Origin of the sequence: Janthinobacterium sp. TND4EL3, assembly GCF_900156175.1 — a bacterium.
In the GTDB taxonomy this organism is placed as follows: domain Bacteria; phylum Pseudomonadota; class Gammaproteobacteria; order Burkholderiales; family Burkholderiaceae_D; genus Janthinobacterium.
The window spans coordinates 1-56341 of the sequence record NZ_FTMV01000012.1 but is presented as its reverse complement, the minus strand read 5'-3'; the positions used below and the strand labels follow the sequence as shown (position 1 = coordinate 56341).

Here is a 56341-nt window from a genome sequence, read left to right as displayed (position 1 = left end):
CCTGTACGACTACTGCGTGGCGCGCCTGTACACGGCTGGCATCAAGCTCGACCCGACTCTGATTGATGAAGTGACTACCTTGATGACCACCATCAAGCGCGGCTGGGTGGGTGTCCAGGCCAACCATGGCTAGGCGCGCTGCGCTGCAGCAGCTGAGCCGGCAATTGAGCGCGGCGGTTGCCGAGTCGGACTGGGATGCGATGGAAAAACTCTCGGCCAGCCTGGCGAAAAATATCCCGCTGCTGGCCGAACGGGGCGCATGGACTGCGCTGGAACAAACAGAATTGTTGCAATTGCGCAAAATTCACGCGCAAGCGGTTAAAATTTGCTCTGAGGAAAAAGAACGCCTGGGCTTGCACCTGGGTGCATTACAGGCAAATAAGGAAGGTTGGGTCGCCTACGCTGCGCTCGGCGAATACGACTCTGAAGGGTATCAAGCATGATCATGAACTTCAACACGGCGAATGCGGCGCCAGCGGCGGCACAGACGGCCACCCTGCCCGGTACGCCAGGCTATGGCAGCAATGGCGCCACGCCCTCGGCCCTGCCCCTGTTTGCGCAGGTGTTCGATGTGACAGGCGCGCAGACGGCCGATAGCGATACGCCCGCGCCAGCCAGGGACAGCGACAGCCAGGCCGACAGTGGCCTGCCAGCCATGGCCGCCCCGCTCATCGGCTTGCCGGTGACCATGCTGCCGCCAACGGACGCGGCCGCAGCCGAGACGCGCGCCGCCGCGCAGGCACAGGCTCAGACACCAGTGCAGGCGCATGTGGCGCAAGCCAATCCGGCACTCAACATCAGCCTGCATCCGGCGGCCGTCACCCTTACCGCGCAGGCAATGGCGCAACCGGCAGGACGCGACACGCGCGAACCGCTGGCTGCGGCCAATCCGGCGACAGCCGCCAAAGGGGGCGTGTCGGCCCAGCCTTTCGAGTCGCTGCTGCAGCAAGGCACGCCGGTAACGGCCGCCGCCCCCGCGGCTGCGGCGCGCGAAGGCGAACGCGGCGCTGCGACGCCGGCGCCACCCAATCTGGGCCTGGCGGGCGCGGTCGGCAATGCCGCCCCGGCAGCCCCTGGCGCCGACACCATCAAGCTCAACGGCCCAGCACAGCAATGGCAGGAACCGCTGCGCGAGGCGCTGGGCGAACGTCTGCAGACGCAAATCGGGCGCAACAGCGAACACGCGACGATCCGTCTCGAGCCGCCCATGCTGGGCCGCATCGACATCTCCATCCGCCACACGGCCGGCACACTGCAGGTGAACGTGACGGCGTCGAACTCCGAAGTGTTGCGCCAATTGCAAGGCATCGGCGAAAACATGCGCAGCGACCTGGCGCAGCGCCAGTACACCGACGTGGCCGTCAATATCAGCGCCACCCCGCGCAGCCCCGCCGCCCAGGCCTTTGCCGACGGTGACGCGCGCGGCCAGCGGCAGTCCGGCCGCCAGAACGACGATGCGGAGCCGGGACGCGCCCTGTCCGACGGCAGCACTGCCGCTACCACGTACGCCATGCCTGAGCGAGAAACCACCTGATGAATATGAAAATGAAACTGATAGGCGGCTTTATCGCCGTGGCCGTGCTGGCCGCCGGCGCGGCCGGCGGCGCCATGTGGTACCTGGCCAAACCGGTCGCCGGCCATGCCGATGTTGCCGAAGCGAAAGCCCCGCCACCGCCCGCCACGGGCAAGAAGGCGCGCAAGTTCATCACGCTCGACAAGGTCATCGTGATGCTGCGCCGTGGTCCCGGCGAAGGCGACACGCATTACCTGTCGGCCGACCTGGTGATCGCCACCACGGAAGAAAAGGAAAAGCTGACCAAGGACCACTTGCCGCTGATGCGCTCGATCGCCGTCAGCACGCTGTCGAGCTTTCCACTGGACAAGGCGCAAACCATGACCGTGGAAGAATATGCCGAGCAGATCAACAAGGCCTTCAATGTCAGCTATGAACGCGAGCAGATGGAAAAGCCGTTCACCGAAGTCATGGTCGGCAAGCTGATCATTGAGTAAGCCAACACGCCAGCCGACCTAGTGGGAGATCCCTTGGCCTATGCAGAGCAATACCAGGAAGCGTATGGCGCCGGCGAATATGCCGCCGCCAGCGCTTGCGCGGCCGTGCTCAGCGTTACTGAAGAGCAACAACATCTGGTGGCGTACGCCCCTTTGGTGAAGCGCATCGTGCGCCAGCTCAATTCGCAGGTGTCGGGCGCCATCGACCGCGACGACATGGAACAGATAGGCCTGATGGGCCTGCTCGAAGCCTTGCGCCGCTACGGCGTGCCCGACCAGTCGTTCGGCAGCTATGCCAGCCTGCGCATACGCGGCGCCATCCTCGACGAACTGCGGCGCCAGGACTGGCGCCCGCGCGCCGTGCGCCAGGAAAGCCATCGCCTGCGCGACAGCGTGCGCGCCCTGACCCGGCGCCTGGGGCGCGAGCCGCAGGAAGCGGAAATCATGGCGGCCCTGAAGCTGACGCCGGAAGCGTACCAGGAGTACCAGTTGGCGGAAAACGCCGAGCTGATCGCCAGTTTCGACGAGGTGCTGCAGGAAAGCCTGGGGCAAGCGGACAGCGCACCAAGCCCGGAAGAGCAATTGATGGTGCGGCGCAGCCTGGAACAGGCCCTGCGCGCGCTCGACGAACGCGAGCAGCGCGTGATCCAGATGTATTACGAATTCGAACTGAGCTACAAGGAAATTGCTGCCGTGCTGGACCTGAGCGACGCCCGCGTCTGCCAGCTCAACAAGACGGCACTGGGCAAGATGAAAGCCATGCTGCAGGACGCATAAAGTTAAGCAACATCCATCAAATTGACGCAGCACAATGACGCAGAAAGGCAGTTGACATGGTAATTATCGGTATCTTAATCGTGATGGGGTGTGTATTCGGAGGCTTCGCCCTGATGGGCGGTACCGTCCACGCGATCTGGCAACCGGTCGAGTTGATCATCATCATCGGCGCCGCCGTGGGCGCGCTGGTGCTGGGCAACCCCAAGCATGTACTCGGTGAAATGCTGCACCAGATGCGCAAGATCGTCACGCACAAGAAGCAAGGTTCGGAATTCCAGCGCCAGTTGCTGCTGCTAATGTATGAACTGCTGCAAACGGCCGCCGGCGGCCTGAAGGCGCTCGACGCCCACGTCGAGGCCCCGCGCGAAAGCGCCCTGTTCCAGCGCTATCCGCTGGTGCTGGAAGAGCCGAAGCTGCTCGCTTTCATTGTCGACAACTTCCGCCTGATGGCGATGGGCAAGATCAACGCGCACGAGCTCGAAGGCGTGCTGGAGCAGGAACTGGAAGCCATCCACGACGAATTGCTGCAACCGTCGAAGTCGCTGCACAAGATCGCCGAAGCCATGCCCGGCTTCGGCATCCTGGCCGCCGTGCTCGGCATCGTGATGGCCATGAATTCCGTGGCCGACGGCGCCGATGCGGCGGAAATCTCGGAAAAAGTGGGCGCCGCCATGGTCGGTACCTTCATCGGCATCTTCTTTTGCTACGGCGTGCTCGATCCGATGTGCAATATGATGAAACAGCTGGTGGGCGAGGAAGGCTCGACCATGGAATGCGTGAAAGTCGTGCTGGTCACGCACGTGGCGGGCAAGCCGCCCCTGCTGGCCATCGATGCGGGCCGCCGCCTGGTGCAGCTGAACATCAAGCCGAGCTTCGCCCAGCTGGAAAGCTGGATCAACGCGCTGGAAGATGGCGGCGCCGAACAAGAGCAAGGCCAAGGCCGGGGAGGCCGCCGTGCTAAAGCCGCATGAGAAACATGAACAGGCCATCATCAAGCGTGCCGGACGCAAGCACGATGACGATGCCCACGGCGGCGCCTGGAAGGTAGCGTTCGCCGACTTTTGCCTGGCCCTGCTGTCGCTCTTCCTCGTGCTGTGGCTGATGGCCGCGCGCGAGCAGCAGGCGATGAAGGAAATCATGATGGACGCGACGGCGGGCAGCCGCCAGGGCGAAGGCCAGGGCGTCATGCCGGAGCAAAAAGGCGGCCCGCGCGGCAGCCTGATCGAGCGCTTCCCCATGCCCCGCAAGGGCACGGGCGACACGCGCACGGAAGGCAAGCAGACGCAGGACGGCAAGGCCGGTGCGGCACCGCAAAACCAGACCAAGGTCAGCTACCAGTCTCCGGAAGACTTGCTGGCCCTGTCGCGCGCGCTCGACAAGCTCAGCGATGAAGCGGGCTTGAAGAGCAACCTGCAATCGGTGATCACGCCGTACGGCCTGCGCGTCATGCTGCACGATACGGACAAGCAAGGCATGTTCGTGCGCGGCAGCGCCGTGCCGACGGACCGCTTCCGCAAGCTGCTGCGCCAGATGGGTCCCGTGTTTGCGCAAATGGAGAACCAGATGCTGATCGTCGGCCATACCGACTCGATCCAATACGCCAATACCGGCTATGAAGGCTTTTCCAACTGGACCCTGTCAGCCAACCGCGCCATGTCGGCGCGCGCGCAATTGTTGATCGGCAGCATGAGTCCGGATAGCGTGCTGCAAGTGGTGGGCATGGCCGACCGCGCGCCGCTGGACGTGAAAAACGCCAGCGCCGGCATCAACCGCCGCATCGAACTGTTAATATTGACGCGTGGCCAGGCGGACAGCATCGCCGCCATGTTCGGCATGGCCGGGCAAAAGCCGCAAGGCGACGAGTTGCAAGTGGGTGAACCGGACTCGGGCACCTTGCAGCGCCTGCGCGACAAGCTGGGCCTGCCCGCAAAGAAGGAACGGGACGAGCATGCAAATTAAAGGCAAGGGACAACGTATGAAAATCTCCTCCGGCAATACCGGCGCCACCGTGCGCAGCAGCGCCGTGGCGCCGGCCGAGGCGATCGCCGAGAACGCGGGCGCCGCGGGCGCCATGGGCGGCTCGTCGGCCGGGGCGGAACTGCAATCGGCCGTTCTGCAACCGGCCATGGCCGCCCTGCGCGCCATGCCCGAGATCGACCATGAACGCGTGGCCATGCTGCGCGACGCGCTGGCCAAGGGCGAACTGCCGTTCGACCCGTCGAAACTGGCGGGCCTGATCCAGCGCTTTCACGGCGGTGAATCGTGACGGCACCGCGCAAGGGCATCACGCGCCAGGAAGCCGTGCGCCGTGTCCTGCTGGGCATTGCCGATGATCAAGAAGGCTATACTGCCCTGCTGGCCTTGCTGGAGGAGCAGTTCCACGCCTCCTTGCACCACCAGAGCGCCCGGCTGACGGCGCTTGCCGACCAGGTCGTCGCCGCCGTCGAACAGCTCGATGCGCGCCGGCGCCAGCGCGTCAGCCTCGTCACGGCCCTGCTGGGTCCAAAGGCGGAGATGGCACAATTGTTTGCGTTATTGCAAGAAGATGCGCGCAGCAAGGCCCAGGCCGACTGGAGCGCACTGGAACAAATGGTGCTCGAATGCAAGCGCCTGAATAGCCGCAACAGCGAATTATTAACAGAGCAGTACAGCATCATGCAGCGCGTGCTGCATGGCGAGGAAGATACGTATGCGCCAGGCTGATTTCCTGACCACCCGCGCCACGGCGGCCACCCCGTCGACGGCGGCCACGTCCGCTGTGCAGAGCAATATGCGCGCCACCGATGCCACCGCTTCCGGCGGCAACTTTGGCAGCGTGTTCCGGCAAGTGCAGGGCGAAGTGGCCCGCTTCATCGAACACGGTGGCGGCAGCGCCACGGCGCTCAGCCCGCAAGGCCGCGCCTACCTGGAGCAGAGCCAGCCCGTCAATGTCCTGGGCAGCATCAGCCAGGGTGGCGAGATCGGCGAAGTGCAGCAGCAGTTCCTCGCCTCGATCAAGCCCTGGACGCAAGAAGCCGGTGCGCGCCTGGGCGTGGCGCCCGAGATCGTCGCCGCCCACGCGGCGCTGGAATCGGGCTGGGGCCAGCATCCGCTGCGCCAGGGCACGGGCGCGGACACGCATAATTTGTTCGGCATCAAGGCCGGCGGCAAATGGCAGGGCGACGTGGCCAGCAATGTCACCACCGAATACGAGGGCGGCAGCGGCGCGGCCCTGAAGAAAACGGAACGCTTCCGCAGTTATCCGGACCAGGCCAGCGCCTTCCGCGACTATGCGCAAGTGCTGCTCGACAATCCGCGCTACCGCGCCGCCCTGAACACGGGCGCCGACGCGGGTGCGTTCGCGCAAGGGCTGGCGCGCGGCGGCTATGCCACCGACCCGAATTACGCGGCCAAGCTCACGCAACTGGCCACGCGCCTGCAGCGCACGGCCGGCGCCGACTAAGCCTGCTTCAACGGCCGGGAATCTCGGCCGGTTCCACCACGCCCGCATCGACCACCCTGGCACGTATCACCGTGCCGCTGGCGGCGTTGCGCACGCGTATCACCTCCCCTTGCGCGCCCGGGTCCATCGCTTCGCCGGCCATGCTCACTTCCACCTGCTCCTTGCGCGCCACGATGTTGACCGCACTGCCCCGCTTGATCAGCACGGGCGAGGCCAGCTGGCCTTGCCGCAGCACTTCGCCGGCGCGCAGGCTGCGTCGGCTTGACAGGCCGACAACGCCAGGCAGCGACGACATACTGTCCGGCACCATCGTCACGTCGCGCCGCGCCAGCGCCACGTCGACCGCCTGCAAGGGCGTGTTCGCCGTGACGGGTGCGGTGGTGACCGCCACCTGGGCCGTGATGCTGCCGCGCGCCAGCAGTTCATAGCGCCAACCGTTGCTCCCAGGACACACTGCAACAAAGCGCATGCGCTGCGCCGAACGGCTGTCGGCCGCTTCCAGCGCAACGGGCGCCGCGCACGCGGGAATGGGGCGCGTGCTTTTCACGACGGCCACCTGAAACTGCGGTTCCAGCAGTCCCGCCGCCGCGGCCTGCTGCGCCAATTGCTCGCGCGCCACTTGTTCCACACGCGAAAATATATTGTCGGCTGGCAATTCTGCGCGTCCTGCACTACTATATAGGCTGGTCAGTAAAAACAGGCTTGGCAGCAGTAAGTGACGACCTTGCGCCTTGTTCCACATCACGGAATAGTTCTCAAAATGAATCATTGCTAACCTTAATCAAAGATACTGAAGCGGCATGACCTTACCATGTGTCAACATGACCAGGCTGGGATTTTACCTCTGCACTAACTATTTTCTGGCCCGAACCGCAACAAGCACGATCGAATTCAATACAAAGGATGACCATGGGGATTAATTTCAAGGACGCGTTGGGCGTGCATGCCGATGCACTTGCGCTGCGTGCCGACCGTACACGCGTACTGGCGGCCAATATCGCCAATGAAAACACGCCCGGCTTCCAGGCCATGGACATGGATTTCGGCAGCGCCCTGCAGCAATTGCAGGACAACGAAGCCGGCCTGCTGTCGACCGATGACGATGCCAGCGCCCTGTACCGCGTCCCCTACCACCCCAGCCGGGACGGCAATACCGTCGAAATCGGCGTCGAGCAGGCTGCCTTCTCGCAAAATGCCACCGACTTCCAGACCAGCCTCACTTTCGTCAACATGAAACTGAAAGGTCTGTCCAAGGCCATTTCCGGACAATAAGGACCAGCATGAGCTTCCAGGATATTTCCAAAATCGCCGGATCGGCGATGGCGGCGCAAACCGTGCGCCTCAATACCATCGCCAGCAACCTGGCCAATGCCGATTCCGTCGCCGGTTCCGAAGGCGAGACCTACCGCGCGCGCAAGCCCGTGTTCTCGGCCGTGATGGATGGCTCCGGCGCCAGCGGCGCTGGCGGACGCGTACAGGTGCTCGACGTGGTGCAAAGCGACGAGCCCTTGCGCAAGGTGTACGAACCGGGCCACCCGATGGCCAACGCCGACGGCATGGTGTACTACCCCAACGTCAATCAGGTGGCCGAGATGACCGACATGATGTCGGCCTCGCGCGCGTTTGAAACGAATGTCGAAGTGCTGGGTCGCATCAAGTCGATGCAGCAGTCGCTCCTCAAATTAGGTGAAGCATAATCCATGGAAACGAGTCTCTTTACAAATAACGCCAGCGGCAGCAACAGCGGCAGCAATGCCGTCAAGTCGCAAGCCAATGCCACCCAGGACATGTTCACCAAGCTGCTGGTGGCCCAGATCAAGAACCAGGACCCGCTGGCGCCGACCGATCCGAGCCAGTTCGTCAATCAGCTGACACAGCAGGCACAGACGGAGGCGATGCAGAACCTGTCGAACCTGACGAGCGCCAATGCCAGCGTGCTGCAAACCATGCAAGTGCTGGCACTGGGCGCCCAGGTGGGTTCCGAAGTGATGGTCAACAGCGAAACGGTGCAACTCGACAAGAGCAAGGTCAACGGCAGCATCGCGCTGGCGGCAGGCACCACCAAGACCACCGTGACCCTGAAAGGGTTGGACGACAAGGAGTACAAGATCGAACTGGGTGCCAAGGCGGCCGGTACGGTGCCGTTCACCATCGATCCCATCGCCCTGGGCTTGCCAGCTGGCACCTATACCATGGCGGTCACTACCAGTGGCGCCGAAAAGCCGACGGTCGACATCGCAGGCAAGCTCAACAGTGTCCGCCTGTCATCCGGCGGTAGCATGATACTAAGCGTGTCGAACCTGGGCGAAGTCAACCCTGGGGCGATCACCGGCTTTAATGGTAAGACGGCCTGATCCGCTCTCCCCTTCGTTCCTGAACACTAATCTCGTCCTTCACTAAAAGGAAGTCAACATGAGTTTCGACATTGCCCTGTCCGGTATCCAGTCCATCAACCAACAGTTGAACAGCAGCAGTAACAATATCGCCAATGCCGGCACCTACGGTTTCAAGAGCAGCCGCGCCAACTTCTCGGCCATGTACGCCGGTTCGCGCGCCACGGGCACGGAAATTGGTTCGCTCACGCAAAGCATGTCACTCAATGGCGGCGTGCTCAACACGGGCCGCGCGCTTGACGCCGCAATCGAAGGCCGTGGCTATTTCGTCTCGCGCGATGCGCAAAACACCATGACGTACAGCCGCGTCGGTATCTTTTCGGCCAGCAATGATGGCAAGCTGGTCGACTCGAACGGCCGCCTGGTGCAAGGCTACGCCGCAGTCAAGGGAACAACCACCCTGGGCACCATGGGCGACATGCTCATTCCAACGGGCCAGATTCCCGCCGTGGCGACGACCAAGCTGGCATATGCCGCCAACCTGTCGTCCGAGTGGACCATCAAGACCCCGGCCTTCGACAAGACCAATGAACTGAGCTACAACAGCGGCAAATCTTCCATCGTCTACGATTCGCTCGGCGCCAAGCACTCGCTGGGCCAGTATTTCGTCAAGACGGCGACGGGCGTGGACGTGCATTACACCTTCGACAACGCCGATGTGACGCCGGTGACGAGCATGACCTTCGACACGGCCGGCAAACTGATAACGGGAACGTCCGCCTCGCCAGTACTGCCGACGCCGCCCGGCGCGGCGCCGATGACGGTTGCCATCGATTACACCGGCACCACCCAGTTCGCTGGCGAAGCAACGACCTCGACCGACCGCGCCGATGGCTATGCCTCGGGCACCTATACGGGCGTGGAACTGGCCGACGACGGTTCGGTCGTAGCGAAGTACACGAACGGCCAAAAACAGAGCATCGGCGTGATCGCCCTGGCGACCTTCCCTGACGAAGGCGCGCTGACTGCAGTCAACGACACAAGCTGGGTCGCCTCGACCACTTCCGGTACCGCCATGTACGAGCGTCCAGGCGTGGGCATGGCCGGCAAGCTGGCAACGAGCTCGCTGGAACAGTCGAACGTCGATATCACTTCCGAGCTGGTCGGCCTGATGACGTCGCAGCGCAACTACCAGGCCAACTCGAAGGTCATCTCGACCGAGAACGCCATGCTGCAATCGCTGATGCAAGCGCTGTAATCGACGATACGCAAAGGTAAAGAGCAATGGATGCGCTGATTTATACCGCCATGAGCGGGGCCGACCGTGCCCTGCGGGCACAGCAGGTACACGCCAACAACCTGGCCAATATCGAGACGGGCGGCTTTCGCGCCAACATGGAAGTGTCGACGGCCCAGCCGCTGCAAAACGGCTATGGCTACGACGACCGCCACATGACGCAGACGCAGTCGAGCGCCGTCGGCACGCGCACGGGCGCCATCAAGGAAACCGGACGCGAGCTCGACGTGGCCATCACGGGCAACGGCTTTCTCGCGGTGCAATGGCAAAACGGCGAAGCCTACACGCGCGCCGGCGCCATGGATCTCGATGAAACGGGCGCGCTGACCATCAACGGCCGGCCCGTGCTGGGCGAAGGTGGCCCCATCACGATTCCCGAGCACACCAGCCTGGCTATCGGCGCCGACGGCACGATCTCCATCCAGGTGCCCGGTACGGCACAGATGCAGACGGTCGACAAGCTCAAGCTGGTGAATGCGGAAGCGGGCGAGCTGACGAAGAACGAGGCGGGCCTGATCGTGGCGCGCAGCGGCGAAGACTTGCAGGCCGACCCCACGGTGCGCCTGCGCGACCGCCACCTGGAAGGCAGCAACGTCTCTGCCGTCGAGGAAATGGTCGCCACCATGAGCCTGAACCGCAGTTTCGAGATGCAGATGAAAGTATTCAAGGCCAGCGATTCCATGACGGAATCGGGCAACCGCCTGCTGGGCGCTTAAGCCCAACGCCAATCAATTACCAGGAGTAAATCATGAATCCAGCAATGTGGATCAGCAAGACCGGCGTGCAGGCGCAAGACGCCAAGCTGCAAGCCATCGCGAACAACCTGGCCAACGTCAACACGGTCGGTTTCAAACGCGACCGCGTCGTCTTCGAAGACCTGTTCTACCAGGTCGAGCAGCAGCCGGGCACGCAGCGCGCCGACAATACCCTGTCGCCATCGGGCGTGCAGCTGGGTAACGGTACCCACATGGTCGGCACGCAAAAGGTGTTTACCACCGGCAGCCTGCAAACGACGAGCCGCGAATTCGACGTCGCCATCACCGGCAACGGCTTTTTGCAGGTGCTGCGCCCGAACGGCGAGGCAGCCTACACGCGCGCCGGCCAGCTGGGCATCAATGAAAATGGCGTGATGGTCAACGCCCAGGGCCTGCCCCTGGTGCCGCAGATCACCGTGCCGAACAACGCCACCGCGATCACCATCGGCGAAAACGGCATGGTCACGGCCACCGTGCCGGGCAATGTGAATGGCACCCAGCTGGGCCAGCTGAACCTGACCAGCTTCGTCAACCCGACGGGCCTGCTGGCACTCGGTGAAAACCTGTTCCAGGAAACGGCATCGAGCGGCACGCCGACGGAAGGCCGTCCCGGCGAAGGCGCCCTGGGCAAGCTGAAGCAGTTCGCGCTGGAAGGCTCGAACGTGCAGGTGGTGGAAGAAATGGTCGACATGATCGCAGCGCAGCGCACCTATGAAATGAATACCAAGGTGCTGTCGGCCGCCGACAATATGCTGCAATACCTGGCGCAAGCGGCACGCTGATGACGGCCGCCATGAAAGCCACGGCGGCCCTGCTGCTGGTGCTCACCGCCGGTTGCGCCAGCCGCCCGGCCGCGCCGGTGGCGCCCAGCTTTTCCGATACGCCGCTGCCCGTGGCGCCGCGCAGCACGGCGCGCGGCGGCGTGGCCGGCGGCGTCTTCAATCCCGACGCGGGCCTGGACCTGATCTCGGACAGCCGCGCCTTCCGCGTGGGCGACGTCGTCACCGTGGCCCTGCAGGAAACCACGCAGGCGAGCAAGAAGGCCGGCACCTCGTTCAACAAGGGTTCCTCCGTCGGCGTGAAGGCGGCCAACATCCTCGGCAAGACCTTCCCCAAGACGGGCATCGACCTGTCCGCCGACCGCAACTTCGCCGGCGACGCGACCAGCACGCAGCAAAACGCGCTGTCCGGCGCCATCACCGTGATCGTGCAGGAAGTGCTGCCGAACGGCTTGCTGCGCGTGCAGGGTGAAAAGACGCTGACCCTGAACCAGGGCGAGGAATTCGTGCGCCTGCGCGGCTACCTGCGTGCGGCCGATATCGATTCGAACAACCAGGTGTCATCGTTGCGCATCGCCAATGCGCAGATCGCCTATTCCGGCCAGGGAACCCTGGCCGAAGCCAATACACCGGGCTGGCTGACGCGCTTCTTCGTCGGCCCGTGGATGCCGTTTTAAGGTCACATCATGAAATTTCGCTCCGCCCTGCCCCTCGCCGTCATGCTGGCCGCCCTGTCCGGCCTGTCCATGCCCGCCAGCGCCGCGCAAGTGCTGCGCAACCTGGTCAGCATCGAGGGCGTGCGCGACAACCCGCTGGTCGGCTATGGCCTCGTCGTCGGCCTGAACGGCAGCGGCGACACCACCCAGGTGAAGTTCTCCAGCCAGTCCGTGGTCAACATGCTCAAGCAGTTCGGTGTGAAGATGCCCGATGGCGCCGAAGCGAAGAGCAAGAACGTGGCTACCGTCATGGTCAGCGCCGTGTTTCCCCCGGGCTACCGCCGCGGCCAGGCCATCGACGTCACCGTGTCGTCCCTTGGCGACGCGAAAAGCTTGCGTGGCGGCACCCTGCTGCTGACACAGCTGCGCGCGGCCGACAATGAAATCTATGCGCTGGCGCAAGGCAACGTCGTCGTCGGCGGCCTCAACGCCACCGGCAAGAGCGGCTCGTCCGTCACCGTCAACACGCCCACCTCGGGCCGCATTCCCAACGGCGCCAACATCGAGCGCGAGATTCTCAGCGACTTTTCCACCAAGCCGTCCGTCACCCTGAACCTGCGCCACCCGCATTTCGAGACGGCCATCAATATCGTCGAAGCCGTGAACCGCCGCTTCGGCGCCGTCGCCACCACGCGCGACGCCACCAGCGTGGACGTGCTGGCGCCGGAAAACCCGACCCAGCGCGTGGCCTTCATGGCCAAGCTCGAAGCGCTGACCGTCGACGTGGGTGTCGATACGCCAAAAGTGGTGTTCAATTCGCGCACCGGCACCGTGGTCATCGCCGAAGGCTTGCGCGTGAAAGCGGCCGCCGTCACGCACGGCTCGCTGAAAGTGGTCATTTCCGAAAGTTCCGCCGTCAGCCAGCCGGCGCCGTTCGGCCGCGGCCAGACCACCGTCACGCCACAGTCGAAAGTGTCCGTCGACCAGGGCAACGGCAATATGTTCAAATGGCCGGCCGGCGCCAAGCTGCAGTCGATCATCGACGTCGTCAACAGCCTGGGTGCGTCGCCTGATGACATCATGGCAATCTTGCAAGCCCTCGACCAGGCCGGCGCCATCGAAGGCGAACTGGTGGTAATTTAATGATCAATATCAACGACAGCAGCAGCGCCCTGCCTTCGGCGCTCGACGACCGCTCCCCTGCGGCTGCCTCGCCGGCCGACCCGCGCTACGCGGCCAAGGCCACCGAAGCGGCCGTCAAGTTCGAAGCCTTCTTCATCTCGCACATGCTGCGCCAGATGCGCTCGGGCACGCGCGAGATGGCGGGCGAGGACAGCGTCTTCAAGGACCCCGTCAACAGCGACATGCTGGAAATGGCCGACAACCTGGTGGCCGACAAGATGGCCGGCCAGCGCGCCTTCGGCATCGCCGACGCCATCCTGCGCCAGCTGCTGCCGACTGCCGGCACACCCGTTTCGGCCAATCCCCGGGCCGGCAGCGCTGTCAAAACCGACAATATTGCAGCGCCGCTTAATAAATCCGTCTGAAGCGTCGCCTGTTGTAGCTAACAACGATACCAGGCCTGTCCACCGGCACGCGCCACACTCTTCACGAAAGAAACTTGCCCAATGAGCATCATCAGCAATGCATTGTCAGGCAGCATCGCCGCCCAGGCCGCCCTCGGCGCAGCCAGCCAGAATATTGCCAACCTGCAAACGGCCGGCTATACACGCCAGGGCGTGCTGCTGTCTTCACTGGGTGCCGGCGTGGGAGTGCGCTCGGCCGGCAATGGGGTGGAAGTGTCCGCCCTGTTGCGCTTTGCCGATGCTTATAAGAGCCAGCAAATGTGGCGCGCCGCGTCCGACCAGGGCGCCCGTTCGCAGACCCAGCCTTATCTGACGCAGCTTGAGCGCGTGATGGGCGACGACGTCTCGAGCATCAGCAACGGCATCGACGGCTTTTTCGCCGCCCTCAACGCAGCCGCTGTCGACCCGACGTCGACGCCGCTGCGCCAGCAGATCGTCACCTCCGCCGACGCCATGGCGCAGCGCTTCAACAGCATCAGCACCGTGATGAGCAACCAGTTGCTGTCGGTGCAGCAGCAACGGGCAGCCATCGTGCCGCAAGCGAATACGACGCTGGCCAATATTGCCGCTCTGAACCAGCGCATCAGCACCTCCACGGCATCGGGCACGAATGTGTCCTCGCTGATGGATGCACGCGACCAACTGATCGACGGCCTGGCTTCGCAAATGGGTATCGAAGTGCTCGACCAGCCGGACGGCTCGCGCAATGTCTCGCTGAAATCGGGCCAGCCGCTGGTCATCGGCAGCATCGCCAGCACCCTGAGCAGCAACATGACGAACACAGGTGAACAAACGCTGAGCCTTGCGTTTGCCAAGTCGACCTACACCCTCGATCTGGTGACCATCGGCGGCCAGATGGGCGGCCTGGGTGAATTCGAGCAAAACACCCTGAAACCGCTGCAGAAATCGCTGCAAGACATGGCCACGCAGTTAACTGACCAGATCAATAAGCAACTGGCCCTGGGCAAGACCATGGCCGGCACGGCTGGAGGCCCTCTGTTGGGCTACGCAAACGGAAAGCTGGGCATTACTCCCGGCTTCAACGCCAGAGACCTGGCCCTGTCGCTGACTGGCGCCGCTGGCGACAGCGGCAACTTGCAGAAATTGATCGACATCAAGAATGAACCGATCACCGTCAGCTGGGTGGGTCAGGTTTTGATGAGCGACGCCGACACGCAGCTGGTCGGCAAGCTGGGCATCTACAGCCAGCAGAACCAGGCCTTGCTGAAAACGGCCAACACCGTGCGCGCGCAGGCGATCGACGACTGGAAATCGACCAGCGGCGTGAACAAGGACGAGGAAGCGATGAATCTGGTCGAATTCCAGAATATGTACCAGGCAAACATGAAGGTCATTTCCGTGGCGAATACCTTGTTTGATGCCACTTTGCAAATGATGGGTTAAGGAGAAGATCATGCGTGTCGCCAGCAGCCAGTACCAATCGCTGATTAATATTTCACTTCAGCAAAATCAGGAGCGCATCAATTACCTGACCCAGCAGATGGCCTCTGGCTTGCGCATCCAGTTGCCTTCGGACGATCCAATCGGCAATGTACGCATTTCGCGCCTGATGCGCGAGCAAGCCATGGTGACCCAGTACCAGGACAATATCGCCACGGTCAAAGTGCGCCTGCTGAAAAATGAGAACTACCTGTCGAGCATGGTCACCGACATGGGCCAGGCGCGCGACCTGCTGGTGTGGGCCGCCGACGGCAGCAATGCGCCAGACGATCTGAATGCGATGACGCAATCGCTGACCGCCATGCGCGACAGCGTGCTGTACACGGCCAACCTGAAGGACCAGGAAGGCCGCTACATGTTTTCCGGCACGGATACGGACAAGCCGGCCATCGCTTTCGACCCCGCTGCCGATCCCGGCTTGCGCTACAGTTATAACGGCAACAATGCCACGCAGACAGTGGTAGTGGGCAATGGTGTGACGCAGGCGGCCAACGTCGATGTGGACAAGCTGGAAGTGTGGCTGAACAAGATCGACCAGGCTATTGCAACGCTGAGCAAGCCTGGCGTCGGACCGAACGATCCGGCCGTGCGCAGCGTGGTCGGCGCCGCGCTTGATGGCACCGATGACGGCATGGATTTACTCTCTGGTAAAATTGCCATCTTTGGCGGCGCGCAAAACATCCTCACCACGCTCTCCGGCAACCTGGCCAACGTCTCGCTGTCGAACGACATGGCCTTGTCGGACTTGAAGAAGACGGACATGGGCGCGGCCGCGATCGACCTGAACGGCTACCAGACTGCGCTGCAGGCAACATACAAGGCTTACGCCAAGGTTGGCACCATTTCCCTGTTTGATCTTCTCTGACCATCATGCAAATCGTTCAGACCTCCTCCTCTTCCGGCGTTGCCGCCAAAGGCGCCGGCACGGCCCGGGGCGTCGATGACGCGTCCGCCGCGGTCAAAGGCAGCGCCAGCGCGCGCAGCGAGGCGCCGGCAGCGAGGAGTTCACCAGCGAGCCTGAAGCGCGGCCTGAGCAACTGGGACCACCAGTTGCAGGGGGAAATTTCCAACGCCCAGCAAACCCTGGACTACCTGGAACGCAGCAGCAGCCAGCTGCAAGCGCTGAAAAGCGAGCTGGCGGCCAAGCTGGCTGCGCGCCAGGGCCGCGAAGGTCAGGTCGAAGCCAGGGTGCGCCAGTTCAGCAATACCTGGCGCCAGCGCGCCAGTGCCTCGGGTGGCACGCTCGATGCACAGCTCAGCTACACCAGCCCGCAGGCGGCGCAGCAGAATTTCACCATCCGCGGCCTGACCATGGCCAGCCTGCAGGAAGGCCCGCAGGAAGTGCTGGCCTTCTCCGTGGGCGGCGCGAACCAGTCCCTGCGGTCGGTGAATATCGAGCCGGGCCTGAGCGAGGACCAGATCATCGCCCGCTTCGACCAGGCGCTGATGCCGTCGGGCATACGCGTCAAGCAGGGCGACAATGGCGAAGTGGTGTTCAGCACGCCGGAAGCGTCGTGGGCCAACGTGCGCGACAGCCTCTCCGTGCGGGGCAGCGGCATCCGCTATCCGACCGGCCAGATGAGCCGCGTGCGCACGGATGCGGAACCGGCCGCCATTACACCGGAAGAGTGGAATACCGGCGACGTGGAAGCGCTGCGGGCCACCTTGCAGCAAGTGGTGCAGGCGCTGGCGCAATTGCAGGCGGCACGCAGCTCCGTCAGCCTGGCGCTGGCCCAGGCCACGGGACGTGTGGCCAAGGCCCAGCCGGTGCAGGCCAGCGTCAGCATGGACACCCTGGCGGAAAATTTCACGGAAAAGGCCAGCAAGCCCGGCTATGAATCGCTGCTGGCGATCAGTTCCGCATTGGTCGGCATCAGCCGCGAAAGAGTGGTCGCCCTGCTGGGCTTGCGCTGATCGCGGGCGCCCTGCGCTGGCGCAGGGCCTGGCCAATTCATCATCCCCCCTAGCTACGGGCGGTGGAAATCCGTAAGATGCTGCTGGCGTGCCGGCATGTCGTGCGGACCGCCAGCCCCTGTCATCCACACCCGGAGTTCCCTTGATAAAAACCGCCGCCCGGCTGATCAGTTACGCCCTGCTGGGCAAAGCCGACAAGCAGCCCCTCGATATCGCCAAGGTGCGCAAGGTATTGATCTTGCGCAACGACAAGATCGGCGACATGATCGTCACCACGCCATTGCTGCGCGAGCTGAAGAAAAATTACCCGCACTGGCAAATCGACGTGGCCGCCAGCAGCGCCAACCGCGCCGTGCTCGCCGACAATCCGCATGTCAGCGACATCATCATCTGGGACAAGCAGCCGCTGCTGCGCGACTTGCGCACCACCATTGCCGACCTGCGCCGGCGCCGCTACGACGTCATCTTCAATCCCTACAACCGTTTCTCGATTCCCTTGCTGTTGCGTATCAAATGGCTGGGCGCGCGCTATCTGACGGGCTTCGCCATTCCCAAGTACGGCAGCTCGACGGCCAAATTGGGCATGTTCGACTACACGGTGCCATGCGACCGCAGCCGCCACATCCTGCACAGCTTCTTCGCCACGTTCGGGCAATTTGGCTTGCGCGATATCGACATGCGCTACGAACTGTTCGGCGTGGACGCGCACGCGGCGCGGGTCGATGCGGCCTGCGATACCCTGCTGCAAACCCATGAAGGCTTGTTCTGCCTCAATTTCCAGGGCAGCAATGCGCAACGCACGGTCAGCGTGGCCGATGCCCAACGTTGCTGCGCGGCCCTGGCGGCGCGCTACCCGCGCCATGCGCTGCTGGTGATTGCCGCGCCCGGCACCGAGGCGCGCGCCGCCGAGATCGTGGACGGCGCCAGCCACGCCAATGTAATGCTGGCGCCGCCCACCGGCCACATCCTGGAGCTGGCGGCCCTGATACGGCGCTGCGAACTGGTGCTCTCGCCCGACACCTCGGTGATCCACCTGGCCTCCGTGTACGACAAGAAAATCGTCGGCTACTTCATCCGTACCGACAACTACCGCTGGTTTTATCCCGCCAGCCGCCACTACCGCGTCATCGTGGCACCCGGCCTGACCCTGGAAACGGTCAGCGCGGACGCTACCCTGGGCGCCGTCGACGAGCTGATGGCCGGCGCTACGCCGCTGCAAGCCACCGTTCAAGCAGCGGGCTGAGCGGCCAAGAGGGCCGCGAACTGTCCCGCCGGCAAGGCCCGGGAAAACACGTGGCCCTGCGCATAATCGCAGCCGGCGTCGCGCAGCAAGTCGCGCTGCGCCGCCGTTTCCACGCCTTCGGCCACCACCTTCAGTCCCAGGCCGTGCGCGAGGGTGATGATGGCCACGCACACGGCCAGCGCGGCATCGCCATGCCCCAGTTCCCGCACCAGAGAAGGATCGAGCTTGAGCACCTCGATATCGTCCCGCTTCAGGCATGCCAGCGAGGCGTTGCCAGCGCCAAAGTCGTCGAGCGCCAGCGCCAGCCCCATGCCGCGCAACTGCCGCAGCCGCTCGCCTACCTGACGGGCATCGTCGAGCAGCACGCCTTCCACCATCTCGATGGCAATGGCGCCCGGCGCCAGGCCCGCCCGCGCCAGGGTCTCGCCCCAGCCCTGGTAGCAGGCGGCGTCGCAATGAAATTCCAGCGCCGACTTGTTGATGCTGATCTGGAAAGCGGCGCCATACCCGGCTTGCCACTGCTGCGCCTGGCGCACGGCCTGGCGAAAGACCCAGTCGCCGATATCGGTGATCAAGCCATTGGCTTCTGCAAAGCCGATGAAATCGGCGGGATACAGCAAGCCCCGCTGCGGATGGCGCCAGCGCAGCAGCGCTTCGGCCCGCTCGATGCCGCCGCCCTGCAGCCCGATGATGGGCTGGTAATGGAGTTCGAACTGGTCTTGTTCCAGCGCAAGGCGCATCTCGCGCACCGTGCTGCGGCGCAGTTCGGCAGCCTGCTGCATGGCTGGCGTGAAGTAGCTGTAGCGGTTGCGCCCCGCGCTCTTGGCCGCATACATGGCCTGGTCGGCATGGCGCAGCAAGGTGGCCGTCGCCTCGGCATCGGCCGGATACAGGGCCACGCCCACGCTGGCCGAGATCTGGGCGCTGTCGCCGTCGAGCATGAAAGGCGCGGCCAGCGCCGCCACCAGCTCCTGCAGCACCCGCTCGATGCCGCCCGGCTGCGCCATGCCGGCCAGGATCACGGTGAATTCATCGCCGCCCAGGCGCGCCACCGTGTCGGTCACGCGCACGCGTTCGCTGATGCGCCGCGCCGCCTGGCGCAGCAGCATGTCACCCTTGGCGTGGCCGAGGCGGTCATTGACTTGCTTGAAATGGTCGAGGTCGATGAACAGCAGGGCCAGGCATTTGCCATCGCGCCTGGCCCGCCGCGCCTCGTGATGCAGACGGTCGAGAAACATGTGGCGGTTCGGCAAGCCCGTCAGCTGGTCGACGTTGGCTTGCCGCCAGATGCGCTCGGACGCGATGCGCTGCGCCGTGATGTCGCTGACCAGCGCCAGCGCCCCCAGGTAGCCGCCGCCGGAGTCGAAGATAGGGTTGGTGGCCAGGGTGGCCCACAGGGCGCTGCCGTCGCGGCGCAGGAATTTGAACTCATGGCGTTCGGCGATGCCTTCCTCGCGCCGCGCGATATTGCGTTCGAGGATGGCGCGCCCCTCCTCGTCCATGAAGGAGGCCAGCGGCTGGCCCAGCATGTCCTCGATCTGGAAACCCAGCATGTGCGCCATCTTCGGATTGACAAAGCTGGTCAGCGCCTGCGCATCGATTTCCCAGATGCCCTCTTCGGCGCTATGCACGATGCGCCGGAAGCGCTCCTCGCTGCGTTCGAGCGCGGCCAGCCTGCCTTCGGCCTGTTCAAGCACCAGGCGCAGCGCCTGGCCGCCGGGGTCGGCGCTGCCAAGCAGACTCATCGGTAGACAGGGTTCCGGCACGCCCGGGCGCAGCCTGATCTGCAGCTGGATGCGTTCCGGTTCGCTGCTGTTGAGCACGCGCTGCACGAACTGCTCGTAATCGTGGCCGAAGGCTTCATGCACGTAGGCGCGGAACAGCACGTGGCCGGGCCGGTCGCGCTGCAGGCCGAACAGCTCGGCAGCCACGAGGTTCATTTGCAGGATCACACCGTCGAGGCCCAGCACGAAATAGGCGACGGGCGCCAGCAGGTACAAATCGTTGAAATACGCCTGTTCGCGCTCGGCCTTCACCCGCTCCGGGCTGAAGACGCCATCGTCAAGCAAGGGCGCGGCCGGCCACGGCACGGGGTCATGGCCAGGCAGGGAAGAGGTATCAGGAGAAGAGACCGCATGCGGTGTATTGTCCATGGCTATCCTTTGCACTACCGCCCAGGCAGTCAGGCGGATGCTGTCCCGAGACTAGCATGCGCAAGGCGCAGTGTCGAGCGATGCGTGCCAGTATGCCACTTTCACCACAAGCGCGGTTTCCCGCGCCCCGCCGTCAGGACAGTTTCGCCGGCAGCGCAACCGGACGCGCGCGGCCGCCCATGAGCGCGTGCCAACCGGCGCGCAAGGCAAGCAGGCAGGCATCGGCGAACATGGCCGCGCCACCGTTGAGGCGCCGGCGCAGTACATGTGCCGCCATCCGGTAGCGGCCGGCGCCATACAGCTGCTTGACGAGCCTGCGCACGGCCGACGCATGCATCATGGCATCGTCGCACATGAGCAGGTAATCGCGCAGCGCCACGTCGTCGAGCACCAGGCCGAAATTGAAAAAGCCATGGAAGCCGAACGTGGGAGCGGTGGGAGCAACGCATTCGAAGGCGAAACTGGAGGCCAGGCCCGCATCGGCAAAGCGCACGCCAAAGTCCTGGCGCAGCTGCTCGCCATGCAGTTCACAGATCGCGTAGTCCTCCGGATGGGGTTGCGTGATGGACAGTTGCGGCAAGACCTCATACAGGCGCCGCGAGCGCAGCGAAAAACCGCCATTGCCGACGGCCACCGGCCGATGCGACCACGGCGCACCGATGTAATCGCAGTCCAGGAAAGCACTCTGCCATTGACGTGCGTCCAGGATGAAACTGTCCCATTGCATGATGAGCACATGCGTGCCGCTGAAATGAGCGCCCAGCTCATGCACCATGAATGCCGAGTACGCCTCCACGCTCTCGATGGGGGCGATCAGTACCTGGCGTATATGCGGGGGCAAGTCATGCGGACGGGAAGTGAACAGCAGGCATTCCTTGAAATCGGCGCCCGCCAGGCAGCGCTCGATGGCAAAGCTGGCCAGTTCGGGATAGCGCGTTTCGACGCACACCAGGCTGACGTTGCGCAGGTCCAGCTTGTGATTATGCATTGCAGGCTTTTCATCGGTAAGTGCGGCGGGAGGCATGCCAGGCGCGAGCGCAGGCATGGCATATTTTGCAACGCCGCATGATACAGCGCAAAGCGGAGCCGGACAAGGGGCAGGGCCGCCCCCGAGCGCAAACGGCTCAGCGCCCCATGCCGCGCCGGCGTAGGCCGAAATCGTGGCCCACCACCAGCAGGGTGCTGGCGACCAGGCTGGACAGACCCACGATCAGCTGAATCAGCTTGTCGTCAGGCAAGATCCACAACGACGAGGCCGGTGTCTCGCAGCCCGTGGCGGCGCTGATCAGCGGCGACACCCAGGCCGCGTCCGGCGTCACGTCGAGCACGACGGCGCCGTCGGCACTCGTCTGCATATAGATATCGCCCCCTTCGGCCAGGGTAAAGCAGATGCCCACGCCCGTTTCCGTGGCGCGGATATTGTCCTGCATGCTGCGGTTATGTTCCTCGATCCACACTTCCACGTCGTACGGGGTTTCCAGGTGCTCCCACGGACGGGGGCGAAAACGGGGACGTTCGTCCGCGCTGGCGGGGGAATTGGAGGTGTCGGGGATGTTGCTGTCTGCTGCGCCTTGCATGCTCGTTGACCTTTTCTGCGGTGATGTTCTGCGGTGATGCGCGGGAGCGTTTGCCCGCCAGCCGCCATTATCCCCCGTTCGCGGCGCGCAGGGTATTCCCACAGTGAATCCATCAGAGAAACTGACAGCTATTAACTTTTAACATCAGCATGCCTGACTTAAAATACGCGCCATCTCTTCTTTACAGGCTTTACATGCAAGGCATCAAACGCAAAATCGTCTACGTCACGGCCTTTGAAATCATCGGCATGGTCATTTCCACGGCCTGGCTGACCCTGCTTTCGGGCGAATCGCCCACCAGCACGGGCCCGCTGGCCATCATGATCACCACCATTGCCGTGATCTGGAACCTGCTCTACAACACGGCCTTCGAGTACTGGGAAATCCGCCAGGTATCGCGCACGCGCACCGTCTGGCGCCGCATCCTGCACGCGATCGGCTTCCAGATCACGCTGGTGATTTACCTGATCCCGCTGATCGCCTGGTGGCTCGATATCAGCCTGTGGCAAGCCTTCGTGCTCGATTTCGCGCTGATGCTGATCATCCCCTGCTACAGCTTCATTTTTAACTACTTCTTCGACGGCCTGTTCGGCGTGCCCCTGTCGGCGCAGCAGCCGAAGGAAGCAGCGCCCGATACTCAGGGCGCGAGAGTTTCCGACGCGGTCAGCAACTGAAGAAAGGACCGCGCCGCCACGCCCAGCGGCCGGTCCTTCATCCACACCAGGTGGATGGGCACGACCAGGCCATTGCCCGTATTCTTGAAGGCGACGCAGCGCACCCTGCCCGCCGCCAGAGAATGGGCAATGGCCGAGGCGGCAAAGTTGCCCCAGCCCAGCCCCGCCTCGACCATGGACAGCGCCATCGGCAAACTATCGGTGCGCCAGTAGGACAGTCCCACGACGGGCCGCGCATCGGCCAGGTCGAGTTCCCGGCTGGCAACGATGATCTGGCGCAAATTGACCAGTTCCTCGATGTACAGGGGCTGCCCGGCCGCACTCGGTGGATGCTGTGTAGAAATAATTGCCAGCAAGGCATCGCTGCCCACCAGCTGGAACTGTTCCTCGTGATTGATGCGCCCGCCGGCAAACGCCATGCAGGCGCTGATGCGGCCCCGGTGCAGCATGTCGAGCACGTCGTCCTGCGGCGCCGTCAGCACTTCGATGTCGAGCAGCGGATGGCGCTGCGACAGCGCCTGCACGGCGCGCAAAAAAGGCGCATGATCGAGTTCGGCCGCGATACCGAGCGAAATGCGGCTTTCCAGCCCCTGCGACAACTCCTGCACGTGCAGGTGCAACTGCTTCAATTGCTCGGCGATCAGGCGCGCATGGGGGATCAGGGCCGTGGCGGCCGGCGTGGGCACGGCTTCGCGCGCACCGCGGTCGAACAGCACGATGCCCAGCTCCGCCTCGATGCTGGCCATCGCCATGCTGACGGCCGACGGCGCCCGGCGCAGCGCGCGCGCGGCGGCCGAGAACGAGCCGCCGTCGACGACGGCCAGGAACAGTTCGATGTTATGGCTGGAGAGTTTCATGGGGCGGGACGATAAAAGCCGCACTTTTATGCGTGCCGGCGGTCAAAAGAAGGAAGGCAAGCCAGGGAGGCAGCCATGTCGCATCGACTGATGTACCGCCGCAGCGGTTATATATCGGACTTTACCCGCTTTATCGACGGCTATCTGCGGACGCACCCCGAAGTACAGGCCAGCCAGCACAAGGGCTGGCGTATCTGGTGGGAGCGGCCCGTGAATTTCGACGAGTGGCGGCGCGCCGGCACCGATAGCGTGCCGGAACCGCCCTATCACTACGATTAGAAAGCCTTAGCCTTTCCAAACGCGCTGCAATCCCGTATCGGCATGGATCCAGCCGCCGCGGGGGCCGGAGCGGTAATAAAAGCCCACGCCGCCCTGCTTGAAGCTGCGCACGAGCGAGCCGAGCACTTCCGCGTTCAGATTCGCCACGCGGATGTCGGCGGCGCGGCCCGAGATGTGCAGCGACTGGCGCGCGGCCGGCACGCCTGCTTCGCGCAGCTTGCCGTTCGATTCGGCCGTGCGGTAGCCCGACAAAATCTCCAGCGGCTGCTCGATGCCGTAGCGGGCCACGAACGCTTGCGTGCCCCACAGGGTTTCCAGCAGTTTCGGGTCGATGGGCGCCGTCTTCTTGCCGTTCACGTCGCGCAGCAAGTGGCACAGTTCCTGGTAGGCCGAATCGATGACTTCGCCATCTTTCCAGTACAGCAGTTTCGCCTTTTCATTGCTGGCCGGACGCACCACTTCCAGCGTGCGGGGCTTGAGCCAGAATTCCAGGTCCAGCGCCTGCGCATCGAAGATGTCGGGCGGCGGTTCGAGTTCCGTGATCGGCTGGCGCGACTGCGAGGTGAGCGAGCGGTCGACGCTGGCCAGTTGCGTCGGCTGGGGCGGCACGCCCGTGCGCGGCGCGCGCGGCTTGGCGCTGGCCGAAGCCGAGGCGGGAGCGGTCGTGCGCGAGGCGCAGCCGATGAGCGGAGTGGCTACCAGGCCCAGCGCGGCCAGGCCCATACCATGGTGTAGAAAATTTCTGCGCGATGCCATAGTCAGTCCAATATAACGATGGGAATACTATAGCGTATTGTGCAGCGAAGAAAAACCCTCCACGCCTATCGTACGGGCCTGATTGCCCTGCTTTTTGCGTCAGGCGGCGGCAGCGACGGGCAAGACGCCCTCTTTCGCCTGCGCCAGCGCCGTCAGGGGCTTGTCAAGCAGATAACCCTGGGCCGCGATGGGCAAGCCCGTGGCGGCGGCGATGCGCTGCAGCGCGGCCAGCGCGGCCGGCGTGTCGAGGCGCTTGAAGACGACGCGGATTTTCGCCGCATGGCACACGGTGACGAAGCTGGCGACGGCCTGCTCGTCGCTGAGGTTGCCCGCGTCGAGCTTGAACGCATGCGGGTGCAGCCGCTCCAGCATGCCCGTCGCTTCGTGCACGCTGGCCACGTTGATGGCCAGGCGGAAACCATTGCGGCGGTAATTGTCGGCCACGTAGTTGAGCAGCCAGCCCTGGTTTGGCGTGACGGCCGGCAATTGCAGCACGATGCGCTCGATGGGCAAGCCCAGCGCGTCGAGGATGCGCTGGAAGGCGTGGCCGTGATTGCTGCTGACGGCGCTCAGCAGGCGGTCGTGCACGTTCAGGTACAGGTCCGACTGCTCCGCTTCGCTCTGGCGAAAGAAATTAATCGCATGCAACATGCGGCACAGCCGGTCCAGCTCCACGGATTCGTCGTCGCTGGCCGCATGGTCGAGCAAACGCCACAGCGACAGGCCCTCGTCCGCCTTCGACACGCTGCGCGCCAGGCCCTCGAACGCCAGCAGCTTGCCGCTGCCCAGTTCGCGCAGGGGCTGGAAGGCGCTCGTCATGGTGCAATTAAAGAAGCGACCCAGCGCCCTGCCCTCGTCATCGAGCCAGACGCTGGTGCCGGCCTGGGTCTGATGCGACAGGCGGGCAAGGTAATTCTTCAGGACGGGAAATGGCATGGCGGCTCCTTCATCGGGCTGCGCCGGCATCCCGCATGGGGAAGACGACGCCAAAGCGTGCAGACTAAGGCAAGGCGAACCAAAGGAGAACGAATGGTTTCGCCATTTGATATGCGTCCACCACATAAGGGATGCGACGGCCAGTGCATATCGATAGTCGGAAACATTCCTTCCCGCCCCCGCTGCCCGCCTTTACTGTGGCCGTGTACCGATACCACCAGGAAGGGCCGCCATGTGCCAGTTACTCGCAATGAACAGCAGCAAGCCTGCCGCGCTGGGTTTTTCCTTTGCCGGCTTTGCCGAACGGGGCGGACGCACGGACGAGCATCGCGACGGCTGGGGCATCGCCTATCATTCCAGTAGCGGCTGCACCCTGCTGACGGACCACCTGGCGGCAATCGACTCGCCGCTGGCCGCCCAGGTACAGCGGCACCCGGTGAAGGCAAAGAACATCGTCGCGCACATCCGCAAGGCCACGCAGGGCCGCGTCGCCCCGGAGAACACGCACCCGTTCGCCCGCGCACTGTGGGGCAAGACGTGGTCCTTCGCCCACAATGGCGACCTCAAGACGTGGCGCGCACCCGCCAACGCCCACTACCGCGCCAGCGGCGACACGGACAGCGAACAGGCGTTCTGCCACCTGCTGGCCCGCCTGCGCACACAGTTTCCCGCAGGCGAGCCCGCGCGCGCCGCCCTGCGCGCCGCCATCGCCGAGGTGGCGGCGGAGATCGCCGCGCACGGCAGCTTCAACTTCATCCTGTCGGACGGCGAGCTGCTGTTCGCGCACTGCTCCACGCATCTGCACTATGTGATCCGCGAGTATCCGTTTTCCGTAGCGCAACTGATCGACTGCGAGCGCAGCATCGACTTTCGCCAGCACAACCACCTCGACGACCGCATCGCCGTCATCGCCACGCATCCGCTGACGCAGAACGAGGACTGGCTGGCGTTCGCGCCCGGCGAACTGAAATTGTTTGCCGGCGGCGCCTTGCTGCCCGCGCGCGAGACGGCAGCGCAAGGCGTGTATATCCAGATCAGTTACTGAAGGGAAATATTCAAAGGGAAAGAAAGGCCCGCCGCCGGATAGGCGGGCTGAAGTGCAGGATAGCCGTCAGGCCGAGTTGCAGTTGCAAAAGCGCTTGCGCTTGGGGTCGCCGCTGGCCATACCCGCGGGATCAATCTGTTTCCAGCAAAAAATCGTTTCCACGCCATACGGCGAGCGCACATTGCCCGCCTCGACATAGCCCTGCTTGACGAAAAACTCCTGGCTCGTTGCCGTGCTGTGCAGCTGCAAGGCCTTGATGCCCCACTCCCTGGCCTGCACTTCGAGCCGCTCGACGAGGGTCTTGCCCGCGCCGCGGCCTTGTGCCTCCGGCAACAAATAGCACAGGGCCAGCTTGCCAGCGCGCGTCAGCAGGCCGACGCCGACGACGGCGCCCGCCTCGACGGCGACGAGCGAAAAATTGGTGGGCGACGCGAACCAGCACGCCACCATCTGCGGTGTTTTATTGCCCAGCCAGGCTTCCAGGATGGCCGGATCGTTCCGATGATCGAGGCTGCAGCATTCGACGATGGAACGTCGCAATACGTTGCACGCCTCGAAAGCGTCGGTCGATGTTGCAATACGAATTTCAAGACTCATGTACGCTCACAAAATATTCCAGTTGCCGATGCAGGCGGTTTCACCGTGTATCGCGCGATTCGACTATACACCAAGCGGCGCGATCGGGTTTTTTCGCGCCACGCCACGGGACGGATTTGCCTATGACGGAACCATTGCAGGCTAAGCCTTGACTGGCGTCTTGCCCACGAATCATTTCAAAAATCGATATCTGTTTTTTAATGCAAACGGGAATGCGATCTAAGCATATTACGAAAAATTCGTTTCTTTTCCGGCCGGAATTTTAGACTATGTCTATCTGTTTTCACAACAAGAGAAGAATATGTCCCGACACTACGCCGCACCGACCGCCGTCCTGACGCTCACCCAACGCTCGCGCCGCTGGTTCCTGGCCGGCGCCCTGGCCGCCTCGGCCGCCGCCATGAGCCTGCCCATGGCCACCAGCGCGGCCGAACCGGTGGTCTTGCTGAACGTCTCCTACGACGTCATGCGCGAACTGTTCAAGGACGTGAACCCCGCCTTTATTGCTGAATGGCAAAAGAAAACCGGTGAAACCATTACCATCAAACAATCGCACGGCGGTTCCAGCAAGCAGGCGCGCTCCGTCGCCGATGGCCTGGAAGCGTCCGTCGTGACCATGAACCAGGCCAATGACATCGACTTGCTGGCCGACCGGGGCCTCGTCGTGGCCGACTGGGCGAAGAAATTCCCGAACAATGCGGCGCCGTTCTATTCGACCATGGTGTACCTGGTGCGCAAAGGCAACCCGAAACAGATCAAGGATTGGGACGACCTGGCCAAGCCCGGCATCAAGGTCATCGTGCCGAACCCGAAAACCTCGGGCAACGGCCGCTACACCTACCTGGCTGCCTGGGGCTATGCCGTGAAAAAAGGCGGTAGCGAGGCGCAGGCGCGCGACCTGGTGACCCGGCTGTTCAAGAACGTACCCGTGCTCGACGGCGGCGGACGCGGCGCCACCACCACCTTCACCCAGCGCGAAATCGGCGACGTGCTGGTGACGTTTGAAAACGAAGTGCAACTGGTGCGCAAGGAATTCGGCGACAACTTCGAAGTCGTCTACCCGAGCATCTCCATCCTGGCCGAGTCGCCTGTGGCCGTCGTCGACAAGGTGGTCGACCGCCGCGGCATCCGCAAGGAAGCCACGGCCTACCTGCAATACCTGTACTCGGAACCGGGCCAGGAAATTGCCGCCAAGCACTTCCTGCGTCCCCGTTCGGCGGCCGTGGCCAAGAAATACGCGGCCAGCTTCAAGCCGATCAATCTTTTCACCGTCGATGACGTGTTTGGCGGCTGGAAACAGGCGCAAAAGAAACACTTTGACGATGGCGGCGAGTTCGACAAGATTTATCAGAAGTAAGCTTGCGCCATATCAACAAAAACCGGGACCTGTCCCGGTTTTTTTCATGTCCGCGCCTGTTTGCGCATATCGATATGCGCATCGATTCGTAGTCAAAATCCCGCGCGCGCCGTACTCTGGCCTGGTCGCGCCGCATGGCGTATTACGGGCATAAAGGAAACAGCATGGCTATCTCGGAAGTGAATGTACGCAACCAGTTTCGCGGCAAGATCAAGGAAATCATCTTTGGCCCCGTCGTCTCGGAAGTGGACGTGGAAACGCCGCACGGCATCGTCACCTCGGTGATCACCTCGCGCTCGATCAAGGACCTGGACCTGAAAGTGGGCAGCGAAGTCATTGCCTTGGTGAAATCGACGGAAGTGTCGATCGCCAAGATCCAGTAGGCACCAGGGCGCCGCCGGCTGCCCGCATGACAGGCTAATCGCGAAACAGATGCGTAAACGTCCGGCTGACGGGCAGCTTTTCCGTGCTGCCCCGCAGCAGCACCTGCATGCGCTCGGCGTCGATGCGTTCGGCCGCCTCGATGGCTTTCACGTTGACCATGGTACCGCGGTGGATTTGCCAGAATTGATCAGGATCAAGTCCCCCCAGCAAATCCTTGAGCGGCGTGCGCACCAGTGCCTCCGAGCCGGCCAGCACGACGCGCGTGTACTTGGTGTCCGCCTGGAAGAACAGCACGTCGTCGATGTCGATCAGGCGGATCTGCTTGCCCACGCTGGCCTTGATCCATTTCAGTTTTTCACGCGGGGGCGCCGGCAGTGCAGCGCGCAGCGACTGCAGCAAATGGGCCATGTCGGCCGGCTGGCCACCCAGCTTGTCGCGCAGGCGGGCCAGCGCCCGCGCCAGCCGTTCGCCCTGCACGGGTTTGAGCAGGTAATCGACGGCGCCCGCATCAAACGCGTCCACGGCATACTGGTCATACGCCGTGACAAACACCACGTGGGCCCGCTTGCCGATGCGCTCGGCCACTTCCAGGCCCGACAGGCCGGGCATGCGGATGTCGAGAAACACCACCTCCGGCTCATGCTCAAGGAAACCGTCCCAGGCGTCGTTGCCATTTTCCGCCACCAGCACGACCTGCGCCTCGGGCCAGGCTTGCGCCAGCATGGTTTGCAGGCGCTCGCGCATCAGGGGTTCGTCTTCGGCGATCAGGATGGTGGTGTTCATGCGGCGGGCTCTTTCAGGCTGGATGTAATTTTCATGGGCAACAGTATTTCAGCGATCACGCCGCCGTCCTCGCCGTCGCGCAGGATCAGGCTGGCGTCCGGATCGCACAGCAACAGGCGGCTGCGCACATTCTCCAGGCCCAGGCCGCCACCTGGCGCCTCTGGCGCCCCATGCGACAAGCCCACGCCGCTATCGTGCACGCGCAGGCACAGCCTGCCGTCGCCGGCGAGCGCAGCCGACATACCGATCTCGCCGCCACGCAAGGAGGGCTCGATACCATGTTTGATGGCATTTTCCGCCAGGGTCAGCAAGATCATGCTCGGTATCGTCACCTGCGCCAGCTCGGCCGGCAAGTCCAGGCTGAAGGCCAGGCGCGAGCCCAGGCGCGCCTGCATCACGCGCAAGTACGCTGCCACCATGTCGAACTCGCTTTGCAAGGGCACTTGCTCGCTGCGCATCTCGGCCAGGCTGGCGCGCAAGAAGGCGATGAGGTCGGCCGTCAGCGCCGCCGCCCTGGGCGCGCCCTGCTCGGCCAGCTGCTGCACGGCGCCCAGGGTATTGAACAGGAAATGCGGTTCGATCTGCGCGCGCAGCAGGCGCAGCTGGGATTCACTCAGCTCGCGCGCCAGCCGGTCGCGCTCGGCATCCTGCTGCAGCTGCAGGGTCAGCGCTTCATATTGGCGGTTGCGCCAGGCGGTCACGATCGCCAGCGGCACCATGTAGAACAATCCGGCCACCAGCAAGGCGATGCCGCCCACGCGCAGCAAGCGCTCGAAGGCCATGCCCAGGGAACCGGTATCGCTCCAGCCGGCCAGCAGCACGCCGGCCACGACTCCAGCCGCGCAGGTCGAGACGATCAGCAAGAGTTTCTTGAACTTGTAGCGCACGGAACTGCGGTAATTGAACCACACGCCGACGAGGCCCCACGCCAGCGCAAAACCCAGGCCGTTGCTGAAGAGCAAGGCCTTGAACAATTCGAAGCGGGCGGGCAGCAGCAGGTGCAGGACGACGCCGATGGCGCTGAACAGCAGCATCAGCTTGAACGCCGCGATGTAAAAACCGGCGCCGCGGTACTTGAGCAGAAAATCATGCAATTGCTGGCGCTCGATCGGCGTCAGCTTCGCCAGCTTCAGGGCGACGTAGCGGCGCACCCGTCCCTGCACCTGCGCCGCCATGTCGGGGTGTTTCAGCACCCGCAGCGATTCTTCGTCGATGCTGCGGTACCAGTCCGTATATTTTTTTAACACGATGCGTTCTCCGTAGTCCGTGATGCAGGCATGAACGCAGTCTACGGCGGCCCGGTTACAAGGCATAGCGCGGGGCGACGAAGCACGAAGCGGCAGGCATCAACGACGAAGCGCGCGCCGCCTGCCGGATCAAGTCTGCCAATATTGCTGAAATCATACGAAGTTTCCAAGATGAAATCAATAATGGCGTAACAATTTTCACTACGGCAAGAATCGCCCCATTTATTTGCCAAATTGGCCGCAACACCGCCTGTCGCGGGCTTGTACCGTAGACATCGCTTGATCTTTAATGGTATTGTTTAAGCTTGGCAAATGTTGCCTCCGAGATACACGCCGCGTCCCCGCGCGGCCCTGTCCCGGCTTTGCGCGCAGCGCCCACGATGGCGCCCCAAAACTGCTTTTCCACATACAATCCCATGCTCAAAAAAATGTTCGCCGCGGTGCTGATGACGCTTTCGACAGCGGCCATCGCCGTGCCCTTCGGTTCCCAGTCCATCCTGGTGGTCGAAGACGGCACCGGCAAAGTCTTGCTTGAAAAAAATTCCAACGTGGTGGTACCCATCGCCTCGCTGACCAAACTCATGACGGCCATGGTCGTGCTCGACTCCAAGGCGAACATGCAGGAAGAGATCAGCATCGACCGCGAGGACGTCGACACCCTGAAACACAGCACCTCGCGCGTGCCCGTGGGCGCCACCCTGAGCCGCCACGACGTGCTGCAACTGGCGCTGATGTCGTCCGATAACCGTGCCGCCGCCTCGCTGGCGCGCACCTTCCCCGGCGGCCCGACGGCGTTTGCCGTGGCCGTCAACGCCAAGATCAAGGCCCTGGGCATGCGCCAGACCGTGATCGAAGAGCCGACGGGCCTGTCGCCGAACAACCAGTCGACGGCGGCGGACCTCGTCAAGATGGCCGTGGCCGCCTCGCGCTACCCGGAAATCAGCCGCATCACCACCGATTCGAAGGACGTGATCCAGATCAAGGGCCGCGACGTGGAATACCACAACACGAACCGCCTGGTGGGCGCCAAGGGCTGGGATATCGGCCTGTCGAAGACGGGCTACACGAATGAAGCGGGCCGCTGCCTGATCATGCGCATCAAGTCGGCCGGCAAGTTCGCCACCATGATCCTGCTCAACGCGCGCGCCAATTCCGTGCGCGCCATGGACGCCGTCAACATCCGCCGCATGCTGGCGGCCGAGAACGGCATCGAAGAGCCGAAAGTGACGCGCGCTTCCGTCAGCCGGCATAAAAAAGCGCCGGCGAAGCCATCGAAGCGCCGCCGCGCCAAATAATTACTTCGCTTGCCGGTTGGTCATCACCACGCCGGCTATCGTCACCGCGCCGCCCACGAGCATCGAGGCGAGCACCGGCTCGCCCAGCAGTCCCGCCGCCAGCACGATGCCGAACACGGGCACGAGGTTGTTGAACACGGCCGTGCGCGACGGTCCCAGCGCCTTGACGCCCTCGTAATACCAGACAAAGCCGATCACCGTGCCGAACACGCCCAGATAGCCGATGGCGGCCCACACTTGCCAGCCGAAGCTGCGCCATGGCACGGTCGGAAACTCCACGGCCGCCCCCACCAGCAAAAAGGCCAGGCCCCACATCGCCGCATACGTGGTGGCGGCAATCGGCGAGAGTCCCTTCAGCGCCACCCGGCCGATCAGGGTATAGGCGGCCCAGCTGGAAATGCCGCAGAACATGAAGATTTCGCCGGCGCCGATGCCGCCGCCCGTGCCGTGCAGCACGCCGGCCAGGTCGCCGCGCGTGATGACGATGGCCGTGCCGCAGAATGCCAGCAGGATGCCCAGCCACTTGAACGATCCCAGCCGTTCGCGGAACAGCATGGCCGACGCCAGCGCCGTGACGATGGGGTTCAGGGCCACGAACAGGGCCGTGCGCCCGGCCGGCATGCGCGACAGGGCCGCCAGGAAGCACAGGTTATATAAAAAGATGCCCGTCAGGCCCAGCGCGGCCGTCGTCATCAGCTGCTTGCGGTCCAGGCGCGGCAAGCCCCCTTCCAGTTTCCAGGCCAGCACGACAAGCAGCAGCACGGCCACGCCAAAGCGCCCGCTGGCGGCCGTCATCGGCGGCATCTGCTGCGCCAGCACGCGGCCCGCGATAAAGGTGCCGCCCCAGAACAGGGCGACGAAAATCAGTTTCAGGTAGACGAGCGGCGATTGCGCGGCAGCCAAGGCGGCTGAAGGTACGGCGGATGAAGACATGGGAGTTCCTGTAAGGCCGCTTGCGCGGCGGGTGGCGTACATGCTGTACACTTATATATTAATACTAATATCAACTCATGAAATAATGAGCAAATACTCATAACACAGGAAAACCACAGATGACCTTCGCGCAACTGGAAATCTTTACCCTGGTGGCCGAACTGCACGGCTTTTCCGCCGCTGCCGCGCAGCTGGGCATCAGCCAGTCGGCCGTCTCGCATGCCTTGAAGGCGCTGGAAAAAGAGATGGGCGTGGACCTGATCGTGCGCCACCAGGCGTCGGCCGAGCTGACGGACGTGGGCCGCCAGCTGCTGGTGCGGGCACGCGAAATCCTCGGTCTGTCGGAAGCCATGCGCCAGGAAGCGGCCGACGTGCTGGGCCAGCGCCAGGGCAGCCTGCGCATCGGCTCCTTCGGCCCCACTTCGTCGCTGAACCTGCTGCCGGCCATCACGGCGCAATTTCGCCTGCGCTATCCGGGCATCGCCCTGCGCATCGACGAGGGCGCCGACCATGAAGTGGTGCAGTGGATACGCGAACGCCGCGTGGACGTGGGCTTCGTCGTGCTGCCCGACGAGCGCTTCGACACGGCGCCGCTGGTGGAAGACCAGATGATGGCGCTGGTGCCGCGCAGCCACCCGCTGGCCGGCGAAACGGCCATCACCCTGGCGCAGCTGTGCGAAGGGCCGTTCATCATGTCCGAGGCGGGCTGCGCCTGCCTGATCGAGCCCCTGTTCGCCAACGCGGGCTTGCAGCCGAATGTCCCCTATCGCATCAGCCAGGTCATCACCATCCTCGACATGGTCAGCCGCGGCGACGGCGTCTCCATCGTGGCCGAACTGGCCCTGCCGCAGCGCTTGCGGGAACAGTACCCGGAACTGGTGGCCCTGCCGTTAAATCCGCCCGTCAGCCGCAAGGTGGGCCTGGCCGTGCGCGACCGGCGCCAGAACACGCCGGCCACCAACGCTTTTTTTGAAGTCGCAAAGCAGATGGCGCCGACCCTGGCGCCCCGGCGCGCCTGAGCGCTGCCTAGAACGTTTCCCACTCCTCGCTCGCTTCCGGCTTGCGCTGCGCCGCGGCCCGGGAGGCGGGCGCCTGCGCGATGCGCACCGGCGCAGGCGGCCGCGCCACGGGCTTGACAGCCTGCGGCGCGGCCGCCTGCCCGTCATCGAGCTTGAACACGCCCACCACCTGCGCCAGGGTGCTGGCCTGGTCCTGCAGGCTTTCCGCCGCGGCGGCCGCCTCTTCCACCAGGGCCGCATTCTGCTGCGTGACCTGGTCCATCTGCGCAATCGCCTGGTTCACCTGTTCGATGCCCGAGCTTTGCTCGGCGCTGGCGGCCGTGATCTCGCCCATGATGTCGGTGACGCGGCGCACGCTGTCGACGATTTCCTGCATCGTCGCCCCCGCCTCGTCGACGAGGCGCGCGCCCGAATCGACCTTGCCCACGGAATCGTCGATCAGCAGCTTGATTTCCTTGGCCGCCTGGCTTGACCTCTGCGCCAGGCTGCGCACTTCCGTCGCCACCACGGCAAAGCCCCTTCCCTGCTCGCCCGCGCGCGCCGCTTCCACGGCCGCGTTCAGGGCCAGGATATTCGTCTGGAAGGCGATGCCGTCGATGACGCTGATGATGTCGACGATCTTCTTCGACGAATCGTTGATCGAGGCCATGGTGTCGACCACCTGCGCCACCACCTGCCCGCCCTTGCTGGCCACGCCGGACGCCGATTGCGCCATCTGGTTGGCCTGGCGCGCATTGTCCGCGTTCTGCTTCACGGTGGAAGTCAGCTCCTCCATCGAGGCGGCCGTTTCTTCCAGCGAGCTGGCCTGCTGTTCCGTGCGCGAGGACAGGTCCTGGTTGCCGGCGGCGATTTCCGACGACGATACTTTCACCGATTCGCTGGCCGTGCGGATTTTCACGAGCACGGCGGCGATCTTGTCGATGAAGCGGTTGAAGGCGCCCGCGATCTGCGCCAGTTCATCCACGCCGGAAGCGTCGAGGCGGCGCGTCAGGTCGCCTTCGCCCGAGGCGATGTCGTCGAGCGCATCGCGCACCAGTTCCAGGCGCTTGAGCATTTTAAAGACCAGCAGCGACAGCAGCACTGCGGCCAGGCCCGTCAGCAGCACGGCCGTGACGGTGGCCGTCGTCAGCATCGTCTGCAAGGCGTGCATGGCTTCCTGCTGGTCCAGCACCACGGCCAGCAGCCAGTCCGTGCCCGCCACGCGCGTCACATACAGCATGCCATCGCGCTCGTTCAAGCGCACGGCCTCGCTCGTGCGCGTGCTTTCCAGCCGGTTCACCTGCGCGGCCGACAGCGCCGCATCGATTTTCGCCACCGGCTGCAGGCTCAGTTCCTTGTCCGCATGGGCGATGATGGTGCCGCTCTGGTCGACGAGGAAGGCAAAGCTGTGCGGCGTCGGCTTGATCGCCACCACGTTGGCGATCACCGTATCGAGCAGCACGTCCGCGCCCGCCACGCCCAGCAGCGCCTCTTTCGGCCCGACGGGCGCCGTGAACGACACCACCAGCTTGTGGCTGGCCGCGTCCACGTACGGCGGCGTGAGCATGGGCACGCCCGCCTTGACGGTGTCCGTGTACCAGGCGCGCGCCGTCGGGTCGAAATCGGCCGGACGGCCAGGATGGGTAAACACGGAGCGCTTGTCCGCGTAGCCGATGAACACCTCCGCAAAATCGCCGGCCTTTTCCGCAATCTGGAAGGCGCGCAACGGATCGGGCGTCTCGGCCGACATGACGACGGAGGCCATGACCTTCTTCTTGCCATCGACCCATTGCGCCAGCACGGCGGACTGGCTGTGCAGCAGCTGCTGCATCTGCTGGTCGGCCGACGCCAGCATGCTGTTGCGCGTGGTGACGTAATTGGCGAGCGACAAGGCCAGCATGGACAGGACGACGATGGAAACGCAAATGAGCACCAGACGCGTGCGCAACGATGAAAACATGGTGTACTCCTCTGTGGTGATTTTTATGGTGCGAACCAGCGGCCTTGCCACGCACACTCTGCTGCCATTTTCACACAAAAATCGGAACGATATTATTCAATATTCGGAATAATAAATATTTATTACAGCAAAGCAACACCGTCAGACGTTGACGCTCCACAACGATTGCCGCATGGTCAATCTTTCCAAAGGAGCTTCCATGCGTTTGCGCCACGGCGTCCTGGCCTGCGCCAGCTTCGCCATCTCCAGCGCCTTCGCCTCGCCGCAAGCGCCCGTGCCGGGCAAGCAAGACCAGGTGCTGGCCACGCCGCAGCCCGTGCAGGCGGCGCCGGGCAAGGTGGAAGTGATCGGGTTTTTCATGTACCACTGCCCCGCCTGCAACGCGCTGGAGCCTGGCCTGGCGAACTGGGTCAAGGACAATGCCGCCACGGTGTCGTTCCGCCGCATCCATTTGCCGCACACGCCGGAAAATGATCCGGAAGCGCATCTGTTCCTGACCCTGGAAGCGCTGAAGAAGGAAGAGACGCTGCACGCGCAAGTCATGCATACCTGGCATGTGGAGCGCAAGCGCCTGGCCAGCGACCGCGATAACCTCGACTGGGCGCTGAAAAATGGCCTGGACAAGACGACCTTCGAAGGCGCCTACCAGTCGTTTGGCGTGCAGACCAGGCTGAAAAACCTGCCGCGCCTGGCCGCCGGCTACCAGGTCGACAGCACGCCCACCCTGATCGTGGGCGGGCGCTACCTGACCAATCCATCGATGGTCGCCGGCGCCAACCCGGGCTTGCCGCGCCAAGGCGTGGAGCAAGCCACCCTGCAAGTGGTGCAGGCGCTGGTGGCCAAGGCGAAGCTGGCGAAGTAAATCAGCCGATCAGGCCCCGCAGCCCGCTGGCGCGCTGCGTGCGGCGCAGGATCGCGTCGAACAGCACGGCCTGCGTGGGCGAGACGAGGGTAAAGAAGTCGCGCGCGCGCGTGATGCCCGTGTAGACCAGCTCGCGCGCCAGCATGGCGCCGCCTTCCTGCGGCAGCACCAGCACGGTATGGCGGAATTCCGAGCCCTGCGACTTGTGCACCGTCATGGCGAACGCCGTTTCCACGTTGCGCAAGCGCGTGGCGAGCACGCTGCGCACGTTTTCGCCTTCCAGGAAGTACACGCGCAGGGAGCCGGGCCGCGCAGGGTCGCGCAGGGTCAGGCCGATATCGCCATTGAACACGCCCGTGCCGTAGTCGTTGCGCGTGACCATCACGGGGCGCCCCACATACCACTCGCTGCGGCGTATCAGCCCGTCCTTTTCCAGCCGCAGTTCGATGGCCGTGTTCAGGCCCGCCACGCCCCACTCGCCTTCGCGCACGGCGCACAGGATGCGGAACGACTCGAAAGCGTGCAGCACGGCGCGCACCCAGTCGTCATGCTGCGCGTACGCCGCCTCGCCGGCATGCACCAGCGCCAGGTAGGGCTGGTAGCCGCCCGGCGCGTCGGCCCGCCCGCGCAAGGCCAGGCGCAGCACGTCTTCCTGCTGCGCCGGCACGCTCCACGCCAGCTGGCCGCCGCTGTCGGCGGCAAAACACGCCTTGGCCAGATCGGGTCTGCCGGCATTCACGGCCAAGGCCAGTTCGCCGATCGGCCCGCTGAAACGGTGGCTGTGGCGCAGCATCACCGTCTGCTGCGCCAGCGCGCCGGCCGTCCCGGCAAAATCGGCGGGAATGGCCACGCCGCTGGCTGCCTGCGCATACGCGATGGTGGCGTCCGTGTAGCCGCCCGCCTGCGCATCGTGGCACAAGTCGCCCAGCACGGCGCCCGCCTCCACGGACGCCAATTGATCCTTGTCGCCCAGCAGGATCAATATCGCCGTGGGCGGCAGCGCGTCGAGCACGGACGCCATCATCTCCAGGTGCACCATCGACGCTTCATCGACGATCAGCACGTCCACGTCGAGCTGATTGCCCGCATGGTGGGCAAAAGCGCGCGTATCGGGCCGCGCGCCCAGCAAGCTATGCAGGGTGCGCGCCGCGCCCATGCGCCGCGCCAGTTCCAGCAGCGGCAAGGCTTCCCCGACCTTTTCCGCCAGGCCGCTCAAGGCCTTGTCGATCGACTGTTTCAATCGCGCGGCCGCCTTGCCCGTCGGCGCGGCCAGCGCGATGCGCAGTTGCTCCGGCTGCGGCGAGACGGCAAACAGCAAGGTGAGCAAACTGGCCACCGTGTACGTCTTGCCCGTCCCCGGGCCGCCCGTGATGATGGCCACCTTGCCGCGCAGGGCGACGGCGCAGGCCGCCTTTTGCCAGTCCGGGCCACCGTCCTGCGTGGGCTGGTCGAACAGGATGTCGAGCCATTGGCGCACCTGCGCCAGCGGCGGATTGGTCAAAGTCTGCGCGCGCGCGGCGATTTTTTCACCGACCAGTGTCTCGTCGCGCCAGTAGCGGCGCAGGTACAAACGGTCGCCGTCGAGCACCAGCGGCTGTTTCGCGTCGGGCGCACCCACCCGCCACACCTGCGGCGCGCCGGCCAGCAGCGCGCGCCAGCCGGCGGCGCTGCCCGGCAGCGGGCCGGAAACAGCCAGCACTCCATGCCACAGCTCCTCGCTCCAGCCCAGCAGCTGCGACGGTTCGCCCGCCAGGTCCGCCAGCATCAGACAGCTGTGGCCCCGCCCTTCCAGCTCGGACAGCACCACGCAGGCCAAGGCCACGGCGGCCGCGTCAGGCGCCTGCTCGTCCAGGCTGGCGATGAAGCGGGCAAAGGCGGCGCTCAGGCGGCGCAGATGGCCATCCCCGGCGACGCCGTCGACGTGGTTGAACAAGGCATTCATTCGCTCGCTATGCTGCATGGTGTTCCGCTTCTTCTGACAATAATTGATCGAGGCCGTCCAGCAGCTCCAGTTGCGGCGCCAGCCAGTAGCAGCCGTGCGTGTCCGCATTCGCGATGCCGCGCAGGAACAGGAAAATGGCGCCGCCCAGGTGTTCGGCCGGGTCGTAGGCGTCGCCAAGCCGGCTTTTCAGCAGCCGGTGCAGGGCCAGCATGTAGATGGCGCCCTGGATGTCGTAGCGGTGCTGCGCCATGCCGGCCGCCAGCGCGGCCGTGTGATAGGCGTCGTCGTTGGCGCCCAGCGCATTGGACTTGTAGTCGAGCACCCAGTAGCGCCCTTCCCTTTCGATGACCAGGTCGGCAAAACCTTTGAGCATGCCGTGCAGCGGGCGCCGCGGCAGCACGGGACGCGGCGCGCCGCCCAGCAGCAAGCGCGTGCACAGCTGATCGAGCGCGCCGGTGGACAGATGCTCGCTGGGGAGCCAGAACTCCATCTCGGACAGGGTGCTATCGAGTTCGGACAGCGAGGCGTCGAGCAGCGGCAGCGGCGTGATGGCGATCTCCCTGAGCCAGGCGATGGCGTCTTCCTGGCGGTGGCCCCAGCCGGCCCGCTCGCAGCGCGCGGCCAGGCGCGTGTCGAAATTGGCATCGTGGACGCTGTCAAAGCCTTCGCTGCCCATCCACTCGAGCTGCTCGTGCAGGAAGTTGCCGGGCACGGAGCCGCGCGGAAAGCGGTGCCATGGGGCGTCGCCCATTTGCGTCGGCGAGACCACGGCCACAGCCGTGCCATCTTCCAGCAAAGTCTCTTCCAGCGCCCGCTGCGGCACGTGCGCGGCCGCCACGGCGCCGATCTGGCGCGTCAGCGAGGTAAAACTGCCCACCGACCAGTCGCGCTCGAATTCGCCCGCGAACAGGGGCGCGGGACGCAGCTCGGGGCGCCGCTCGACCCGGTCGAGCACCGTGCAGGCATCGGGCTGCGCCAGCGAGCCCACGTAGATGGCGTCGCAATTGCCCGCCACCTGCTGCCAGCGCAGCAGCAGTTGCTCCGCCGGCAGCTTGTCGCCGCCCGTCAGCAGGTAGCCGAGCGCCGATTCGTGCAGGGTGTTCTCGCCCGCCTTGCGCGCCGCCTGGGCGGCCACGCCCAGCCACAGGAAATGGCGCGCGCGCGTCAGGGCCACGTACAGCAGACGCAAGTCTTCCTCGATGCGCGCCTCTTCGACTGCCGCCATGGCTTCGTCGGACAAGGCCAGGTCGAGGCGGCGTTCGCCATCCTCGCCCGCATAGTCGAAGAAGCTGCGGTTGCGCTTGTCCACCTTGCGCGCCGTGACGGCGAACGGCAGGTACACGAGCGGGTATTCGAGGCCCTTGGACTTGTGCACGGTGATGACCTTGACCAGTTCCGCATCGCTTTCCAGGCGCAGCACGCGCTCGTCGCCGTTGTCGCCCTCGCCGGCGATCTGCTCGGCCAGCCAGCGTATCAGCGCCTGTTCGCCGTCGAGCTGGCGGCTGGCCGACTGCAGCAGTTCGGCCAGGTGCAGCAGATTCGTCAGGCGCCGCTCGCCGCCCGTCTGCTGCAGCAGCATGGCGGGCAATTGCAGTTCGTGGATGAAGCGGCGCAGCATGGCCAGCACGCCCTGGCGCTGCCAGATCAGGTGCAGGGTCTTCAATTGCTCGACCCGGCGTTCCCATTCCAGTTCGTCGCTCGACAGCCGCGCCAGCTCGCCCAGCGGCAAGCCGATGGTGCGCGTGGCAAAGGCGGCGCGCGCCAGGGCGCCGTCGAGCGGGTTGGCCAGCGCCGCCAGCCAGCGCAGCACATCGGCCGCTTCCTCGCTGTCGACGACGGAATCCTTGTCGGACAAATACACGCTGGCGACCCGGCGGCGCGCCAGCGCGCGGCGGATGGCCGCTGCCTCCTTGCGGTCGCGCACGAGGATGGCGATATCGGCCGGCTGCAGGCGCACGAATCCGTCGGGGCCATCGAAACCGGCTTGCGCATCGCCCAGCATGGCGACGATGTGCTCGGCGCAATGCTGCGCGAAGTACTCGCGGTAGCTGTCCCCGCGCAGCCCTTCGTCGCTGGCGCAGGCGGCCAGCAGGGCCGGCAGCGGACCGCCGGCATTCACCAGGCGCTCGCTGCGGCCCTTGGCGTCGACGGCCTCGAACGGCAGCGGATTCTCGCCGTTCTTGCGGTAGCGGAAGGCGCCAGCCGGCACCTCGGCGCGCTCCGCGTGCAGGAACAGCTGGTTGACGGCGGCCACCAGGGGTGCCGTCGAGCGGTAATTGGTACCCAGCTGGTAGTGGCGGCCGTTCGTCGCGCGCCGCGCCGCCAGGTAGCTCTGGATGTCGGCGCCGCGAAAGCCGTAGATCGACTGCTTCGGGTCGCCGATCAGGAACAATCCTTGCGCTGGATCATTCTCCGCAATGCGGTAAAGCAAATTGAAGATCTGGTACTGTGCAGGGGCCGTATCCTGGAATTCATCGACCATGGCCAGCGGATACTGGTCGACGATGCGCTGGCGCAGGGCTGCGCCATTCTCGCCGGCCAGCGCGTCGTGCAGGCGCTGCAGCATGTCGGCAAAGCCGAACTGGCGCGACTGGCGCTTCAACTGGTCCATGCGCCGCGCGATGGCCGCCGCCGCATGCAGGTGCAGCTTGTGCGCCAGCGGCGTGATGGCCGCCAGGGCCAGCCCCAGCGCCTCCGTATGCTCGAAGCACTCGGGCACCTGGGCCGTGAAACTCTTGGCAAACGCATCCTCGATGCCGAACGGCGTCAAGCGTTCCCAGGCCTTGGCCGTGATGGCCGGCAGCAGCAGGAGCGGGTCTTGCGCCCAGCGGCGCAAGCCGTCGAACCACTTCGCCAGGTTCTCCGGCTTCATCTTGACGCCGTTAAAACACTTGGGATTGGCGGCGCGGTGGTCGTTGATCCATGCCGCCATCCGGTCCACGCGCTCGACCCAGCCCGCCTTCAGGGTGGCCAGCTGTGCGGCCAGCGCCCGCTGTTCGCGCGCGATCAGCGCGGATAACGGCTCCTCCTCGGCCATGCCCATGATGTCGGCGCGCCGGGACAGCTCGCGCGTTCCCTTTTTCAGCGCTTCCACGTCGGGCCAGCAATCGAGCAGCACGTCGAGCGCCTGCGGCGCCAGCGGATACACTTGCTGGCGCCAGTAATCGTGGGCCGCATCCTCGAACAGCGCTTGTTCGTCGCTGACCAGTTCTTCGTCGAACAGGCTGCCGCTGTCGAAGGCGTGCTCGCGCAGCATGCGCTGGCACCAGGCGTCGATGGTGAAGATGGCCGCTTCATCCATCGTCTCGGCGGCCAGCATCAGCCGGTGCGCGGCCTTCTGCCGTTCGCTCTCGTCCGGATAGGATTCGAGCAAGGCGTCGAGGAACGGATCGCTGCCGCCGGATTCGTGGCGGAACTCATTGCGAAAATAAGCGGCCGCCTCGATCAGGCGCTCGCGCACGCGGTTCGACAATTCGCGCGTGGCGGCGCGGGTGAACGTCATCACGAGGATGTCGGCCGGCAGCAGCGGGCGCGCAAAGCGGCTGTCGTCGCCGCCGTGACCAAGTACCAGCCGCACGTACAGGGCGGCGATGGTCCAGGTCTTGCCGGTGCCGGCGGACGCCTCGATCAGGCGCGAGCCGTGCAGGGGAAATTCCAGGGGGTTGAGCAGATGGCTCGTCATTGTTCTTCTCCCGCGCCGTCATCGGGCGCGCTGATCGGGTCGATCGTGATGTGTTGTTGCAGCCAGTCTGCCAGCGGGCCATACAGCTCGCGCGTGCAGTCTTCCCACGCTTCTTCAAGCGCCAGCGCGGAAAACTCGGGCCACAGGCGCGCCAGGCACAGTTCATCGCGCTCGCCCGAGATATCGAAGCCGCCATCGTAGACGGCGCGCGGGTCGCCCTGCTGCACCAGCGCCAGCCCCGTCTTGCAGGCCGTCGGCAGCGGATGGTTCATGCCTTCGCGCCACAGCGCCAGCAGGGTGGACAGCGCGTCGCGCGACGTGGCCGGATCGAGCGGCGCCATGCTGACGATGGCGTCGCGCGCCACCAGATAGCCGGTGACGGGGAAATCGAGGGCGGCGGCGGCCAGCTGGCGCAGCCACATCAGCATCAGCTTGTCGCCGCGCGCCTGGCCGCCCTTGTCCGTCACCTTCGAGGAAATCTGCATCAGCCAGGCCGTGTCCCGGCCGTTGCTGCACAATCTGTCGAGCCAGTCGTCGATCTGCAGCTCGCCGAACGGCAAATTGATGGCGCGCTTCTCGGCCGCCTGCGGAAACGAGGCGCGCAGGGACAGCCATGCGCTGCGCACGGGCACGAGCGCCTCGACCAGCTGCGCCTGCACCTGTTGGCCGATCAGGCCGATGGGCAGCACGCCTTCGCGCGCAAGCCGTGCCGCGCGCGCTTCCAGGCTGGCGCGCACGTCGTCGATATCTTCCACGGCGCCGCCGTCATCGAGCATGGTGTCTTCCAGCAGGTAGCGCTCGAGCGCATTCAGGCCGAACGGCTCCTCATCCTCGCCCAGCATGGCCGCATCGGCGAAATGCACGCTGAGGCGGCGGCGGAAGAAGTACTTGACGGGCTGGCGCAAAAAGCTGGCCAGTTCGCCCAGCTTCAGGCGCGTGTCCGGGTCGAGTTCATACGGGCCCAGGGCCGGCGCCCCTGCCTGCGCAGCCGCATCCGCGTCCGCATGCGCCACGCGCCATTCGCGCGCATAGGTGAGCAGGCCGCCCGCCTCGAAGTAGCGGCGGCTGAACGGCTGCAGCGCGTGCTCGGTGGTGAGCGACGCCAGGTGGCGGTCCAGCGACCAGCCTGCGGCCAGGTAGTCGCGCAGCTGCGACACGAGCACGGACGGCGGCTGCTCGGAATTGTCGCGCACATTGCGCCCCACCCAGCTCACGTACAGCTTGTCGCGCGCGGCCAGCAAGGCTTCGAGCATCAGGTAGCGGTCGTCGTCGCGGCGCGAACGGTCGCCCGGGCGGGCCATGCCGGGCAAGGCCAGCAAGTCGAAATCGGCCTTGGGCGCGCGGCGCGGGAAATCGCCATCGTTCATGCCCAGCAGGCAGACGACGCGGAACGGCACGGCGCGCATCGGCATCAGGGTGCAGAACGTGACGCCGCCGGAGACGAACTGGTGATTCAGGGTCGGTTCGTCGAGCGCGCCCAGCCACGCCACGCGCAGCACGGACAAGGGTACCTGCTCGACAAAGCCCGCGTGCCCGCAGGTTTCCAGCCAGCCCTGCAGGGCGCCTTCCAGCTGCGCCAGGGTCAGGCGGTCGCCCTCGTCGTCGGCGTCAAAGAAGGCCGCCAGCAGCGCGCGCGCCTGCTCGCCCCATTCGGCCGGCGTGCGCGCGCCGGCCAGCACGGTGCGCCAGTGCAGCAGCGCCTCGACCAGCTGCGCCAGCGAACCCGCCAGCGCCGCATCGAGGCCACCCACTTCCGCATACGGCTCGATGCCCCCAAAGCTGGCGCCACTGCCGCTGGCATAGCCGAGCAGCATGCGCCGCACGCCGAAGATCCACGCGTTCTGTTCCCCGGCCGCCCCCAGCCCCAAGCCGGCGCGGTGTTCCTGGTCCAGGCCCCAGCGCACGCCCGCGCCCTCGATCCACGCGCCCAGGGTGGCCAGGTCGTCCGGCTGCAGGCCGAAGCGGGTAGCCAGCGCCGGCACGTCGAGCAGGTCGCGCACTTCGCTCTGGCGGCAGCGCTGCTGCGGCAGGTGCAGCAGCCACTCGAGCGCGACGAGCAGCGGGTTGACGCTGCGGTCCTTCACGTCGCCGATCTCGAACGGGATGAAACGCTCGTCATTGCGCCGGTACTGGCCGAAGACGGCGTGGATGGCGGCCGTAAAGGTGTCGATATCGGGCACCATCACCACCACGTCGCGCGGGCGCAAGCCCGTCTCGCCGCTGTGGGCGAACATGGCCAGCAGCTGGTCATGCAGCACTTCCACTTCGCGCTGCACGCTGTGCGCCACGTGAAATTCGATCGAGCGGTCGCCGGCGTCGGGCGGCGTTTGCTCATGTTCGGCCAGCGGGCGCAGTTCGCGGATGGCCACCTGCACCTGCTGCAGCAGGGTTTCGCCCGTTTCCTCGCCAAACAGGTCGATGCGCAGGCTGTCGTCGCGCCCTTCGGCTTGCGCGTGTTCGTCGAATTCGTCAAGCATGCGGATGAAATCGCGCCCTTGCCTGCCCCAGCTGGCCAGCAGCGGATGGCTGTGCGCATGCAGCTCTTCCATTGGAATTTGCGCCAGGTCATGACCGTTGCGCTGCCGCTGGCGCTTGTTGGCCGCGCGCAGCAAGTCGCGCCCCTCGATGATGTCGCCCCAGTAGAACTGGCATGGATTCGGCACGGCCAGCACCACCTGCGTGTGGCGCGCCAGCGCAGCGAGCGCCTGCAAGGTCTGGTACGGCAAGGCCGACACGCCGAACAGCACCACCCTGCGCGGCAGCTTGCCGGCAGGCGCATCGCCGCCGGCAATCGCCGCCAGGAAGGCGTCGTGGATGTCGGCGCGGCCCGTGTCGCGCTCGAACGGCTCCACGTCGGCAGCCACGGCGCGCCACAACTGCGCCTGCCAGCGCTGGTCGTCCTTCAAGGCCATGGCGTCGCCGCGGGCCGTGCGCAACTGGTCGCGCCCGGCCGCCCAGTCGGCCAGCCAGTCGGCCCGGTAGACCTGGTACTGGTCAAACAGGTCGGCCAGGCGCTCGGCCAGCTGCAGCCGGCGTTCCGCGTCGCCGTCGGCGAGGAAGTAGCGCAGCGGCGCAAATACCGGGTCGTCCAGCAGGGACGGCAGCAGGCGCATCAAGCGCCAGGTCAGCGGCGATTTGTCGAATGGCGACACGCGCGGGACGCGCTCGCGCCCCAGCATGCCCCGGTAGCTTTCCCACAGCAGGCGCGCCGGCAGTGCGATGCGCGTGGCGGCGCACACCTTCATCTCCTCGGCCAGCGCGATCTTCAGCCATTCGGCCACGCCGTTCGACTGCACCAGGAAGATATCCGTCTCCAGCGGCGCCAGCGGGTGCTGCCGCAGCCACTGGAAGACGGCGGCGCGCAGCTGTTCCAGCTGGTTGCCATGCAGGATGAGAAGGCCGGGCGTGACGGTTGTTTGCATGCTGATCCGATGGGTTGCCGCGCGCCCGCCGGGACGGCCGGGCGCGCCAAAGCCGTATTATCGCCGCTCCCTGCGTCAGGGGGCGTCGCTGGCGGCAAATTCCAGTGAAATTTGTTCGGCCACCTGGGCCAGGGCGGGCGCCAGGGCCGTCAGCAGGGCGCGCGCCTGCTGCATGTCGCCGCCCAGGCGCAAGCCTTCGATCGACAGGCACAGCGCGGCGAAAGCGTGCGCCCCCACGGCCAGCGCCGACGATTTGCTGCGGTGGCCCAGGTCCGCCAGGCGGCCCAGGTCTTCCAGCGCCATGGCCTGCTCCATTTCGGCGATGCCGTCGCGCGCCGTATCGAGGAACAGCTGGGTGTACTTGCGCATCTTGACGCCGTCATTGCTGAACGTGAGCGCCAGGGTGGCCAGGTCGAGGATGGACCTGTCGCGCGATTCCGGCGTCCCATGCGCGGCAGGCGTCGCCCCCTGCGCCGTGGCGGCGGACAGGCTGCCCAGCGGTCCGTGGCCGGCACCGCCGATGCCGCCACGCAGGCGGAACCACTTTGCCAGCAGGTGAAACAGCAGATTCGGTGCAATCGGCTTGGTCACGAATTCATCCATGCCCGCTTCCAGGCAGCGGGCGCGGTCTTCGCTGCCCGCGTTGGCCGTCATGGCGATCACCAGCAGGCCCGCGAGCCGCGGGTCGGCGCGGATGCGGCGCGTCGCCTCGAAGCCGTCCATCTCGGGCATCTGCACGTCCATCAGCACGCAGTCGTAGCGCTGGCGCGACAGCAGCTCCAGCGCCTCGCGGCCGTTGCCGGCCACGCAGACGGTGGCGCCCGCGTCTTCCAGCAATTCGCAGCCTACCTGCTGGCTGAAGACGTTATCTTCCACCAGCAGGATGGAGGCGCCGCGGATCACGCCCAGCACTTCCGGCTCCACCTCGGCGATGCCGTCGTCGCTGGCCTGCGCGCATTTTTCCAGGCGCGCCGTAAACCAGAAGGTGCTGCCCAGGCCAGGCTGGCTGTACACGCCCACCTTGCCGCCCATGAGTTCTGCGAGCTGCTTGCTGATCACCAGCCCCAGTCCGCTGCCGCCGTACTTGCGCGTGGTCGACGGGTCTGCCTGGTGGAAGGAGCGGAACAGCTGCGCCACCTCTTCCTGGTTCATGCCGATGCCCCGGTCCTGCACCTCGAAGCGCAGCATGGTGTGGCTGCCGCGCTCCTCGGACTGGCGCACGCGCACGAAGATGCTGGCATTGTCGGAGAACTTGATGGCGTTGCTGGTCAGGTTCAGCAAGACCTGCTCCAGGCGCAGCGGATCGCCGCGCCAGCGCTGCGGCAGTTCGGGCGCGATGTCGAATTGCAAAGTGAGGCCCTTGAGGGCGGCCGCGTCGCCCAGCTGGCTGGCGATGTTCGCCAGCAGGGTGTCGAGGCGGAAGTCCAGCACTTCCAGTTCCAGCTTGCCCGCCTCGATCTTGGAAAAGTCGAGGATGTCGTTGATCAGGCCCAGCAAATGCTGGCCCGAATGGTAGATCTTTTGCAGATAGTCGCGCTGGCGTACATCGGCCACCGATTTCAGGGCCAGGTGCGCCATGCCGATGATGCTGTTCATCGGCGTGCGGATTTCATGGCTCATGTTCGACAGGAAGTCGCTCTTGGCTTGGCTGGCCGCGTCGGCCTGCTCCTTCAGCCGGTGCAGCTCCGTCACGTCCGTGGACAGGCCGATCAGGCCCGTGACGGGGCCGGGCAGGCCCAGCGGCACCTTCACGCTCCACAGGTGGTGCACCTGGCCCTGCGCATCGACGAAACGCTCCTCGCCGACGAACTTGACGCCGCTGTCGAACACCTGGCGCTCCGTGCGCTGCGCGGCGGCGGCAGCGTCGCCCACCATCAATTCGCCGTCCCTGCGGCCGATCACCTGTTCCACGGATCGCCCCAGGATGGTTGCCGTGCGCGCGTTCACGTAACGGTAGCGCAGGTCGGCATCCTTCATGTAGACGTAGGCGTCGACGCTGTCGAGCACCGTGTCGAGCAGGGTGCGCTGCGCCACCGCGCTGCGGCGCGAACGGTACAGGGTGTAGATATAGCCATAGATGAGCAGCGTGCCGGCCACGCCGACGGCCAGCGCCAGCCACGGAAAATAGCGGTCAAAACCGCTGTACAGCTCTTCCTTGCGCACGCGGAAATGGGCCTTCCACTGGCCGCCCTGGTACACCACGGGCAGCACGCGGTCGAAATACGCCGCGTCGCTGCCCGGCTGCGGCGGCGCCGCCGCCAGATCGCCGTCATCGTTGAACAGCAGGCGGTCCTGCCGCGTGATGCGCAGCACGCCGCTGGCCGGCAGCGGGTCGGCGGCGCTGTACAGGGTCAGGTGCAGCGGTTCGAGCGCGCTGCGTTCGAGCGCGCTGTGCACCAGCTGCGCCACGCCGAAGCCGATGCCGACGGAGCCCTGGTAGGCGGCGCGGCGCTCGGCCACGCTGCCCTGCGGCATGCCGTTGCGGTATACGGGCAGGCGCATGCCCAGGCCCACGTGCGCGGGCGGCCCCTTGATCATGATCACCTGGCCCGACGCGCTGACTTCGCCGCTGTCGCGCGCCTGGGCCAGGGCCCGCGCCACCAGCGGGTTGGCGCCGATATCGACGCCCATGCGCTCGCGCAGCAGGGAATCGGGCTCCAGGTAGGTGAGCACCGTGTATTCGGGCCGCTCACCGGACGGGCGAATGGTGAAATCGGGGTAGCCGCGCGGCGACAGGCCGGTATCGCGGCGCACGCCGTCGATATATGCCGCGCGCTGCGCCGGCGAGACCGCCACCGCATAGTTGACCGATTCGATGGCGGGGAACTGGCGCGCGATATCGAGGCCGGCCACGTAATCGTGGAACTGGCGGCGCGTCAGGTGCTCGCTGGTGCGAAACAGGGCTTCGAGGCCGCGCAGCAGGTCGGAATAGCTTTTCACCCGCGTGGCCAGGCTATGCTGGGCGCCGTAGGTCAGGTTGTCGAAACGCTGTTCGGCATCGTCATTGACCGTGCGCGCCGCGCCCGCATACAGGGCGCCGCCCACCGCCAGCGCCAGCAGCAGCCCGCCCGCCCATATCCTGATGCCTGATCCCGCCCCGCCCTTGCTCAAAGTGTGCATTGTCGATCGCTTATTCCGGTTCTATCAGCTACGAGGATACTATCAAAGCCCCTGCCCGACGCGCCTGTCGGCGAAAAAAAGCGCGCGCGATGGTTGCCCTGGAAAGCACCTAGCCACCCTGCAGCGCCGCAGCGAGGAAGTCGCAAAAGGCACGCACCTTTTCCTGCACGTGGCGGCCGTCGGGCATCAGGGCATACACGCCGCGCCTGGCCATGGCGTGCGACGGCAGCACGCGCACCAGGGCGCCGCTGGCCAGCAGCGGCGCGGCGACGAACGACGGCAGCGCGCCCACGCCCACGCCGGCCACCAGCATGTCGGCCAGCAGCAGGCTGCTGTCGGCGGAAAGGCGCACGGGCAGGACGATGCTGCTCGCCCCTTCCGGGCCGGCCAGCTGCCAGACGCCGGGACTGTCGGCCAGGCGGTAGGCCAGGCAATCGTGGCCGTGCAGGTCCAGCGCCCGCACCGGCGTGCCGCGCCGCGCCAGGTAGGCAGGCGATGCGCAAATCATCTGCTCGACGTCGCCCAGGCGCCGCGCAACCAGCGACGAATCGGCCAGCGCGGCGCGGATGCGCAGCGACACGTCATAGCCCTCGCCCACCACGTCGCGCAGGCGGTCGTCCAGGGTCAGCTCCAGCTTCACTTCCGGGTAGCGCGCCATGAAGGCGGGCAGCAAGGGCGACAGCACCTTCAGGCCGAAGGACAGCGGCACGTTCACGCGCAGCCGCCCCGCCACCTTGCCGGCGCAGCCGCGCGTGGCCAGTTCCAGCGCGGCGATCTCGTCGAGCAGGCGGCAGCATTCAAGATAGTAGGCACGCCCGCCGTCCGACAGGCTCATGCGCCGCGTCGTGCGTACCAGCAGCACGGTGCCGAGCCGCTCTTCCAGTTGGCGCACCTGCTTGCTGACGGCCGCCGCAGACTGGTCCAGCTCCAGCGCCGCCTTGCTGAAACTGTCACGTTCGACCACCGCGCGAAATACGCGCATGAGCGCCAGCACATCCATCATTATTTCCTTCCAGTTGAATATCTTATTATTTTATCGCTGATTATCATTGAATTTTAAAATAATATGATGACGGCTTCTTCATTCATGTCACGCAAGGAGCACACCATGTTCAAACCATCCGCCACCCTGGCCGCCCTGCTGCTGGCCCTGCTGGGAGGGACAGTGCAGGCCGCCCTGCCCGAAGTGGGCGTCAGCCCCTGGGGACCGAAGGACGAGATCGGCCGCCTGAACCTGATGACGCCGGCCTCGCGCGCCGCCATCCTGGCCCGCATCGACGGCGGCAAGAGCTATGACCTGGCCGTCGATTTCTATATCGGCATGCCCAGCTGGCAGGCGGCCGGCGATCCGCCCTACCAGATGTGGATGACGCACACGCCGAAAGGCAATGTGGTGGCCGATTCCATGCACGTGGGCGACGCCATGAACCGCCACGTCAGTTACACGGGCTCGGCCGTCTCCATGTATGCACACATGGGCACGCATATCGATGCGCTCAACCATTTCGGCCTGAACGGCAAGATCTGGAACGGTTTTACGGAAGAACAATACCTGGGTGACCGGGGCTGGACGGTGACGGGCGCGGAAAAGCTGCCGCCCATCGTCGCGCGCGGCGTGCTGATCGACGTGGCCGTGGCCAAGGGCTTGTCGCAACTGCCCGACAATTACCGGGTCACGCGGCAAGACTTGCGCGCGGCGCTGGCGCAGCAGAAGGTGACGCTGGAACAGGGCGACGTGGTGCTGATACGCACAGGCCGCATGCAGCACTATGAGCAGGCGCAAGCCTACATGGCCAATCCCCCCGGCCTGTCGCTCGATGCGGCGAAATTCCTCGTGGAAGACGGCGGCGCCATGGTGGTGGGCGCGGACAACCTCAGTTTCGAGGCGTTTCCGTCCGAAGTGGCGCACAATTACCTGCCCGTGCACACCTATCTGCTGGCGCAGCAGGGCGCGCCCATCCTGGAACTGGTCGACCTGGAAGCGCTGTCGCGCGACAAGGTGTACCAGTTCGCCTTCATCGGCGCGTCCCTGAAATTCCGCGGCGGCGACGCAGCGCCCATCCGCCCCGTGGCCCTGCCGATCCGCTAGGCGCCGGCAGGCTCAGACGGTCGCGGCCAGCAAGCCCTGTGCGCCATGCGCCTCCCAGGCATCGGCGCAGCGCACCACCTCGCCCACGACGATGATGCTGGGGCTGCCCAGGCCGCTGGCCAGCAAGTCGCCGGGCAAGCGCTGCAAAGTACTCAGCAACTGGCGCTGGGTGGGCAGGCTGGCCGACTGCACCACGGCCACGGGCGTGCCGGGCGCCATGCCGCCGGCAAGCAAGCCGGCCTGGATGAGCGCCACCCTGGCCACGCCCATGTAGATGACCAAGGTCAGGCCGCTTTGCGCCAGCGCAAGCCAGTTCGGCTCCGACGCGCTATCCTTGCCGTGACCGGTAACGAAGATCGCGCCCTGGCTCCAGCCGCGGTGCGTGAGCGGCACGCCGATGCCGGCTGGCGCGGCCACCCCGCTGCTGATGCCGGGGATCACCTCGACGGCCACGCCGTGGCTGCGCAAATACGCGCGCTCTTCGCCGCCGCGCCCGAACAGGTAGGGATCGCCCCCCTTCAGACGCACCACGTGCAATCCTGCGCGGGCTTCGGCCAGCATCAGCCGTTCAATGAACGCTTGCGGCGTGGAGGCGCAGCCGCCCCGCTTGCCCACCTCGACCACGCGCACGCCGGGTGCCGCATGGCCAAGGATGGCCGGGTTGACGAGGTCGTCGATCAGCACCACGTCGGCCCGCGCGATGGCCTTTACGGCCTTGATCGTCAGCAAGTCCGGGTCGCCGGGACCGGCGCCCACCAGGGTCACGCTGCCACATTGCGCCATGATGATATCTCCCATTAAAAAAAGTGACCGATGGCAAACGATGCCGCATACGCTTCCGGTGCGCTGCCATCCCACACGACGCCGTCGCACAGGGTCGAGGCGCGCATGGGGGATTTTGGTATGGGCGTGGCCGTCATTTCCGCCGCCTGCCGATACAGGTCGATGCGGTTGACTTGCCTTGCCACCGCCAGATAATCGGGTTCGTCGCGCAGCAAGCCCCAGCGCCGGTGCTGGGTCATGAACCACATGCCGTCGGACAGGTAGGGAAAATTGACGGCGCCATCGCCGTAAAACTTCAGGCCGTGCGCATCGGTCCACGTCTTGCCCAGCCCATCCTGGTAGTGGCCGAGGATGCGCGGTACCAGCATTGCCTGTGGCGTATGCAGATAGGCGGGCTCAGCCAGGGCGGCGGCCATTTCCAGCCGGTTCGCATCGCTGGCGTCGATCCAGCGCCCCGCCTCGAGAACGGCGGCGATCAGGGCGCGGCAAGTATTCGGATGCGCGCGCGCAAAGGCGGCGCTGGTACCGAGCACCTTGCCCGGATGGTCGGGCCAGACCGCCTGGCTGGCGACGGCCGTCACGCCCACGCCATCGACGATGGCCTTGTAACCCCATGGCTCGCCCGCGCAAAAGCCATCCATCTGGCCCGCGCGCAAGGCGGACACCATCTGCGACGGCGGCACCGTCATCACGCGCGCGTCGCGCAGCGGGTCGATGCCCTGCGCGGCCAGCCAGTATTGCAGCAGCATCGCGTGGTTGCCAGTCGGAAAAGTATGCGCGAACGCAAATGGCCGCGATGCGGCCCGCATGTGGCGCGCCAGCGTATCGCCATCGTGGACGCCGTCGCGCGCCAGCGCCGCCGACAGGGTCACGGCCTGGCCGCTGTGATTGAGATTCATCAATACGGCCATGTCGCGCTGCTGCCCGCCTACGCCCATCTGCACGCCATACACGAGGCCGTACAGCACGTGGGCCGCGTCGAGTTCGCCATTGTTCAGCTTGTCGCGCACGCCGGCCCACGACATCTCCCGGCTCAGTTCGATCTTGATGCCGTATTTTTCATCGAGACCCAGCTTTGACGCCATCACCAGCGAGGCGCAATCGGTCAGCGGCAGGTAGCCGATGCGTACCGTCTGTTTTTCCGGCTGCAGGGGGTGCGCCACGCTGGCGGAGTCTGCCATTTTCTCTGTCATACCATTCCTTGCTGATAAATACTGTCTTGCCGCGCCGCCGCGGCCAAGGCTCTCCCCGTCCAGCAGCAAGGAACGTGCCCGTGGATGCGCGGTCCGGGCAGACGGGTATTGCACCGCAATGGTGCGTTGCACCAGCATGTGTCAGGAAATGGATGTTTCATCCCAGCAAGTCCTCCACGTCGAGGATGCGCTGGGCGATGTCGGCCAGCTTGAGTTTCTTGTTCATGGCCATGCTGCGCAGCCGCTGGTAGGTCTGCTCTTCCGTCAAGCCGTGATGCGTCATCAGCAGGCCCTTGGCCCGCTCGATCACTTTGCGTTCCAGCAGCTTGTGCCGCGATTCATGCAATTCGGCCCGCAGTTTTTCCTCCTGGCGGAAGCGCGCGAGGGCCACGTTGAGCACGGGCAAGATGCGCTCGGCCTGCAAGCCGGCCACGATGTAGGCGGAGACGCCGGCCGCCATGGCTGCGTCGATGCTGGCCGTGGCGCCGTCTTCCGTGAACAGGACGATGGGACGGCGCTCGTCGCGCGTGGCGATGACGATGTGTTCGAGCACGTCGCGCGCGTCCGATTCCGCGTCGATGATGATGAGGTCGGGCTGCAACTGGGCAATGCGCTCGGGAAGGTAAAGGTCGGCTGGCAGCGAGGCGACGATGTCGTAGCCCGATTCCAGCAAGCCGATGCGCAAGGCATTGCCGCGCTGCACTTGCGCCGCCCATGCCGCATCCCCGTGCACGCCGTGCTCGACGATGGTATTGACGACAACGATGCGCAAAGGCTGGGTACGGCTGGACGTCATGGTAGCGGTCTGCAATGGCTAAATAGTTAGCCATTGCAGCAAGCAAGAAGCGAACCAGCCGGTTTTACAGCGGGATTACTTCAGGGTCGGCATGGCAAACTCCGCCCCAGCCGCCGTCGAGGCCGGCCAGCGCTGCGTCACCGCTTTCTGCTTGGTATAGAAGCGCACCGATTCCGGGCCGTGCGCATGGTGGTCGCCGAACAGGCTGCGCTTCCAGCCGCCGAAGCTGTGGAAGGCCATCGGCACGGGAATCGGCACGTTGACGCCCACCATCCCCACCTGCACGCGGTGCGTGTATTCGCGCGCCGTGTTGCCGTCGCGCGTGTAGATGGCCGTGCCGTTGCCATATTCATGCGCGTTGACCAGGTCCAGCGCCGCCGTGAAATCGGGCACGCGCACGATGCACAGCACGGGACCGAAGATTTCCTCCTTGTAGATCGTCATCTCCGGCGTGACATGGTCGAACAGGCTGCCGCCGAGGAAAAAGCCGTGCTCGTGGCCGGGCAGGACAAAGCCGCGCCCGTCGCAGATGAGCTTGGCGCCCTCTTCCACACCTTGCGCGATATAGCCGGCGATCTTGTCCTTGTGCACCTGCGTCACCACCGGGCCCATTTCCGCCTTCAGATCCATGCCCTGCGTGATCTTCAATGCCGCGATACGGGGCACCAGGGCTTCCACCAATTGATCCGCCACATTGCCCACCGCCACGACGACGGAAATGGCCATGCAGCGTTCGCCGGCCGAGCCAAACGCGGCGCCCATCAGGGCGTCCACCGTCTGCGGAATGTCCGCGTCCGGCATGACGACCATGTGGTTTTTCGCGCCGCCCAGGGCCTGCACGCGCTTGCCCTGGGCGCAGCCCGTCGCATAGATATACTCGGCAATCGGCGTGGAACCGACGAAGCTGACGGCGCGCACGTCCGGGTGGTGCAGCAAGCCGTCCACCGCTTCTTTATCTCCCTGCAGCACGTTGAAGACGCCGTCGGGCAAGCCCGCGTCCGTCAGCAGCTGCGCCAGCAGCAGGCTGGCCGACGGGTCGCGCTCCGACGGTTTCAACACAAACGTATTGCCGCAGGCAATGGCCATCGGGAACATCCACATCGGCACCATCACGGGAAAGTTGAACGGCGTGATGCCGACGCAGACACCGAGCGCCTGGCGGATCGACCAGGCGTCGATGCCGCCGGCTACCTGTTCCGAATACTCGCCCTTCATCATCTGCGGGATGCCGCAGGCAAATTCCACCACTTCGATGCCGCGCGTCACTTCGCCTTTCGCATCCGTGAAGACCTTGCCGTGTTCACGCGTGATCAGCTCGGCCAGCTTGTCGGCGTTTTGCTCCAGCAACTCCTTGAATTTGAACATGACGCGGGCGCGGCGCAGCGGCGACGTTTGCGACCAGGCGGGAAACGCCGCATGGGCGGCGGCCACGGCCGCGTTCAGTTCGGATGGCGTCGCCAGCGCCACCTTGGCCGTCACGGCGCCCGTGGCGGGGTTGAAGACGTCGCTCGTGCGCTCGGTGCGCGAAGCCATCGGGTTGCCACCAATAAAGTGGCCGATCATCGGGGTCATCATTGTTTATCCTTGGTTATTTCGTCATCAGCCAGTCATGGGCCGGATCGTTTTTAAAATGCCACACGCGTTTCGGGCCGGCCATCACGTTCAGGTAATAGCCGTCGTAGCCATACGGCACGGTCACGGGGTGGTAGCCGCGCGGCACCATCACCACGTCGTGGTTTTCCACGGCCATGGCTTCGTCGATGCTGCGGTCATCCGTATAGACCCGTTGATACGCAAAACCCTGCTCCGGGTTAAGCCGGTGGTAATAGGTTTCCTCCAGCGAACTCTCGGTTGGAATATTGTCGCTGTCGTGTTTATGGGGCGGATAGCTCGACGAATGGCCGGACGGCGTGACCACCTCGACCACCAGCAAGCCGTCCGCTGCTTCCGTCTGCGGCAGGATGTCGCACACGTAGCGGGTATTGGCACCCTTGCCGCGCACGGAGCGCGTCATGGTGGAAGGTTCGATCAGGCGCGCCGGACGGTGCGTCGTGGCCGGCGCGCTGCACAGGGCGACCTCGGCGGCGCTCACGGCCGTGATGCTGACCGTGGTTTCCAGCGGCACATACACGGCGTAGGGCGAGACGTCCTCGAAGACGCTGGCGCGCTTGCCGATGGCTTCCCAGGTCTGTCCACCCGCCTGCACGTTGACCGTGCCCGTCAGCACGACGAGACACAGCTCGCGCTTGCCCGTCTCCAGGCTCAGCGATTCACCGGGCGCCAGGCGGTGCGCGGCAAAGCCCACGTGCGTCCAGCCGGCGGACTCGGGCGTGACTTCGACGATGGTGGAACCGGACTTTGCCTTGAC

The 56341-nt window shown here is 65.0% G+C and carries 54 protein-coding genes (1 of these 54 cut by a window edge); 32 read left to right on the top strand and 22 right to left on the bottom strand.

The features are described from left to right. The 10 genes in view from fliS to BXA07_RS18310 are tightly spaced (at most 56 nt apart) and all read left to right on the top strand, a layout consistent with a single transcriptional unit that may run on beyond the window. Window positions 1–133 carry the 3' end of a flagellar export chaperone FliS gene (gene fliS / locus BXA07_RS18355; RefSeq protein ID WP_076569639.1) on the top strand. 257 nt of this gene lie to the left of the window's left edge, so the window shows 133 of its 390 coding nt (coding positions 258–390); the start codon falls outside the window, past its left edge; the stop codon is at window positions 131–133. Next, entirely contained in the window at window positions 126–443 is a 318-nt protein-coding gene (locus BXA07_RS18350) for a hypothetical protein (RefSeq protein ID WP_076569637.1), read from the top strand. Before fliS ends, BXA07_RS18350 begins: the two co-directional genes overlap by 8 nt. Beyond that, the gene (locus BXA07_RS18345) at window positions 440–1534 is read left to right on the top strand and encodes a flagellar hook-length control protein FliK (protein WP_076569635.1); all 1095 of its coding nucleotides are present in this window, start codon (window positions 440–442) and stop codon (window positions 1532–1534) included. Before BXA07_RS18350 ends, BXA07_RS18345 begins: the two co-directional genes overlap by 4 nt. An 11-nt stretch (window positions 1535–1545) precedes the next feature. Next, on the top strand, window positions 1546–2010 hold the full coding sequence (locus BXA07_RS18340) for a flagellar basal body-associated FliL family protein (protein WP_348532965.1): 465 nt from the start codon (window positions 1546–1548) through the stop codon (window positions 2008–2010). A gap of 33 nt (window positions 2011–2043) precedes the next feature. After that, the gene (locus tag BXA07_RS18335) at window positions 2044–2787 is read left to right on the top strand and encodes a FliA/WhiG family RNA polymerase sigma factor (RefSeq protein WP_076569633.1); all 744 of its coding nucleotides are present in this window, start codon (window positions 2044–2046) and stop codon (window positions 2785–2787) included. Between the two features lie 56 nt (window positions 2788–2843). Next, window positions 2844–3758 (top strand): flagellar motor stator protein MotA, encoded by a 915-nt coding sequence (gene motA, locus BXA07_RS18330; protein ID WP_034757817.1) that lies wholly within the window; start codon window positions 2844–2846, stop codon window positions 3756–3758. Continuing rightward, the gene (locus BXA07_RS18325) at window positions 3742–4746 is read left to right on the top strand and encodes a flagellar motor protein MotB (protein ID WP_244556332.1); all 1005 of its coding nucleotides are present in this window, start codon (window positions 3742–3744) and stop codon (window positions 4744–4746) included. The genes motA and BXA07_RS18325 overlap by 17 nt, the downstream gene beginning before the upstream one ends. Before the next feature lie 16 nt (window positions 4747–4762). Continuing rightward, window positions 4763–5053 (top strand): flagellar biosynthesis anti-sigma factor FlgM, encoded by a 291-nt coding sequence (flgM, locus tag BXA07_RS18320; protein WP_076569630.1) that lies wholly within the window; start codon window positions 4763–4765, stop codon window positions 5051–5053. Next, a complete protein-coding gene (gene flgN / locus BXA07_RS18315; protein ID WP_083708387.1) occupies window positions 5050–5490 on the top strand; it encodes a flagellar export chaperone FlgN in 441 nt (146 codons plus the stop codon). The genes flgM and flgN overlap by 4 nt, the downstream gene beginning before the upstream one ends. Then, window positions 5477–6229: a glycoside hydrolase family 73 protein gene (locus BXA07_RS18310; protein ID WP_076569628.1), complete on the top strand. Its 753-nt coding sequence runs from the start codon at window positions 5477–5479 to the stop codon at window positions 6227–6229. The genes flgN and BXA07_RS18310 overlap by 14 nt, the downstream gene beginning before the upstream one ends. Before the next feature lie 7 nt (window positions 6230–6236). Here the strand turns inward: BXA07_RS18310 and flgA are convergent, their stop codons facing one another. Beyond that, window positions 6237–6998, bottom strand: a complete 762-nt coding sequence (gene flgA / locus BXA07_RS18305) for a flagellar basal body P-ring formation chaperone FlgA (RefSeq protein WP_244556331.1) — start codon at window positions 6996–6998, stop codon at window positions 6237–6239. Window positions 6999–7138: 140 nt separating this feature from the next. On the opposite strand from flgA, the gene flgB reads away from it, so the two are divergent. The 13 genes from flgB (at window position 7139) to BXA07_RS18240 (ending at window position 18253) form a co-directional block, all read left to right on the top strand. Next, window positions 7139–7501, top strand: coding sequence for a flagellar basal body rod protein FlgB (gene flgB / locus BXA07_RS18300; protein WP_034758109.1), 363 nt, complete (start codon window positions 7139–7141; stop codon window positions 7499–7501). Between the two features lie 8 nt (window positions 7502–7509). Continuing rightward, window positions 7510–7926 carry a flagellar basal body rod protein FlgC gene (gene flgC / locus BXA07_RS18295; protein ID WP_076569625.1) on the top strand — a complete coding sequence of 139 codons (417 nt, stop codon included), beginning with the start codon at window positions 7510–7512 and terminating at the stop codon, window positions 7924–7926. A gap of 3 nt (window positions 7927–7929) precedes the next feature. Beyond that, entirely contained in the window at window positions 7930–8583 is a 654-nt protein-coding gene (locus tag BXA07_RS18290; RefSeq protein WP_076569623.1) for a flagellar hook capping FlgD N-terminal domain-containing protein, read from the top strand. A 58-nt stretch (window positions 8584–8641) separates the two neighbouring features. After that, the gene (locus BXA07_RS18285) at window positions 8642–9820 is read left to right on the top strand and encodes a flagellar hook protein FlgE (protein ID WP_076569622.1); all 1179 of its coding nucleotides are present in this window, start codon (window positions 8642–8644) and stop codon (window positions 9818–9820) included. A gap of 26 nt (window positions 9821–9846) precedes the next feature. Continuing rightward, window positions 9847–10575 carry a flagellar basal-body rod protein FlgF gene (flgF, locus tag BXA07_RS18280; protein WP_076569620.1) on the top strand — a complete coding sequence of 243 codons (729 nt, stop codon included), beginning with the start codon at window positions 9847–9849 and terminating at the stop codon, window positions 10573–10575. Between the two features lie 32 nt (window positions 10576–10607). Next, window positions 10608–11396, top strand: coding sequence for a flagellar basal-body rod protein FlgG (gene flgG / locus BXA07_RS18275; protein ID WP_170909686.1), 789 nt, complete (start codon window positions 10608–10610; stop codon window positions 11394–11396). Beyond that, a complete protein-coding gene (gene flgH, locus BXA07_RS18270; RefSeq protein WP_076569619.1) occupies window positions 11396–12070 on the top strand; it encodes a flagellar basal body L-ring protein FlgH in 675 nt (224 codons plus the stop codon). Before flgG ends, flgH begins: the two co-directional genes overlap by 1 nt. Before the next feature lie 9 nt (window positions 12071–12079). Next, window positions 12080–13192: a flagellar basal body P-ring protein FlgI gene (locus BXA07_RS18265; RefSeq protein ID WP_076569617.1), complete on the top strand. Its 1113-nt coding sequence runs from the start codon at window positions 12080–12082 to the stop codon at window positions 13190–13192. A gap of 2 nt (window positions 13193–13194) precedes the next feature. Beyond that, window positions 13195–13596 carry a rod-binding protein gene (locus BXA07_RS18260; RefSeq protein ID WP_076569945.1) on the top strand — a complete coding sequence of 134 codons (402 nt, stop codon included), beginning with the start codon at window positions 13195–13197 and terminating at the stop codon, window positions 13594–13596. A gap of 81 nt (window positions 13597–13677) precedes the next feature. Further along, entirely contained in the window at window positions 13678–15039 is a 1362-nt protein-coding gene (gene flgK / locus BXA07_RS18255; protein ID WP_076569615.1) for a flagellar hook-associated protein FlgK, read from the top strand. A gap of 10 nt (window positions 15040–15049) precedes the next feature. After that, window positions 15050–15961 carry a flagellar hook-associated protein FlgL gene (gene flgL / locus BXA07_RS18250; RefSeq protein ID WP_076569614.1) on the top strand — a complete coding sequence of 304 codons (912 nt, stop codon included), beginning with the start codon at window positions 15050–15052 and terminating at the stop codon, window positions 15959–15961. A gap of 5 nt (window positions 15962–15966) precedes the next feature. After that, on the top strand, window positions 15967–17010 hold the full coding sequence (locus tag BXA07_RS18245) for a hypothetical protein (protein WP_076569612.1): 1044 nt from the start codon (window positions 15967–15969) through the stop codon (window positions 17008–17010). Between the two features lie 142 nt (window positions 17011–17152). Continuing rightward, on the top strand, window positions 17153–18253 hold the full coding sequence (locus BXA07_RS18240) for a glycosyltransferase family 9 protein (RefSeq protein ID WP_076569610.1): 1101 nt from the start codon (window positions 17153–17155) through the stop codon (window positions 18251–18253). Here the strand turns inward: BXA07_RS18240 and BXA07_RS18235 are convergent. The 3 genes from BXA07_RS18235 to BXA07_RS18225 all read right to left on the bottom strand — a co-directional run bounded on the left by BXA07_RS18235 (window position 18238) and on the right by BXA07_RS18225 (window position 21983). Then, window positions 18238–20406, bottom strand: coding sequence for a putative bifunctional diguanylate cyclase/phosphodiesterase (locus tag BXA07_RS18235; protein WP_170909685.1), 2169 nt, complete (start codon window positions 20404–20406; stop codon window positions 18238–18240). The genes BXA07_RS18240 and BXA07_RS18235 overlap by 16 nt on opposite strands. 133 nt (window positions 20407–20539) lie before the next feature. Then, window positions 20540–21394, bottom strand: coding sequence for a DUF5672 family protein (locus BXA07_RS18230; RefSeq protein WP_076569609.1), 855 nt, complete (start codon window positions 21392–21394; stop codon window positions 20540–20542). A gap of 136 nt (window positions 21395–21530) precedes the next feature. Then, window positions 21531–21983, bottom strand: coding sequence for a hypothetical protein (locus BXA07_RS18225; RefSeq protein WP_076569607.1), 453 nt, complete (start codon window positions 21981–21983; stop codon window positions 21531–21533). Between the two features lie 194 nt (window positions 21984–22177). Here BXA07_RS18225 and BXA07_RS18220 point away from each other — a divergent pair, with 194 nt between their 5' ends. Beyond that, complete coding sequence (locus BXA07_RS18220; RefSeq protein ID WP_076569606.1) at window positions 22178–22657, top strand: PACE efflux transporter; 480 nt, start codon at window positions 22178–22180, stop codon at window positions 22655–22657. On the opposite strand, the gene BXA07_RS18215 is transcribed toward BXA07_RS18220, so the two are convergent. Then, entirely contained in the window at window positions 22621–23514 is an 894-nt protein-coding gene (locus tag BXA07_RS18215) for a LysR family transcriptional regulator (protein WP_076569604.1), read from the bottom strand. The genes BXA07_RS18220 and BXA07_RS18215 overlap by 37 nt on opposite strands. 75 nt (window positions 23515–23589) lie before the next feature. Between BXA07_RS18215 and BXA07_RS18210 the strand changes: the two genes are divergently transcribed. Then, complete coding sequence (locus tag BXA07_RS18210) at window positions 23590–23793, top strand: DUF3460 family protein (RefSeq protein ID WP_076569602.1); 204 nt, start codon at window positions 23590–23592, stop codon at window positions 23791–23793. Window positions 23794–23799: 6 nt separating this feature from the next. Here the strand turns inward: BXA07_RS18210 and BXA07_RS18205 are convergent, their stop codons facing one another. Together BXA07_RS18205 and BXA07_RS18200 are read right to left on the bottom strand one after the other, a co-directional pair. Further along, entirely contained in the window at window positions 23800–24516 is a 717-nt protein-coding gene (locus BXA07_RS18205) for a YcbK family protein (protein ID WP_076569600.1), read from the bottom strand. A gap of 132 nt (window positions 24517–24648) precedes the next feature. Then, window positions 24649–25485, bottom strand: coding sequence for an EAL domain-containing protein (locus BXA07_RS18200; protein ID WP_076569942.1), 837 nt, complete (start codon window positions 25483–25485; stop codon window positions 24649–24651). Between the two features lie 232 nt (window positions 25486–25717). On the opposite strand from BXA07_RS18200, the gene BXA07_RS18195 reads away from it, so the two are divergent. Continuing rightward, a complete protein-coding gene (locus BXA07_RS18195; RefSeq protein ID WP_076569598.1) occupies window positions 25718–26530 on the top strand; it encodes a class II glutamine amidotransferase in 813 nt (270 codons plus the stop codon). A gap of 66 nt (window positions 26531–26596) precedes the next feature. On the opposite strand, the gene BXA07_RS18190 is transcribed toward BXA07_RS18195, so the two are convergent. Further along, a complete protein-coding gene (locus BXA07_RS18190) occupies window positions 26597–27127 on the bottom strand; it encodes a GNAT family N-acetyltransferase (RefSeq protein WP_076569597.1) in 531 nt (176 codons plus the stop codon). 301 nt (window positions 27128–27428) lie between these two features. Between BXA07_RS18190 and BXA07_RS18185 the strand changes: the two genes are divergently transcribed. Together BXA07_RS18185 and BXA07_RS18180 are read left to right on the top strand one after the other, a co-directional pair. Continuing rightward, a complete protein-coding gene (locus BXA07_RS18185; RefSeq protein ID WP_076569595.1) occupies window positions 27429–28484 on the top strand; it encodes a sulfate ABC transporter substrate-binding protein in 1056 nt (351 codons plus the stop codon). Between the two features lie 164 nt (window positions 28485–28648). Continuing rightward, window positions 28649–28867 carry a TOBE domain-containing protein gene (locus tag BXA07_RS18180; RefSeq protein ID WP_034757699.1) on the top strand — a complete coding sequence of 73 codons (219 nt, stop codon included), beginning with the start codon at window positions 28649–28651 and terminating at the stop codon, window positions 28865–28867. Window positions 28868–28901: 34 nt separating this feature from the next. Here the strand turns inward: BXA07_RS18180 and BXA07_RS18175 are convergent, their stop codons facing one another. After that, window positions 28902–29651: a LytR/AlgR family response regulator transcription factor gene (locus tag BXA07_RS18175; protein ID WP_076569594.1), complete on the bottom strand. Its 750-nt coding sequence runs from the start codon at window positions 29649–29651 to the stop codon at window positions 28902–28904. After that, entirely contained in the window at window positions 29648–30898 is a 1251-nt protein-coding gene (locus BXA07_RS18170) for a sensor histidine kinase (protein ID WP_076569592.1), read from the bottom strand. Before BXA07_RS18170 ends, BXA07_RS18175 begins: the two co-directional genes overlap by 4 nt. A gap of 416 nt (window positions 30899–31314) precedes the next feature. Between BXA07_RS18170 and BXA07_RS18165 the strand changes: the two genes are divergently transcribed. After that, window positions 31315–32193, top strand: a complete 879-nt coding sequence (locus tag BXA07_RS18165) for a serine hydrolase (RefSeq protein WP_076569590.1) — start codon at window positions 31315–31317, stop codon at window positions 32191–32193. Here the strand turns inward: BXA07_RS18165 and BXA07_RS18160 are convergent, their stop codons facing one another. After that, complete coding sequence (locus tag BXA07_RS18160; protein WP_076569589.1) at window positions 32194–33126, bottom strand: DMT family transporter; 933 nt, start codon at window positions 33124–33126, stop codon at window positions 32194–32196. 119 nt (window positions 33127–33245) lie between these two features. Between BXA07_RS18160 and BXA07_RS18155 the strand changes: the two genes are divergently transcribed. Continuing rightward, a complete protein-coding gene (locus tag BXA07_RS18155) occupies window positions 33246–34145 on the top strand; it encodes a LysR family transcriptional regulator (RefSeq protein ID WP_076569587.1) in 900 nt (299 codons plus the stop codon). A 7-nt stretch (window positions 34146–34152) separates the two neighbouring features. Here the strand turns inward: BXA07_RS18155 and BXA07_RS18150 are convergent, their stop codons facing one another. Beyond that, complete coding sequence (locus BXA07_RS18150; protein ID WP_076569585.1) at window positions 34153–36084, bottom strand: methyl-accepting chemotaxis protein; 1932 nt, start codon at window positions 36082–36084, stop codon at window positions 34153–34155. Between the two features lie 199 nt (window positions 36085–36283). Between BXA07_RS18150 and BXA07_RS18145 the strand changes: the two genes are divergently transcribed. Then, a complete protein-coding gene (locus tag BXA07_RS18145) occupies window positions 36284–36946 on the top strand; it encodes a thiol:disulfide interchange protein DsbA/DsbL (protein ID WP_076569584.1) in 663 nt (220 codons plus the stop codon). A gap of 1 nt (window position 36947) precedes the next feature. Here BXA07_RS18145 and recD read toward each other — a convergent pair whose 3' ends face one another. The 5 genes from recD to BXA07_RS18120 all read right to left on the bottom strand — a co-directional run bounded on the left by recD (window position 36948) and on the right by BXA07_RS18120 (window position 50112). Continuing rightward, a complete protein-coding gene (gene recD / locus BXA07_RS18140; RefSeq protein WP_244556330.1) occupies window positions 36948–38888 on the bottom strand; it encodes an exodeoxyribonuclease V subunit alpha in 1941 nt (646 codons plus the stop codon). 7 nt (window positions 38889–38895) lie between these two features. Beyond that, entirely contained in the window at window positions 38896–42570 is a 3675-nt protein-coding gene (gene recB / locus BXA07_RS18135; protein WP_076569580.1) for an exodeoxyribonuclease V subunit beta, read from the bottom strand. Continuing rightward, window positions 42567–45992, bottom strand: a complete 3426-nt coding sequence (gene recC / locus BXA07_RS18130; protein ID WP_076569579.1) for an exodeoxyribonuclease V subunit gamma — start codon at window positions 45990–45992, stop codon at window positions 42567–42569. The genes recB and recC overlap by 4 nt, the downstream gene beginning before the upstream one ends. 75 nt (window positions 45993–46067) lie before the next feature. Beyond that, window positions 46068–49112, bottom strand: a complete 3045-nt coding sequence (locus BXA07_RS18125; RefSeq protein ID WP_076569577.1) for a CHASE domain-containing protein — start codon at window positions 49110–49112, stop codon at window positions 46068–46070. 109 nt (window positions 49113–49221) lie between these two features. Further along, complete coding sequence (locus BXA07_RS18120) at window positions 49222–50112, bottom strand: LysR family transcriptional regulator (protein ID WP_076569576.1); 891 nt, start codon at window positions 50110–50112, stop codon at window positions 49222–49224. 108 nt (window positions 50113–50220) lie between these two features. On the opposite strand from BXA07_RS18120, the gene BXA07_RS18115 reads away from it, so the two are divergent. Further along, complete coding sequence (locus BXA07_RS18115) at window positions 50221–51201, top strand: cyclase family protein (protein WP_139335643.1); 981 nt, start codon at window positions 50221–50223, stop codon at window positions 51199–51201. 12 nt (window positions 51202–51213) lie between these two features. On the opposite strand, the gene cobA is transcribed toward BXA07_RS18115, so the two are convergent. The 5 genes from cobA to iolB form a co-directional block, all read right to left on the bottom strand. Further along, window positions 51214–51984, bottom strand: a complete 771-nt coding sequence (cobA, locus tag BXA07_RS18110; protein WP_076569939.1) for a uroporphyrinogen-III C-methyltransferase — start codon at window positions 51982–51984, stop codon at window positions 51214–51216. Window positions 51985–51998: 14 nt separating this feature from the next. Further along, complete coding sequence (locus BXA07_RS18105) at window positions 51999–53177, bottom strand: CmpA/NrtA family ABC transporter substrate-binding protein (protein ID WP_076569574.1); 1179 nt, start codon at window positions 53175–53177, stop codon at window positions 51999–52001. Window positions 53178–53334: 157 nt separating this feature from the next. Continuing rightward, on the bottom strand, window positions 53335–53973 hold the full coding sequence (locus BXA07_RS18100; RefSeq protein WP_076569572.1) for an ANTAR domain-containing response regulator: 639 nt from the start codon (window positions 53971–53973) through the stop codon (window positions 53335–53337). A 75-nt stretch (window positions 53974–54048) separates the two neighbouring features. After that, entirely contained in the window at window positions 54049–55548 is a 1500-nt protein-coding gene (locus BXA07_RS18095) for a CoA-acylating methylmalonate-semialdehyde dehydrogenase (protein WP_083708385.1), read from the bottom strand. 13 nt (window positions 55549–55561) lie between these two features. Continuing rightward, window positions 55562–56341: 5-deoxy-glucuronate isomerase (gene iolB, locus BXA07_RS18090; protein ID WP_244556329.1), on the bottom strand; the 780-nt coding region annotated here is incomplete at its 5' end.

What these genes read in the sequence shown, in the direction of transcription:
- BXA07_RS18235 (WP_170909685.1), bottom strand. Translation starts at nt 20,406, where the DNA reads ATGGACAATACACCGCATGCGGTCTCTTCTCCTGATACCTCTTCCCTG.
- BXA07_RS18220 (WP_076569606.1), top strand. Translation starts at nt 22,178, where the DNA reads ATGCAAGGCATCAAACGCAAAATCGTCTACGTCACGGCCTTTGAAATC.
- BXA07_RS18265 (WP_076569617.1), top strand. Translation starts at nt 12,080, where the DNA reads ATGAAATTTCGCTCCGCCCTGCCCCTCGCCGTCATGCTGGCCGCCCTG.
- flgL (WP_076569614.1), top strand. Translation starts at nt 15,050, where the DNA reads ATGCGTGTCGCCAGCAGCCAGTACCAATCGCTGATTAATATTTCACTT.
- BXA07_RS18105 (WP_076569574.1), bottom strand. Translation starts at nt 53,177, where the DNA reads ATGACAGAGAAAATGGCAGACTCCGCCAGCGTGGCGCACCCCCTGCAG.
- BXA07_RS18180 (WP_034757699.1), top strand. Translation starts at nt 28,649, where the DNA reads ATGGCTATCTCGGAAGTGAATGTACGCAACCAGTTTCGCGGCAAGATC.
- BXA07_RS18095 (WP_083708385.1), bottom strand. Translation starts at nt 55,548, where the DNA reads ATGATGACCCCGATGATCGGCCACTTTATTGGTGGCAACCCGATGGCT.
- BXA07_RS18100 (WP_076569572.1), bottom strand. Translation starts at nt 53,973, where the DNA reads ATGACGTCCAGCCGTACCCAGCCTTTGCGCATCGTTGTCGTCAATACC.
- flgB (WP_034758109.1), top strand. Translation starts at nt 7,139, where the DNA reads ATGGGGATTAATTTCAAGGACGCGTTGGGCGTGCATGCCGATGCACTT.
- BXA07_RS18175 (WP_076569594.1), bottom strand. Translation starts at nt 29,651, where the DNA reads ATGAACACCACCATCCTGATCGCCGAAGACGAACCCCTGATGCGCGAG.
- BXA07_RS18185 (WP_076569595.1), top strand. Translation starts at nt 27,429, where the DNA reads ATGTCCCGACACTACGCCGCACCGACCGCCGTCCTGACGCTCACCCAA.
- BXA07_RS18195 (WP_076569598.1), top strand. Translation starts at nt 25,718, where the DNA reads ATGTGCCAGTTACTCGCAATGAACAGCAGCAAGCCTGCCGCGCTGGGT.
- BXA07_RS18120 (WP_076569576.1), bottom strand. Translation starts at nt 50,112, where the DNA reads ATGGATGTGCTGGCGCTCATGCGCGTATTTCGCGCGGTGGTCGAACGT.
- motA (WP_034757817.1), top strand. Translation starts at nt 2,844, where the DNA reads ATGGTAATTATCGGTATCTTAATCGTGATGGGGTGTGTATTCGGAGGC.
- flgA (WP_244556331.1), bottom strand. Translation starts at nt 6,998, where the DNA reads ATGATTCATTTTGAGAACTATTCCGTGATGTGGAACAAGGCGCAAGGT.
- BXA07_RS18145 (WP_076569584.1), top strand. Translation starts at nt 36,284, where the DNA reads ATGCGTTTGCGCCACGGCGTCCTGGCCTGCGCCAGCTTCGCCATCTCC.
- BXA07_RS18165 (WP_076569590.1), top strand. Translation starts at nt 31,315, where the DNA reads ATGCTCAAAAAAATGTTCGCCGCGGTGCTGATGACGCTTTCGACAGCG.
- recD (WP_244556330.1), bottom strand. Translation starts at nt 38,888, where the DNA reads ATGAATGCCTTGTTCAACCACGTCGACGGCGTCGCCGGGGATGGCCAT.
- BXA07_RS18210 (WP_076569602.1), top strand. Translation starts at nt 23,590, where the DNA reads ATGTCGCATCGACTGATGTACCGCCGCAGCGGTTATATATCGGACTTT.
- recB (WP_076569580.1), bottom strand. Translation starts at nt 42,570, where the DNA reads ATGACGAGCCATCTGCTCAACCCCCTGGAATTTCCCCTGCACGGCTCG.
- BXA07_RS18290 (WP_076569623.1), top strand. Translation starts at nt 7,930, where the DNA reads ATGGAAACGAGTCTCTTTACAAATAACGCCAGCGGCAGCAACAGCGGC.
- BXA07_RS18350 (WP_076569637.1), top strand. Translation starts at nt 126, where the DNA reads ATGGCTAGGCGCGCTGCGCTGCAGCAGCTGAGCCGGCAATTGAGCGCG.
- BXA07_RS18225 (WP_076569607.1), bottom strand. Translation starts at nt 21,983, where the DNA reads ATGCAAGGCGCAGCAGACAGCAACATCCCCGACACCTCCAATTCCCCC.
- BXA07_RS18125 (WP_076569577.1), bottom strand. Translation starts at nt 49,112, where the DNA reads ATGCACACTTTGAGCAAGGGCGGGGCGGGATCAGGCATCAGGATATGG.
- flgF (WP_076569620.1), top strand. Translation starts at nt 9,847, where the DNA reads ATGGATGCGCTGATTTATACCGCCATGAGCGGGGCCGACCGTGCCCTG.
- flgH (WP_076569619.1), top strand. Translation starts at nt 11,396, where the DNA reads ATGACGGCCGCCATGAAAGCCACGGCGGCCCTGCTGCTGGTGCTCACC.
- flgG (WP_170909686.1), top strand. Translation starts at nt 10,608, where the DNA reads ATGAATCCAGCAATGTGGATCAGCAAGACCGGCGTGCAGGCGCAAGAC.
- BXA07_RS18155 (WP_076569587.1), top strand. Translation starts at nt 33,246, where the DNA reads ATGACCTTCGCGCAACTGGAAATCTTTACCCTGGTGGCCGAACTGCAC.
- BXA07_RS18160 (WP_076569589.1), bottom strand. Translation starts at nt 33,126, where the DNA reads ATGTCTTCATCCGCCGTACCTTCAGCCGCCTTGGCTGCCGCGCAATCG.
- BXA07_RS18245 (WP_076569612.1), top strand. Translation starts at nt 15,967, where the DNA reads ATGCAAATCGTTCAGACCTCCTCCTCTTCCGGCGTTGCCGCCAAAGGC.
- flgK (WP_076569615.1), top strand. Translation starts at nt 13,678, where the DNA reads ATGAGCATCATCAGCAATGCATTGTCAGGCAGCATCGCCGCCCAGGCC.
- BXA07_RS18345 (WP_076569635.1), top strand. Translation starts at nt 440, where the DNA reads ATGATCATGAACTTCAACACGGCGAATGCGGCGCCAGCGGCGGCACAG.
- flgM (WP_076569630.1), top strand. Translation starts at nt 4,763, where the DNA reads ATGAAAATCTCCTCCGGCAATACCGGCGCCACCGTGCGCAGCAGCGCC.
- BXA07_RS18200 (WP_076569942.1), bottom strand. Translation starts at nt 25,485, where the DNA reads ATGCCATTTCCCGTCCTGAAGAATTACCTTGCCCGCCTGTCGCATCAG.
- cobA (WP_076569939.1), bottom strand. Translation starts at nt 51,984, where the DNA reads ATGGCGCAATGTGGCAGCGTGACCCTGGTGGGCGCCGGTCCCGGCGAC.
- BXA07_RS18205 (WP_076569600.1), bottom strand. Translation starts at nt 24,516, where the DNA reads ATGGGCCTGGCCGCGCTGGGCCTGGTAGCCACTCCGCTCATCGGCTGC.
- recC (WP_076569579.1), bottom strand. Translation starts at nt 45,992, where the DNA reads ATGCAAACAACCGTCACGCCCGGCCTTCTCATCCTGCATGGCAACCAG.
- BXA07_RS18150 (WP_076569585.1), bottom strand. Translation starts at nt 36,084, where the DNA reads ATGTTTTCATCGTTGCGCACGCGTCTGGTGCTCATTTGCGTTTCCATC.
- BXA07_RS18230 (WP_076569609.1), bottom strand. Translation starts at nt 21,394, where the DNA reads ATGCATAATCACAAGCTGGACCTGCGCAACGTCAGCCTGGTGTGCGTC.
- BXA07_RS18215 (WP_076569604.1), bottom strand. Translation starts at nt 23,514, where the DNA reads ATGAAACTCTCCAGCCATAACATCGAACTGTTCCTGGCCGTCGTCGAC.
- BXA07_RS18310 (WP_076569628.1), top strand. Translation starts at nt 5,477, where the DNA reads ATGCGCCAGGCTGATTTCCTGACCACCCGCGCCACGGCGGCCACCCCG.
- BXA07_RS18190 (WP_076569597.1), bottom strand. Translation starts at nt 27,127, where the DNA reads ATGAGTCTTGAAATTCGTATTGCAACATCGACCGACGCTTTCGAGGCG.
- BXA07_RS18115 (WP_139335643.1), top strand. Translation starts at nt 50,221, where the DNA reads ATGTTCAAACCATCCGCCACCCTGGCCGCCCTGCTGCTGGCCCTGCTG.
- flgC (WP_076569625.1), top strand. Translation starts at nt 7,510, where the DNA reads ATGAGCTTCCAGGATATTTCCAAAATCGCCGGATCGGCGATGGCGGCG.
- BXA07_RS18340 (WP_348532965.1), top strand. Translation starts at nt 1,546, where the DNA reads ATGAAACTGATAGGCGGCTTTATCGCCGTGGCCGTGCTGGCCGCCGGC.
- BXA07_RS18285 (WP_076569622.1), top strand. Translation starts at nt 8,642, where the DNA reads ATGAGTTTCGACATTGCCCTGTCCGGTATCCAGTCCATCAACCAACAG.